53 protein-coding genes (1 of these 53 only partly in view) are annotated in these 56676 nt (G+C 60.4%); 20 read left to right on the top strand and 33 right to left on the bottom strand.

Annotation, left to right across the window (positions count from 1 at the left end; all coding sequences use genetic code 11):
• Positions 1–893, bottom strand: partial view of an alkene reductase gene (locus tag BFP99_RS17465; RefSeq protein ID WP_065947800.1) — the 5' portion only. It extends 208 nt beyond the left edge of the window; 893 of the gene's 1101 nt are visible here — the first part of the coding sequence; the start codon lies at positions 891–893; its stop codon lies beyond the left edge, outside the window.
• A 148-nt stretch (positions 894–1041) separates the two neighbouring features.
• Here BFP99_RS17465 and BFP99_RS17460 point away from each other — a divergent pair, with 148 nt between their 5' ends.
• Positions 1042–1629 (top strand): TetR/AcrR family transcriptional regulator, encoded by a 588-nt coding sequence (locus BFP99_RS17460; protein ID WP_065926140.1) that lies wholly within the window; start codon positions 1042–1044, stop codon positions 1627–1629.
• 149 nt (positions 1630–1778) lie between these two features.
• Here the strand turns inward: BFP99_RS17460 and BFP99_RS17455 are convergent, their stop codons facing one another.
• Complete coding sequence (locus BFP99_RS17455) at positions 1779–2765, bottom strand: acrylyl-CoA reductase (NADPH) (RefSeq protein ID WP_065926088.1); 987 nt, start codon at positions 2763–2765, stop codon at positions 1779–1781.
• A gap of 444 nt (positions 2766–3209) precedes the next feature.
• On the opposite strand from BFP99_RS17455, the gene BFP99_RS17445 reads away from it, so the two are divergent.
• Positions 3210–4217 carry an aldo/keto reductase gene (locus BFP99_RS17445; protein WP_065926090.1) on the top strand — a complete coding sequence of 336 codons (1008 nt, stop codon included), beginning with the start codon at positions 3210–3212 and terminating at the stop codon, positions 4215–4217.
• A 143-nt stretch (positions 4218–4360) separates the two neighbouring features.
• On the opposite strand, the gene BFP99_RS17440 is transcribed toward BFP99_RS17445, so the two are convergent.
• The 12 genes from BFP99_RS17440 to BFP99_RS17385 all read right to left on the bottom strand — a co-directional run bounded on the left by BFP99_RS17440 (position 4361) and on the right by BFP99_RS17385 (position 19445).
• Positions 4361–5116 (bottom strand): ABC transporter ATP-binding protein, encoded by a 756-nt coding sequence (locus BFP99_RS17440; protein ID WP_065926091.1) that lies wholly within the window; start codon positions 5114–5116, stop codon positions 4361–4363.
• Positions 5110–6156 (bottom strand): FecCD family ABC transporter permease, encoded by a 1047-nt coding sequence (locus BFP99_RS17435; protein WP_065926092.1) that lies wholly within the window; start codon positions 6154–6156, stop codon positions 5110–5112. The genes BFP99_RS17440 and BFP99_RS17435 overlap by 7 nt, the downstream gene beginning before the upstream one ends.
• Positions 6153–7307 (bottom strand): ABC transporter substrate-binding protein, encoded by a 1155-nt coding sequence (locus BFP99_RS17430; protein WP_065947798.1) that lies wholly within the window; start codon positions 7305–7307, stop codon positions 6153–6155. Before BFP99_RS17430 ends, BFP99_RS17435 begins: the two co-directional genes overlap by 4 nt.
• Positions 7308–7371: 64 nt before the next feature.
• On the bottom strand, positions 7372–9786 hold the full coding sequence (locus tag BFP99_RS17425) for a TonB-dependent receptor (RefSeq protein WP_065947827.1): 2415 nt from the start codon (positions 9784–9786) through the stop codon (positions 7372–7374).
• A 101-nt stretch (positions 9787–9887) separates the two neighbouring features.
• Positions 9888–10865 carry a FecR domain-containing protein gene (locus tag BFP99_RS17420; protein ID WP_065939571.1) on the bottom strand — a complete coding sequence of 326 codons (978 nt, stop codon included), beginning with the start codon at positions 10863–10865 and terminating at the stop codon, positions 9888–9890.
• Positions 10866–11381, bottom strand: a complete 516-nt coding sequence (locus BFP99_RS17415; protein WP_065926096.1) for a sigma-70 family RNA polymerase sigma factor — start codon at positions 11379–11381, stop codon at positions 10866–10868.
• Positions 11382–11466: 85 nt separating this feature from the next.
• Entirely contained in the window at positions 11467–12651 is a 1185-nt protein-coding gene (locus BFP99_RS17410; RefSeq protein ID WP_065947797.1) for an aminotransferase class V-fold PLP-dependent enzyme, read from the bottom strand.
• Positions 12652–12666: 15 nt separating this feature from the next.
• Positions 12667–13911 carry an MFS transporter gene (locus tag BFP99_RS17405; protein WP_065926098.1) on the bottom strand — a complete coding sequence of 415 codons (1245 nt, stop codon included), beginning with the start codon at positions 13909–13911 and terminating at the stop codon, positions 12667–12669.
• A 16-nt stretch (positions 13912–13927) separates the two neighbouring features.
• Positions 13928–15778, bottom strand: a complete 1851-nt coding sequence (locus BFP99_RS17400) for an IucA/IucC family protein (protein WP_065926099.1) — start codon at positions 15776–15778, stop codon at positions 13928–13930.
• A gap of 37 nt (positions 15779–15815) precedes the next feature.
• A complete protein-coding gene (locus BFP99_RS17395; protein ID WP_065926100.1) occupies positions 15816–16964 on the bottom strand; it encodes an NAD/NADP-dependent octopine/nopaline dehydrogenase family protein in 1149 nt (382 codons plus the stop codon).
• A gap of 28 nt (positions 16965–16992) precedes the next feature.
• The gene (locus tag BFP99_RS17390; protein WP_065939576.1) at positions 16993–18036 is read right to left on the bottom strand and encodes a PLP-dependent cysteine synthase family protein; all 1044 of its coding nucleotides are present in this window, start codon (positions 18034–18036) and stop codon (positions 16993–16995) included.
• Between the two features lie 14 nt (positions 18037–18050).
• Positions 18051–19445, bottom strand: a complete 1395-nt coding sequence (locus BFP99_RS17385) for a Y4yA family PLP-dependent enzyme (RefSeq protein WP_065947796.1) — start codon at positions 19443–19445, stop codon at positions 18051–18053.
• 611 nt (positions 19446–20056) lie between these two features.
• On the opposite strand from BFP99_RS17385, the gene BFP99_RS17380 reads away from it, so the two are divergent.
• The 3 genes from BFP99_RS17380 (at position 20057) to BFP99_RS17370 (ending at position 23673) form a co-directional block, all read left to right on the top strand.
• Positions 20057–20947 carry an HpcH/HpaI aldolase/citrate lyase family protein gene (locus tag BFP99_RS17380; protein WP_065947795.1) on the top strand — a complete coding sequence of 297 codons (891 nt, stop codon included), beginning with the start codon at positions 20057–20059 and terminating at the stop codon, positions 20945–20947.
• Between the two features lie 2 nt (positions 20948–20949).
• Positions 20950–21375 (top strand): ParB N-terminal domain-containing protein, encoded by a 426-nt coding sequence (locus tag BFP99_RS17375; RefSeq protein WP_065926104.1) that lies wholly within the window; start codon positions 20950–20952, stop codon positions 21373–21375.
• 99 nt (positions 21376–21474) lie between these two features.
• A complete protein-coding gene (locus tag BFP99_RS17370; protein WP_065947794.1) occupies positions 21475–23673 on the top strand; it encodes a TonB-dependent receptor in 2199 nt (732 codons plus the stop codon).
• Positions 23674–23838: 165 nt separating this feature from the next.
• On the opposite strand, the gene BFP99_RS17365 is transcribed toward BFP99_RS17370, so the two are convergent.
• Positions 23839–24687 (bottom strand): SDR family oxidoreductase, encoded by an 849-nt coding sequence (locus tag BFP99_RS17365; RefSeq protein WP_065947793.1) that lies wholly within the window; start codon positions 24685–24687, stop codon positions 23839–23841.
• An 88-nt stretch (positions 24688–24775) separates the two neighbouring features.
• Here BFP99_RS17365 and BFP99_RS32230 point away from each other — a divergent pair, with 88 nt between their 5' ends.
• Entirely contained in the window at positions 24776–25186 is a 411-nt protein-coding gene (locus tag BFP99_RS32230; RefSeq protein WP_074845758.1) for a winged helix-turn-helix transcriptional regulator, read from the top strand.
• 63 nt (positions 25187–25249) lie between these two features.
• On the opposite strand, the gene BFP99_RS17355 is transcribed toward BFP99_RS32230, so the two are convergent.
• On the bottom strand, positions 25250–25984 hold the full coding sequence (locus BFP99_RS17355) for an NADPH-dependent F420 reductase (protein WP_065947792.1): 735 nt from the start codon (positions 25982–25984) through the stop codon (positions 25250–25252).
• A 122-nt stretch (positions 25985–26106) separates the two neighbouring features.
• Positions 26107–26865, bottom strand: coding sequence for an SDR family oxidoreductase (locus BFP99_RS17350; protein WP_065947791.1), 759 nt, complete (start codon positions 26863–26865; stop codon positions 26107–26109).
• Between the two features lie 100 nt (positions 26866–26965).
• Here BFP99_RS17350 and BFP99_RS17345 point away from each other — a divergent pair, with 100 nt between their 5' ends.
• Positions 26966–27553, top strand: a complete 588-nt coding sequence (locus tag BFP99_RS17345; RefSeq protein WP_027603413.1) for a TetR/AcrR family transcriptional regulator — start codon at positions 26966–26968, stop codon at positions 27551–27553.
• Positions 27554–27606: 53 nt separating this feature from the next.
• Here the strand turns inward: BFP99_RS17345 and BFP99_RS17340 are convergent, their stop codons facing one another.
• From BFP99_RS17340 to BFP99_RS17330, 3 genes are all read right to left on the bottom strand, one after another.
• Positions 27607–28485 (bottom strand): isocitrate lyase/PEP mutase family protein, encoded by an 879-nt coding sequence (locus tag BFP99_RS17340; protein ID WP_065947790.1) that lies wholly within the window; start codon positions 28483–28485, stop codon positions 27607–27609.
• Between the two features lie 123 nt (positions 28486–28608).
• On the bottom strand, positions 28609–29916 hold the full coding sequence (gene dctA / locus BFP99_RS17335) for a C4-dicarboxylate transporter DctA (RefSeq protein WP_027603415.1): 1308 nt from the start codon (positions 29914–29916) through the stop codon (positions 28609–28611).
• Positions 29917–30018: 102 nt separating this feature from the next.
• Positions 30019–31188 (bottom strand): mandelate racemase/muconate lactonizing enzyme family protein, encoded by a 1170-nt coding sequence (locus BFP99_RS17330; protein WP_065939592.1) that lies wholly within the window; start codon positions 31186–31188, stop codon positions 30019–30021.
• A 100-nt stretch (positions 31189–31288) separates the two neighbouring features.
• Here BFP99_RS17330 and BFP99_RS17325 point away from each other — a divergent pair, with 100 nt between their 5' ends.
• A complete protein-coding gene (locus tag BFP99_RS17325) occupies positions 31289–32182 on the top strand; it encodes a LysR family transcriptional regulator (protein ID WP_065947789.1) in 894 nt (297 codons plus the stop codon).
• A gap of 42 nt (positions 32183–32224) precedes the next feature.
• On the opposite strand, the gene BFP99_RS17320 is transcribed toward BFP99_RS17325, so the two are convergent.
• On the bottom strand, positions 32225–32935 hold the full coding sequence (locus BFP99_RS17320; RefSeq protein ID WP_170252189.1) for a hypothetical protein: 711 nt from the start codon (positions 32933–32935) through the stop codon (positions 32225–32227).
• A gap of 178 nt (positions 32936–33113) precedes the next feature.
• Positions 33114–34292 (bottom strand): aldo/keto reductase, encoded by a 1179-nt coding sequence (locus BFP99_RS17315; protein WP_065926114.1) that lies wholly within the window; start codon positions 34290–34292, stop codon positions 33114–33116.
• Between the two features lie 188 nt (positions 34293–34480).
• Between BFP99_RS17315 and BFP99_RS17310 the strand changes: the two genes are divergently transcribed.
• Positions 34481–35461, top strand: a complete 981-nt coding sequence (locus BFP99_RS17310) for an AraC family transcriptional regulator (protein ID WP_065947788.1) — start codon at positions 34481–34483, stop codon at positions 35459–35461.
• 7 nt (positions 35462–35468) lie between these two features.
• Here BFP99_RS17310 and BFP99_RS17305 read toward each other — a convergent pair whose 3' ends face one another.
• Complete coding sequence (locus BFP99_RS17305) at positions 35469–35978, bottom strand: Lrp/AsnC family transcriptional regulator (protein WP_065926116.1); 510 nt, start codon at positions 35976–35978, stop codon at positions 35469–35471.
• 198 nt (positions 35979–36176) lie between these two features.
• On the opposite strand from BFP99_RS17305, the gene BFP99_RS17300 reads away from it, so the two are divergent.
• From BFP99_RS17300 to BFP99_RS17290, 3 genes are all read left to right on the top strand, one after another.
• On the top strand, positions 36177–37193 hold the full coding sequence (locus BFP99_RS17300; protein ID WP_065926117.1) for a 1-aminocyclopropane-1-carboxylate deaminase: 1017 nt from the start codon (positions 36177–36179) through the stop codon (positions 37191–37193).
• 128 nt (positions 37194–37321) lie between these two features.
• On the top strand, positions 37322–37786 hold the full coding sequence (locus BFP99_RS17295) for a transketolase (RefSeq protein ID WP_065947787.1): 465 nt from the start codon (positions 37322–37324) through the stop codon (positions 37784–37786).
• A 47-nt stretch (positions 37787–37833) separates the two neighbouring features.
• The gene (locus BFP99_RS17290; RefSeq protein ID WP_083221213.1) at positions 37834–38256 is read left to right on the top strand and encodes a hypothetical protein; all 423 of its coding nucleotides are present in this window, start codon (positions 37834–37836) and stop codon (positions 38254–38256) included.
• 34 nt (positions 38257–38290) lie between these two features.
• Here BFP99_RS17290 and BFP99_RS17285 read toward each other — a convergent pair whose 3' ends face one another.
• The 7 genes from BFP99_RS17285 to BFP99_RS17255 form a co-directional block, all read right to left on the bottom strand.
• The gene (locus BFP99_RS17285; protein WP_065947786.1) at positions 38291–39445 is read right to left on the bottom strand and encodes a M20 family metallopeptidase; all 1155 of its coding nucleotides are present in this window, start codon (positions 39443–39445) and stop codon (positions 38291–38293) included.
• Complete coding sequence (locus tag BFP99_RS17280) at positions 39442–40866, bottom strand: M20 family metallopeptidase (RefSeq protein ID WP_065939601.1); 1425 nt, start codon at positions 40864–40866, stop codon at positions 39442–39444. Before BFP99_RS17280 ends, BFP99_RS17285 begins: the two co-directional genes overlap by 4 nt.
• Complete coding sequence (locus BFP99_RS17275) at positions 40863–41852, bottom strand: ABC transporter ATP-binding protein (protein WP_065926122.1); 990 nt, start codon at positions 41850–41852, stop codon at positions 40863–40865. The genes BFP99_RS17280 and BFP99_RS17275 overlap by 4 nt, the downstream gene beginning before the upstream one ends.
• Entirely contained in the window at positions 41849–42859 is a 1011-nt protein-coding gene (locus BFP99_RS17270; RefSeq protein ID WP_065947785.1) for an ABC transporter ATP-binding protein, read from the bottom strand. The genes BFP99_RS17275 and BFP99_RS17270 overlap by 4 nt, the downstream gene beginning before the upstream one ends.
• A gap of 32 nt (positions 42860–42891) precedes the next feature.
• The gene (locus tag BFP99_RS17265) at positions 42892–43794 is read right to left on the bottom strand and encodes an ABC transporter permease (RefSeq protein WP_065947784.1); all 903 of its coding nucleotides are present in this window, start codon (positions 43792–43794) and stop codon (positions 42892–42894) included.
• 9 nt (positions 43795–43803) lie between these two features.
• Positions 43804–44721 carry an ABC transporter permease gene (locus BFP99_RS17260; RefSeq protein ID WP_065926125.1) on the bottom strand — a complete coding sequence of 306 codons (918 nt, stop codon included), beginning with the start codon at positions 44719–44721 and terminating at the stop codon, positions 43804–43806.
• A gap of 81 nt (positions 44722–44802) precedes the next feature.
• A complete protein-coding gene (locus tag BFP99_RS17255) occupies positions 44803–46323 on the bottom strand; it encodes an ABC transporter substrate-binding protein (protein WP_065947783.1) in 1521 nt (506 codons plus the stop codon).
• Between the two features lie 187 nt (positions 46324–46510).
• Between BFP99_RS17255 and BFP99_RS17250 the strand changes: the two genes are divergently transcribed.
• Entirely contained in the window at positions 46511–47428 is a 918-nt protein-coding gene (locus BFP99_RS17250; RefSeq protein WP_065947782.1) for a LysR substrate-binding domain-containing protein, read from the top strand.
• A gap of 10 nt (positions 47429–47438) precedes the next feature.
• Here BFP99_RS17250 and gspJ read toward each other — a convergent pair whose 3' ends face one another.
• Both gspJ and gspH read right to left on the bottom strand, forming a co-directional pair.
• Positions 47439–48044: a type II secretion system minor pseudopilin GspJ gene (gene gspJ / locus BFP99_RS17245; protein ID WP_065926126.1), complete on the bottom strand. Its 606-nt coding sequence runs from the start codon at positions 48042–48044 to the stop codon at positions 47439–47441.
• Positions 48041–48502, bottom strand: coding sequence for a type II secretion system minor pseudopilin GspH (gspH, locus tag BFP99_RS17240; RefSeq protein ID WP_065926127.1), 462 nt, complete (start codon positions 48500–48502; stop codon positions 48041–48043). The genes gspJ and gspH overlap by 4 nt, the downstream gene beginning before the upstream one ends.
• Before the next feature lie 68 nt (positions 48503–48570).
• Between gspH and BFP99_RS17235 the strand changes: the two genes are divergently transcribed.
• Positions 48571–49002, top strand: a complete 432-nt coding sequence (locus BFP99_RS17235) for a type II secretion system protein N (protein WP_065947781.1) — start codon at positions 48571–48573, stop codon at positions 49000–49002.
• 4 nt (positions 49003–49006) lie between these two features.
• On the opposite strand, the gene gspI is transcribed toward BFP99_RS17235, so the two are convergent.
• Positions 49007–49393, bottom strand: coding sequence for a type II secretion system minor pseudopilin GspI (gene gspI / locus BFP99_RS17230; RefSeq protein ID WP_065926129.1), 387 nt, complete (start codon positions 49391–49393; stop codon positions 49007–49009).
• 137 nt (positions 49394–49530) lie between these two features.
• Here gspI and gspG point away from each other — a divergent pair, with 137 nt between their 5' ends.
• The 6 genes from gspG (at position 49531) to gspE (ending at position 56666) form a co-directional block, all read left to right on the top strand.
• A complete protein-coding gene (gene gspG / locus BFP99_RS17225; protein ID WP_065947780.1) occupies positions 49531–49980 on the top strand; it encodes a type II secretion system major pseudopilin GspG in 450 nt (149 codons plus the stop codon).
• Positions 49981–49988: 8 nt separating this feature from the next.
• Positions 49989–50912, top strand: coding sequence for a type II secretion system minor pseudopilin GspK (gene gspK, locus BFP99_RS17220; protein ID WP_065926131.1), 924 nt, complete (start codon positions 49989–49991; stop codon positions 50910–50912).
• Entirely contained in the window at positions 50909–52048 is a 1140-nt protein-coding gene (gene gspL / locus BFP99_RS17215; protein ID WP_065947779.1) for a type II secretion system protein GspL, read from the top strand. Before gspK ends, gspL begins: the two co-directional genes overlap by 4 nt.
• The gene (gspM, locus tag BFP99_RS17210) at positions 52041–52550 is read left to right on the top strand and encodes a type II secretion system protein GspM (protein ID WP_065926133.1); all 510 of its coding nucleotides are present in this window, start codon (positions 52041–52043) and stop codon (positions 52548–52550) included. Before gspL ends, gspM begins: the two co-directional genes overlap by 8 nt.
• Positions 52547–54880 (top strand): type II secretion system secretin GspD, encoded by a 2334-nt coding sequence (gene gspD / locus BFP99_RS17205; RefSeq protein WP_065947778.1) that lies wholly within the window; start codon positions 52547–52549, stop codon positions 54878–54880. Before gspM ends, gspD begins: the two co-directional genes overlap by 4 nt.
• A 367-nt stretch (positions 54881–55247) precedes the next feature.
• Positions 55248–56666 (top strand): type II secretion system ATPase GspE, encoded by a 1419-nt coding sequence (gspE, locus tag BFP99_RS17200; protein WP_065939826.1) that lies wholly within the window; start codon positions 55248–55250, stop codon positions 56664–56666.
• Positions 56667–56676 lie beyond the last annotated feature (10 nt).

Genomic DNA, 56676 nt, shown 5'->3' with positions numbered 1-56676 from the left:
TCGTAGCCATTGTTGGCGATGTAGGTGTTCTGGAAGCGCTGGCGCAACGCGTCGAAATCAAACGGCGCCACGTCGCGTGGCCCACCGGTCGCGCCTTCGACGACGTGCAGGTAAACGATGTCGAGCGCATTGAGTTGGTCGACGATGTAATCGAACTGAGCCTGCGGCTCACTGCTCGACACACCATTGGCGGGCGAGACCGGCGACAGGCGAATGCCCGTGCGGTCCGCGCCAATCTCGGCGACCACTGCAGCGGTCACTTCCAGCAACAGGCGCGCACGATTTTCGATCGAACCGCCGTAGGCATCGGTACGCTGGTTGGCGCCGTCCTTGATGAATTGATCGAGTAAATAGCCGTTTGCACCGTGGAGTTCCACGCCGTCGAAGCCGGCCGCAATGGCGTTTGCTGCCGCTTGGCGGAAATCGTTGACGATGCCTGGCAGTTCGTCGAGTTCGAGTGCGCGTGGCTCGGACACGTCGGCAAAGCCGTTATTGACGAAGGTCTTGGTCTGGGCACGGATGGCCGACGGCGCTACTGGGGCGGCACCGCCCGGTTGCAGGTCCACATGGGAAACCCGGCCAACGTGCCACAGCTGCACAAAAATCTTGCCGCCCTTGGCATGCACCGCTTCGGTAACCCGGCGCCAGCCGTCGATCTGCGCCTGGGTGTAAAGACCGGGTGTGTCTTGGTAACCCTGGGCCTGCGCCGAAATCTGGGTGGCCTCGGTGATCAGCAGTCCGGCCGAAGCGCGCTGGCTGTAGTAAGTGGGGGCGAACTCGCTGGGCACCAGTCCAGTGCCGGCGCGATTGCGCGTCAGGGGCGCGAGCACGATGCGGTTGGCGAGGGTCAGTGAGCCAAGGGTATAGGCAGTAAACAGATTTTGATCGGTCATGTGAGGTGTCTTCTGTGGCTGTGGCGGAAGAGGGATTTGGTTTGCCTTTATGATGGTGATCATAATCAAAGCTGTCAATTATTTTGATTGCAATCAACATCTATGTACTATGGGCGTAGGTTTTTTGTGCAAGTTCGAGGTATCGCAGGTGAAAGTGACCAAAGCGCAGGCGCAGGCAAATCGCGAGCACATCGTCGAGACGGCCTCCGTGTTGTTTCGTGAGCGGGGGTTTGACGGCGTAGGTTTGGTGGATCTCATGGGGGCCGCCGGGTTCACCCACGGAGGTTTCTACAAACATTTCGGCTCAAAGGCCGATCTGATGGCCGAGGCTGCAGCCAGCAGTCTTTCCCGGTCGCTCGCCGGCACCGAGGCGCTTGATATTCAGACGTTCATCGATATCTACGTGTCGAGGGATCACCGTGACCGGCGTGGCGAGGGCTGCACCATGGCGGCCCTGTGTGGAGACGCCGCGCGTCAGTCGGATGAGCTGAAGCGTGCATTCGCCGAAGGCATAGACCGCATGCTGCAAGCGTTGGTGCAAAAGTCTCCGACCGTCGAAGACGCTGCGCCGGGCGAGACGAGAGCGAAGATGATCGACGTACTGGCTCATGCCGTTGGCGCGATGGTGTTGTCGCGAGCGTGTCCGGATGATTCGCCGCTCGCCGATGAAATACTCGAGGTTTGCCACGCCCGGATATCGGCTTCCTTGCCGGTATCGCCAGGCAGCGAGCAATAGTCCGGGAGACCTCAAGCGCGCCTGCCGATGCGCTTCATGGGCGTGCGAGAGAGCAAGCGGTCGATCCTCGGTTGATCATCGATTTTCGCCAGCAGAGGCAGCGCCTCGGACAACAGCGCGTGGTGGCACTGGAAAACCCCGCCGCCCCGTCACGCGTTCACGTCAACAATGGTCCGCCCCTGAATTTTCCCTGCGAGCACGCGGCTGGCGATGTCAGGAACATCGCCGAGGCCAACCACCTTTGAGGTTCGGGCAAGCTTGTCCAGATCCAAGTCACTGGCAAGGCGCGACCAAGCCTGCAGCCGTATCTGCTGAGGCGCATTGACCGAATCAATGCCAGCAAGGGTGATGTTGCGCAGGATGAAGGGGAGCACAGAGGCGGGCAGATCCGCGCCTTGTGCAAGTCCGAAGGCCGCGACCACGCCACGATACCGGGTATGCGCCAGCACGTTAGCCAACGTATGGCTGCCGACCGAGTCAATGGCGCCCGCCCAGCGCTCTTCGGAAATCGGTGCGCCCGGTGCGGACAGGGTGTGGCGGTCGATGATTTCGTTCGCGCCGAGCGCGCGCAGGTAATCGGCTTCTTCAAGCCGCCCGGTCGACGCGATCACGCGATAGCCCAGTTTGGACAGCAGGGCAATCGCCACCGATCCAGAGCCGCCATTGGCGCCGGTCACCAGGATGTCGCCGCGCGCAGGCGTCAGACCGCCATGTTCCAGTGCCAGCACGGACAGCATTGCGGTGTACCCCGCTGTGCCGATGGCCATGGCATCCCGGGCCGAAAACGCTGCGGGAACCTTGACCAGCCAATCACCGCTCACCCGTGCCCTTTGGGCGAAGCCGCCGTGGTGAGTCTGGCTGAGTCCCCAGCCGTTGGCCAGCACACGGTCGCCGGCCACAATGCCGGGATAGGTCGACGACTCTACGACCCCGGCAAAGTCGATCCCCGGAATCAGCGGAAACTTGCGGATGATCGGTGACCGGCCACTGAGCGCCATCGCGTCCTTGTAGTTCACCGTTGAGTATTCGACCGCGACGGTGACGTCGCCCGGCATCAAATCCTCGTCCTCAAAGTCAACCAAGCGGGTTGAAAGGGTGTCACCGGTCTTGCTGGCGAGCAGTGCCTTGAATGTCATCGTCTTCTCCTGGTCAGGTGACCACGTGCGTTGTGCTAAATCAGTTGACCCAGTTGGAAAACCTTGGGTTCGCCTGCGACCCACCTGAGGGTAGTTGAAGGTGACGATGCCCTTGTCCTTGCGCGTCCCAGCGAGGTTTTCCTGGACCATGGCGGCAAACTCGAAGGCCAAGCCCGCCTCGACGAAAGCAGGTGGGCGCGGTCAGATGGGCGCGCAAATTTCCAGCACCCTTGTGAGGCAAGCACCTCAATGATGTCGATCATAATCTTCGTCGTCAAGATCTTTGATTGCGATTGACATCAATGAAGGCTATAGGCTTCACTGCTGGCCTATCTACACAGATCTTGAAGATGAAAGTCACTAAAGCGCAGGGGAACGCTATCGAGGCGGTCATGCGCCCAGTCGATCCCGACAACAGGGCCGATTCAATTGACGGAGCACAGCATGAAGTACACATCATTTGGAAAGACCGGTTTGCAGGTTTCACAGGTGGCGCTCGGCACGGGCAACTTCGGCACAGGCTGGGGTTATGGCGCCGATCCCGACGCCAGCAAAGCTGTGTTCAACGCTTATGCCGAAGCTGGCGGCAACTTCATCGATTCGGCTGACGTCTACCAATTCGGGCAATCCGAAGAACTGCTCGGTACCTTGCTGGAAGGGCGGCGTGAGGATTTTGTGCTCGCCACCAAGTTCAGCAGTGGCGCAGTGCAGAATGCGAACCGACTGGTCACCGGCAACAGCCGTAAGGCCATGGTGGCTTCCGTGGAGGCAAGCCTGAAACGGCTCAAAACCGATCGGATTGATATTTACTGGGCGCATCACCCGGATGGCACCACGCCCCTTGAGGAAATCGTCCGAGGCTTCGAGGACCTGGCGCGTGCCGGCAAGATCCTGTACGCGGGCCTGTCGAACTTCCCCGCCTGGCGCCTCGCCCGTGCGGTCACGTTGGCCGAACTGTCCCATGCCGTTCCGATTGCGGCTGCACAATTCGAACATAGCTTGGTGCATCGCGAGCCCGAGGCCGATTTGTTCAAGGCATCGCATGCGCTCGGTCTCGGCATCGTGACGTGGTCGCCCCTGGGGGGCGGTATGTTGACCGGAAAGTACCGGCAAGGTGAAAAGGGGCGTGCTGAAGGGTTCGCAGGGCGTGTGTTCCAGCCGGAGAACTCGGCACAGCGCACGCAGACGCTGGACGCGGTAGTCGCTATAGCGGGTGAACACGGCGTCAGCCCGGGCCAGGTTGCCATTGCTTGGGCAGGCACGCATGGTGCGGTTCCCATTATCGGCCCGCGCTCACTTGGCCAACTTACCGATAACCTTGGAGCGCTGACACTGCAGCTCTCTGCGGAGCAAATTGGTCGACTTGATAGCGTGAGTGACCTGGCGCCGTCGGCAGTAGCCAGGGTACCTGTTGCTTGGGCTGACGGCGCTCCAGAGCGTGTCGTTGCCTGACCTGTGAAGGTGCAATGCGAACGCGCGGTCAATGAGGGTTAAGCCTGGAGTCACTGCGAGGACGAAACAAGCCAAGCTGACGACGCGGGTTTCGGCTATCGGCATGTTCTCGCATCAATCTATGGCTCGTGCTGGGTACGCGGTCAAGTTATGCCGTCGATCAAAATATGCCGTTGTCCCCGACTGCACTGCTCGATCCGCGCCTCAACCTGGTACACCTCGCGCAGCATGCGTTCGGTGATCACCTCATGACTCGCGCCGCTGCCTTGGGCGGTGCCGTCGGCAATCACCAATACCTGGTCGGCAAAGCGCAACGCCTGGTTCAGGTCATGCAGGGCAATAAACACGATGACCTGCTGTTGGCGGGCCAGTGCGCCCATGAAGTTCAACACTTGCACCTGGCGATGCATGTCGAGGGCGCTGGTGGGTTCGTCCATCAGCAGGACTTCCGGTTCGCGCACCAAGGTCTGGGCGATGGACACCAGTTGCTGCTGGCCGCCGCTGAGTTCGCCGAGGTTGCGAAAGGACAAGTCGCTGATGCCAAGGGCCTCGAGCATTTCGTCCACCAGGTTCAACTCGTCATCGTGGACGGTCCATTGCGGCGACAGTTGCTTGCGGGCCAGGAGTACCGATTCGTAGACCGTCAACCGCGCACTGGCATTTAAGCCCTGGGGCATGTAGCAGATGCCCTGACGGCCCTTTTTCGAGTCCTGCAGGATCACCTGTCCAGGCCCGTCGATCAGCCCGGCCATGCGTTTGAACAAGGTGGACTTGCCCGCCGCATTGGGCCCCACCACCGCGACCACCTGGCCGCCGGTGAACGCGGCGGTGGTAACGCCACGGATGATCGTGCGCTGGCCATAGCGGGCACCCAGGTCTTGCAGCTGAATCTTCACCATGTGTTTTTCTTCCCGCTGAGGATCAGTGATATGAAGAACGGCACGCCGATCAGTGAAGTGACCACCCCGATCGGGAAGATGGCGCCGGGGATCAGGGTTTTGCTCACCACTGAACTGGCGGACAGAATCAGTGCGCCGGTCAGCAGCGAGGCCGGAAGGAAGAAGCGTTGGTCCTCGCCGATCAACATCCGCGCAATATGCGGGCCGACCAGCCCGATAAAGCCGATGGTGCCCACAAAGGCCACGGGGAACGAGGCGAGCAGGCTGACCATGATCAGCGTCTGAAAGCGCAGGCTGCGTACGTTGATCCCGAAGCTGGCGGCCTTGTCGTCCCCCAGTCGCAGTGCGGTCAGGGCCCAGGCGCGCTTGGCAAAGATCGGCAGGGTGATCACGATCACCAGGCAGATCACCCCGAGTTTGGGCCAGGTGGCTTTGGTCAGGCTGCCCATGGTCCAGAACACCACGGCCGCCACGGCTTGCTCGGTGGCGAAAAACTGCACCAGGGCCAATAACGCGTTAAACGTGAAGACCAGGGCAATACCCAATAGCACGATGGTTTCCGCGGTGACCCCGCGACGCATGCTCAGGAAGTGAATCAGCAACGCCGACAGCATGGCCATGATGAACGCGTTGACCGGCACCATGTACTGCGCCGCCAACGGAAACAGCGCCACACCAAACGCCAGCCCCATGGCTGCACCAAAACTGGCGGCGGCGGAAATGCCCAAGGTGAAGGGGCTGGCCAGCGGGTTATTGAGGATGGTCTGCATCTGCGCGCCGGCCAGTGACAACGCCGCACCCACGGCAACGGCCATCAGGGCGATCGGCAGGCGGATGTCCCACATCACCACGCGAACCTGTGCCGGCGCACTGTCCGGCGCAAACAGTGCACCGAGTACTTCATTGAAGCTGTAGCGCGCCGGCCCCAGGGCCAGGTCAAGCAGCACACTGCACAACAGCAGCAAGAGCAGGCCACCGAGGATCAGGCGTTTGCGCAGCACCAGGGCCCGGTAGGTGTCGCGTTGGATCACGGCACTCATGGCTTGAGGCTCACGAAGTAACCCGGCTCATAGGGCACCGGCAGGAATCGCTCGTGCAATTCGCGAAACGAGGCTTCAGGGTCCAGGTCGGCAAACAGTGTCGGATGAAACCACTTGGCCAACTGCTGGATGGCCACGAACTGATAAGGGCTGTTGTAGAACTGGTGCCAGATGGCATGGAACGCCTGGTCATCCTGCGCCTTGATCCCGGCATAGGCCGGGCGTTGGGTATACCAGGCCAGTTTGCGCCGGGCTTGGGCCATGTCGGCACCGGGCCCCACCCCGACCCAGTGGCCACCGGGGGCAAAGGCTTCCCAGTTGGCACTGGTGACCACCACCTGTTCCGGGTTGGCGACGATCACTTGCTCGGGATTCAGCTGGCCAAAGGTGGTGGGAATAACGCCTCTGGCGATGTTATTGCCCCCCGCCATATCGACGAACAGACCGAAGTTTTCATTGCCGAAACTCAGGCAGCAATCGTCGGTGTAGCCACCGATACGCTCGATGAACACGCTGGGGCGCGAAGGGTGTTGCGCGGTGATCACGTCGGTGACGCGGCGGATCTGCTGGTTGCGAAAGTCGATAAACGCTTCGGCACGCGCCTCTTTGCCGAACAACTGGCCGAACAGGCGCATGGTCGGTTCGGTGTTCTGCATCGGGTGGTTGCGAAAGTCGACGTACACCACTGGAATCCCCAGGGCATCGAGCTTTTCGATATAGCGGGCGTCCTCGGTCGCGTGCTGGGCCTCGATATTGAGGATGATCACGTCCGGGCGCTGGGAGATGGCCTGCTCGATATCGAAGGTGCCGTCTTCAAAGCCGCCAAAGGTGGGGATTTTGGCGATGGCGGGAAATTTACGCAGGTAAGCGCCATAGGTGTCCGGGTCGGACTGGATCAGGTCCTTGCGCCAGCCGACGATTCGCTCGATGGGGTTTTGCGTATCCAACGCGGCAACCAGGTACAACTGACGGCCTTCCCCGAGAATCACCCGCCGGACCGGCAGGTGCACCTTGACCTGGCGCCCGAGCAAATCGGTGACGGTGCTGCGTGGTGCCTGCGGCTCGGCGGCCGTCGACGGCAGAGCCCATCCCAACAAACCCGCAAGCAGCAGCCCGGCGAAGGCGTGGCTGCGTCGAACAATGGTAACCATGGTTAAAGCCTTTGCAGTGGTCGGGCCGGGTGGCGGTGCAGCTTGCCGTGCCGGGCCGAAGGTTTCAGAAATCGACCGTGGTCGACAGTAGAAGGGTGCGTGGCGAGCCTTGAGAGAACGCACCATAGGAAGCGACCCCCGACCAATACTCACGGTCGAACACGTTCTGTACCGTGGCGCGAAAGGTCGTCGGCCGCTGGGCGATGCGCGTGCTGTAGCGCACGCCCATGTCGAAGCGGGTCCAGGGGTCCAACTGCTGGGTGTTGGCCTGGTTCACATATTGGCTGCCGGTGTACAACGCCCCGCTGGTTAGCGTCATCCCCTCGACCCAGGGCACGTCCCACTCGGCCCAGAGGTTGGCTTGCACCTTCGGCACCCCCACCGGGGTGTTGCCCCGGTTGGCCGCAACCGCGCTTTTGGTCAGTTGCGCATCCAGCAGCGTCACCCCGCCGAGCAGGCGTGTGCCTTGGCCGGCCTCACCGGATACGTTCAGCTCCAGGCCGCGGTTGCGCTGTTCGCCTTGTACCGCAAAGGTGGTACCTGACAGCTCGCCACTGGGTTTGGTGATCTGGAACAGCGCGAGTGTGGACATGACCGTGCCGTAGTCGAGCTTGACCCCCACCTCATGCTGGCGTGAGACGTAGGGGGCAAAGATCTGGCCCGCGTTCGAGGCCGTGGCGGGGGCGATATCGCCTTTGCTCAAGCCTTCCAGGTAGTTGTAGTAGAACGACACATGCTCCCAGGGCCGGACAACTGCGCCGAACAGCGGCGTGGTCCTGCCGTCGTCGTAAGCCGTGGTCACCGTACCCGCCGCGTCGTAGTTGTTGGAGCGGATGGTCTGTTTGCGCAGGCCGGCCGTCACCTGCAGGCGCTGATCGAGGATCGACAAGGTGTCGGCAACGGCGACGCCGGACAATTCGGTCGCCGAGACTTTCGGCGTGGCAGGCGTAGCAATGTCGGCCTCGGGTCGTGAGACAGGGTGGTAAATGTTCGACAGGATCGGCGGGCCGGAAATAATGCCGCGCGACAACTCATCGCGATAGCGCGTCACTTGCAGCGTGGTGCTGTGGCTGATCGGCCCGGTGTCGAAACGCAGTCGGGCACCGCTGTCGACCGTGTAGCGCCGTACTTTAAATTTGTAATAGCCGGGGATCGACGAGGTGTCGCCGGCGGTGTTGATGATGGTCGGGGTCTGGTCGGAAAGGCGTGCCACGTTCGACTTCCCACCGCCGGCATGGGCAAACAGGGTCAGTGCGTCGCTCACGTCATACTCGCCACCCAGCAATGCCGACTCGTCGCGGGTCTTGGACCAGCCCCACGCCTGGCTGACGTTGGTACGCCCGTTGGCGGCGTGGGGAATCGGCACGCCGGGCGCGATCAGGAAGGGCCGTGACGCCGCGTCGAATTGCTCTTGCTGGTTGATCAGGTCCAGGCTGGTGCGCAGGCGATCGCCCTGGTAATCCAGGGCGATGGCACTGACCCCGACATCCCGCGATTGCTTGTCGATGACAGTGTCACCCTGCTGCACGCGGCCGTTGACGCGCATGCCGAATCGCCGGTCCTCGCCAAACCGCCGACTCAGGTCGATATGGGTGCCCAGTTGTCGGTCCTGGGCATAGGTGGCCGTGACGCGGGTCAGGTCCTCGTCCAGGGCGCGCTTGGGGACCACGTTGATCACGCCACCGACGGCGCTGTTGGGGGACATGCCGTAGAGGAGGGCGCCAGGGCCTTTGACCACTTCGATGCGTTCGGCGTAGTCGGTGAAGACCCGGTAATTGGAGGCCACGCCGTACACACCGTCGAACGCCAGTTCTCCGAGGTTGCCTTCGCCCACCGGAAAGCCGCGGATAAAGAATGAGTCGACGATCCCTCCCGTCTGGCCGGTGGAGCGGACCGAAGAGTCGCGCTCCAGCACGTCGCCCACGGTGGTCGCCTGCTGGTCTTTGATCAATGACGCGGTATAGGTGCTGATGCTGAACGGCGCGTCCATCACATCCGTATTGCCCAGCAGGCCGAGACGCCCGCCCTCGGCCACCTGGCCGCCCGGGTACACCGGCGGCAGGCTATCGGTGTGTTTTTGCGCCGCCTCCACCGTGGTCGCCGACAGCGTCAGCCGGCGCAGTACCAGGGTGTAGCTGCCATCGCTGCGCAACACCATCTCCAGGCCGCTGCCTTCGAGCAAACGCGTGACGGCTTCCTGCGTGGAGTAGGTGCCGTTCAGTTCGGGGCTGATCAGGCCCTCCGTGATCGACGGCTGGAACGACAGAGCAATACCGGCGTCCACGGCAAAGCTTGAGAGCGTCGCGCCGAGCGGGCCGGGGGCAATGTGGTAGGCCTGCACAGCGACTGAGTCCAATTGGGCCGGTGCATCCGCCAACGCCACCGGGCACATGGCTCCGGCCAGCAGCAGGCTGAGCACAACGCCGTGCACCATCGGTTTGAGCGGACGAGCCGGACGCAGGGGCCGTGCTACGAGCATGAAAGGATGACCCATGGACGAGAGGAAAAGGCTGTTCCTGTCTTTGCCAGTCGAGATCGAAAAAAGTATCACCCCGGCCGCCGTTTATTTTTGCGTGAGAGTCAGGCGGGCGACAGGGTGACCCAGTAACCGCGCAAATGACTGTTCGCCAGCACGGGATAAGTGTGCACCAGCATGCTCAAGGTGCGATCGGTATCACTGATCGGAAAGGCCCCGGAAATGCGCAAGTCGGCGATGGCCGGATCACAGCGCAGGAAACCTCGGCGGTAGCGCGTCAGTTCCGCGACGAAATCCGCCAGGCGCATCTTGTCGGCCATCAACATGCCTTGGGTCCATGAACCGATGTAGCGATCGGTCGGCGCCAGGTCACCAAAGGTCTGTGAGGAGAAGTCGGTGCGCTGCCCTGCATTGACGATCAGCGGCGGGGTCTGGCGGTTATCGGCCAATATCACCCGCACCGCGCCGTCGATGACCGCAAGATGGGTGCGGGGGCTGACTTCACGCACGGTAAACCGTGTGCCCAGCGCCTGCATGCTTCCCTGGCGGGTGCTGATCAGGAACGGCCGGGGCAGGGGGGCGGTGTCCACGGCGGTCTGCACCAGGATTTCGCCCTCGCGCAGGTGAATAAGCCGTTGACGGTCGTCGAATACGACGTCGATGGCGGTGGCGGTGTTCAGGGTGATGCGTGAGCCATCGGCCAGGGTCAGTTCGCGGCGTTGGCCAACGTCGGTGCGATAGTCCGCTGACCATTGCTGCGATTGCGCCAGCTTCCAGCTCCCCCAACCCGCGGGCGCCAGCGCCAGCAGGATCGCCAGCTTGCCCAGTGCTGCACGACGTTCAGGGCTGTCTGGCCGGTCCAGCGCCGACATCGCCAGGGCGGGCGGCAGGCCGCCGAACTTGCTCTGCAGCAATTGCGCACGGGACCAGGCGCGATCCCGCTCCGGGCTGCTGACCTTCCAGCGCTCCCATTCGGCGCGCTCGTGCTCGCTCAGTTCGCGTTCGCTCAAGCGCATCAGCCACTCGGCGGCTTCTTCGAGTACCTGCGGGTCCAGCGGCGGCTCCTTGCGCAGACCGAGCATTCACTCCACCAGCATCAGGCACTGTACGAAGGCCTGTTTCATGTAGCGCTTGACGGTGATCAGCGATACACCCAGTTGCTCGGCGATGTCGTCGTACTTGAGGCCGTTGATCTGCGACAGCAGGAAGGCGCGCTTGACCAGGGGCGCCAGGGTATCGAGCATGGCGTCGATTTCGTGCAGGGTTTCCAGCACCATGAAGTGCGCCTCGGGCGACGGCGCTTCGTGGGTGGGCACGTTCGCCAGCGCATCCAGGTAGGCGCGTTCCAGTGCCTTGCGCTGGTACCAGTTGACCAGGATGCCCTTGGCCACGCAGCTCAGGTACGCCCGTGGCTGGTCAATCACCGTGACTTGTGAGGCGAGGATCCGGGTGAAGGTGTCCTGCGCCAGATCCGCCGCATCCATGGCGTTACCCAGTTTTCTCTTCAGCGTGGCATACAGCCAGCCGTGATGCCCGCTGTACAGGGCCTCGATGGCGCGCAGGTGATTGAGATGATTTGCGGAAGAGATTTCGCTCATGGCGGCAGATTTGTTTGTAATTGAGAAGTATTCCCAATGCTAGTTGACAAACCAGCTTGAGCGCAAGCGCCATCGTGTCCCGTGATCAGGCGTGTGACAGGCGTATCAAGGCGTCAATCAGCAAATCGATTTCAGCTTCGGTGTTGTAAGCGTGAACCGATGCACGGCTGACCTCAAGCAAGCCCCGCTGCTGCATGTCGAGCAGGGTCGAGCCTGCTGTCGAAGTGCTCACGTTGATGCGTTTGGGTTGCGCTGCGAGCCACTGCTGCACCTGTGGGGCGCTGTGGTGGCGATGACTGAAGGTGACGATGCCGGACTTTACAGGGCCCAGGTCCTGCGAGGTGATACCCGCCACGTCGGTCAGTCGATGGCGTAAGTAACCCGCCAGGTGCTGGATGCGCTGCCATATCGGTTCGATACCCTGCGCCAACGCATACTCCGCTGCGGCCCCCAGGCCCAGCTTGGCCGCAACATTGCATTCCCAATTTTCAAAACGTCGCGCATCCGCACGAATTTCAAAGCTGTCTGCCGTGAGCAAGGACGCCGCATGCAGGTCCAGAAAAACCGGCTCCAGGCGTTGGCACAGGGATTGTTCTACGTACAGGAACCCCACGCCCCTCGGCCCGCGCAGGTATTTTCGACTGGTGGCGGCGAGCATATGGCAGCCGATCTTTTGCACATCGATCGGCACCTGGCCCACTCCCTGGCAAGCGTCCAGCAGGAACAACACACCCGCCGCCCGGGCGAGGGCACCGATCTGCTCGACGGGTTGCACAGGCCCGCCGTTGGTGGCGATCATCGGCAGCGATACCAGGGCGACGCGCTCGTCTTCAAGCATGGCCGCCAAGGCTGCGAGGCACACCTGGCCGTGTTCATCGTTGGGGATGATCCGGATCTCGATCCCGCGCTGCTGCCTCAATTGCAGGTATGGGATGTAGTTGCCGGCGTATTCGGTCATGGAGGTCAGCACGGCGTCGCCGGGCTTGAGCGCCAGTGAATAGAAGGCCATGTCCCAGGCTCGGGTGGCGTTTTCGACCACTGCGATTTCAGTGGGGTGCGCATTGATCAGGCGCCCGACGGCGGTGTAGACATTGTCCAGTTCAGGCGCGCATCCGGCGGCCGCTTCATACCCGCCGAGGCGGGCTTCCTGTTGCAGGTGCCCGGTCATGACCTGGACCACCGGCTCAGGCATCAGCGCCGCACCGGCATTATTGAAATGGATCAGATGCTCGACACCCGGTGTGTCGGCACGCAGTTGTTCAATGTTCAAACCCTCACTCCTTGTTCAGTCGCTGCCTGCAACGCCATTGGACGGCGCGGACACCGACCAGTACCGCAGCGCGACCATGGGAATCAGCGCCACTGCATAGGCCAGGCACACGAAAAGATAGGTGTATTGCAGGCCGTAGACCTGGCTCAGCAAGCCACCGATGGAGATGCCGGCAATCGAGGCGAACTGCGCAGTGCTTTGGGCAATACCCAGTACGTAGCCTTGTCGCGAGCTGTCGGCGGTTTTCGAGACCAACGCCATCAGCACGGGGGTGGTCGCCCCCAACAGCACCCCCCAAATGAAGTAGGCGACGATAAATACCACGGCGCTGCGCGTTACGCCCGCCACGGCGGTCAGGGCGATGCAGCCCATGACGACATATGTGATGCGTTGCAGGGTTTCTGCCTGGGAACGATGCTCGAAGTAGCGCGACCATGCCGTTGCCGACAGGATGAAGCCCAGCGCCAGCAACCCGTAGCACAAGCCGACGACGGAGTTGTTGACCTCGAACGTCGAGCTCACATACAGCGAGAACGAGGTCTGCGGCAGCATGCGCGCGAGCAGCAGGATGCCCATGACGCACAGCAGCGACAGCAGCGGAGAGCTGCGCCATACGCTGTCGGTGCCTGCGACCGGCGTGCGGGTGGCCACCGTCGGCTTTTTTGGTACGGGAGGCACATCCGGCAAGGTCACGGCGGCGATGACGGTACAGAGTGCACAGAGCACCGAGGCGACGATGTTGATCCAGAAAAACGTCGCGTAATCGAGGATCAGGCCGCCTACGACCGCACCGAGCAGTGAGCCGACATTGGTCGATATCTGCAGGATCGCGAATAACCGCGCCCGCCGCGACGGCGCTTCGATACTGACCCCGTAAGCCTGCGCCGGGGCTATATAGCCGGCAAAGGCGCCCTGCAGAAAACGCAGGACCAGGATGACCCAGATGTCACTGAAAAAGGCCAGCCCGAGCTGGGTCAGGGACAACCCCGCGAGTGCGCGGATCATCATCAGCTTGTGGCCGTAGCGATCGCCGATACGGCCCCAGAATGCACTGGTCAGCATGATGCCCAGCATCGGCCCGACGTACACGGCGATGCTGGCGAAGCTGAATACCGACTCCGAGGACGCCAGCCCGCGCAGGTGCACGGGCCAGAACGGCCCGCTCATTTCCATCGCGCCCATGGAGACCAGCTGGATCGCGAACAGAAGATAAATGAGGATTCTTACACGCGAACCCTGGATGGCACCTGCTTGGGACATGAGACGGCCTCAGTGATTAAACGGCAGCTAGCGGGTTGGTCAGGGTGTGCTGCAAACGATAGTTGGAATACTGCATCAAATGCATGCGCAGTAACGAACGGGTAGGCCATGGATCCTCGACAAAGGCCTGGCGCTCGACCTCCCACACCTGCGGCGAGACCCGCTCGCGCACGGCGGCAAAGGCGTTTTCGGTTTCCTCGCGCAATATTGCCCACAAACGTGTGTTGTCCATGCCGTACTCCTTGGTCAGCCACAGGGCCATTTCATGCAAGTGGGTGAGGAACGCGGCGTCCAGTACAAACATGCGCACCGGCTCGATATCGCCGCTAAATACCGTAGGCAGAATGCCAGGCTGCACATGCGGCTGTAACGTATAACCGCGTTCTTCCAGCAGGGGGGCGTAGGTTCTGCCATCGCCAAAATCGCGGATCAGCAGGCTGCGCGGCACGCCATCGGGTGAGAACAGCACCATGGTGTTCTGCTGGTGCGCTTCGAGCCCGATACCGTACAGCAGATAGATTGCCACCACGGGGTGGGTGACGACCTTGGCATAGTGGCGAAACCACTGTTCTACGCTGGCGGCGTCGGCACGCACCCCGTCGCGTTCGATCAGGTCGGTAAACAGCGGCCGACCGCTGCCCGGTAAACGGGTGAACAACGAAGCCACCGTGATCGGCAGACGCTCATCGCTGCGTTCGAACGCTTGCCGGCTGGCACGAAACACCACGGACAGGTGTTTTCCCGGTACGTCGTCCTGGGTGATTGCGTGGCGGTAGCGCACGCCGATTTCTTCCGGGAAGATTTCCAGTTGCTGGTCGAAACCGTTTTCGGCTTCCAGGATTTGCGTGATCACTGTGCTGATGCGCGGCCCCATATGGATCGACTTGGCTTGCAGGCTGCGCAACTCGCTGGTCATCCACAACGCGATGGGCAATTTGATCAGCGGTGCAGCGTGGTCCAGGACCGGCATCATCGTGCGGTATGACATGGTCGGCAGCGTCTGAATATCCGGCCCCTCAGTGATCAGCAGGCCTTCTTCGATTTCCGCAGCAAACGTCTTGAGCACATAGGCCTGCAAGTGCCAGGCATGAATCGGCAGGGGCAGCCATTGCGTTTCATCCAGGCCTTTGGCGTTGAGCGCCGCTTTCCATTGCTCCCAGTGTGCCGGGAAATTGCTGGCGAACCAGGCGTGGTAGTTGGTCACGTGAGGCATGCTTTCGCTTTTGGCCATGTCGGCACGCAAGGCGGCTATCCGCAGGGGCACCTGGGCGTTGAACTCCGGAGACAGTTGCTCGACCTCAGCGTCATTCAGCCCGGGGCGGGCTTTCCAGGTCGGGTAGTAGGGGTGGCCTTCCAGCGAGCCCCACTGATCCAGCAAGATCGCGGCGTCCTTGGTGCTTGCATGCCGACGCAGGTAATCGGTGAGGCTGCTGAGGCCCTGGCGTTGAGCGGCCTGCGCCAGGCGCGCGTTCCAGTGTTGGCGGAACTGACGTGCGTGGGCGTCGTTCAGCAGGCTGTTTTCCATATCCGACTTGAGACCGGCCACACCTTCGTCGCTGGGCTCGAAGTCGAAACTGTCGCGCAGTACATCCAGCAGGTCCTGATGGCGGGTGATCACCTGGCGCACGCCTTCGGCCGTCAGTAGCACCACGTCGCCGTCATTGACCAGCGTGTCGGCCGGGCCCAGCGCAATCTCGGAGAAAAACAGCTGCGCGCCGTTCTGCTTGAGCGGGTAGGTGGCCTGCTGGCCGTCGTGGGTAAACGCCAGCGCCGAACGATCCAGGATATTTTCCGCAAACAAGCAACGAATCAGCCGGCGCAGGGCGTTCTTGCGGGAGTAGGCGATCAAGGTGTTGAGGTCATCCATATCAGCTCTCTGCTTGTTGAGTCATTCATTAAAAGGGTTATGCCGTGCGAGGCCATTGGCTCGGGAAGTAATCCAGCGCCGAGTCGCGCAGGCCTTGCATGTAGGCAACGCTCCAGTGCAGGACTTCTTCGATATAGGGCACTTTCAGTTCAAAACGCCTGGCCATTTCCACCAGCAGCACCAGGCCATAGGCGACGTCTTCGTTGAACGCACGGCTCTCACGCTCGATCACATACCCGGCGCGGTTATCACCGGCTGGCACCATGGGCGCGAGGATGTCGTTGTAGGCCTGGTTGGTGCGCAGAATGGACAACATGCTGCTCTGGTCGCGAATCTGATCGCCGTACGCCTCGACGATTTCCTGTTTCAAGGATTTGACGGACGACAGGTCGACGCCCATGCGCGCACTGATGACCGCGCACAGTTCCTGGCTTTCCTGATCCATGCGTTCCAGGAAGTAGGCGCCCAGTTCGGGGCACTCCGTCCACCAGCACAGGCGCTGGGGAAAGATCTTGCGGTGCCATTGCCCGTAGGGGCCGATCAACCCGTAGATCACCGAGCTGTGCATGATCGGGTTACCGGGCGTCAGGGTGATCTCCAGGTAGTGATCGAGCAGCGTGACGCAAGGGCCGTAGAGGCGTGTGAGGATGTCGTGCAAGTGCTGGCGCGACACCTGGGATTCGCGGGCATGGGTCGCGACATATAACTGGCTTTTGCCGCCGCCCATTTTTATCGACCTACCGGGGGTGAGGTCGAAGGCGGTATGAGGTACGTCCTTCATGCCCCAGATCACCAGGTTCGGGTGGTTTGCCAGTGTGGCCTCGGCCAGCCAGTCGAACCCGCAGAAGCCCGGAATCGCACCGATGTACACCGGTTTGCTCGTGCTCAAGTGCGGCGCGATGGCCTGCAGGGTTTTGGCACGGGCATGGGCTGGCACCGTGATGATGACGATGTCGGCGTCTTCGACGGCGGGCCTGGCCTCGGCGGTCACCCGATCCAGCCGGGCGTTCAATGTGGAGCCGTCCGGCAGCAGGGCCTGGAGCGGCACCTGCCGCGTGTGGTGGTCGACGACTTCCAGGTTGCTGGTCAGCAGCGAAACCTGGACGTCAGGCAGTTGCTTGAACAGAATGGCGTTGAGATGACCTGTTCGGCCACCGCCGCAAATGGCGACTTTCAGCGGTTTCATTCAGAGGCGCTCCTTGGTCGAAAGAGGGTCATGCGACGCTCAGTTGCAGCGGGGCGGAGCTGGACTCCTGCCAGTGGTTCTTGCCCAGCCAGGCATCCAACTGCGACGCGACGCCGGGGTCGAGCAAGTCGCGTTCCTCCAGCCACTTATCGTCGAAGACCGTGTGCAGGTATTTTTCGCCGCCATCGGCAATCGGCACTACTACATTGCCGCTCAGTACACCTTTGTGAATCAGCTCCAGGGCCTTGAAAATTGCGCCACCGGTCGAGCCGCCTACCAGCAGGGCGAGGTGGCGGGCGATATAGCGCGAGGTCTCGAAGGCTTGTGAGTCGGTGACCTGCACGCCCAGGTCGATGCAGCTGTAATCGAGCACCAGCCCCACTGTGTCCCCGGCAGGCGTGCCGGTACCGGACTGATAGTACGGATAGCCGGGATGCCCGAAAACGATGGAACCTGCGGGCTCCACCGCCACGGTCACAATGTCGGGGTTGTGCTGTTTAAGGCCTCGGGCAATCCCGGTCATCGACCCGCCGGTACCGACGCAACCGACATACGCGCCGATCACACCTTCGGCCTGAACGATGGTTTCCCGCACAAAGTCGCTGTAGCCGCCGGCGTTGGCCGCGTTGTCGGACTGGTTCATGAACACGGCCCCCGGGATCTGCTCGGCGAGTTCGGCCGCCAGGCGCTGGCGCTCTACCACCGCGACTTCATCTTCACGATAAGTTCCCGCGACAAACCGAATATCGGCGCCCAGTGCCTTCATCACCGCGATCTTGTCCTGCGCCGCGTGATGGTCGACCACGGCGATAAATTGCAGGCCGAATTCGACGGCGGCCATGGCCAGGCCGATGCCGGTATTGCCCGACGACGACTCAACCACCACGCCACCTGGTTTCAAGCGTCCGGACTTGAGCGCGGCGAGTACCATGTTGCGCGCCATGCGGTCCTTGATACTGCCGCCGGGATTGTTTTTCTCTATCTTTAATAACAGCCGGGCATCAGTGCCCGGAATATAAATACCCAACATAGGCGTATTGCCGATCAGCTCGGAAACTTTAGTCAGTATCATATGAAGTACTTCCTTTAGTCGTCAGGTGAAAACGCGTAGTTACCGTACGTGCAACAGGTCGCCACCATTCGCCGGGGCAGGGGGTGACGATGGAACTCATTCTCCAGTAAGTCCATTTGATAGCCGGCGGTGTTGGCATAAATTAATAAGTCGCCGGCCTTGGGGGAAGTCGTGAAGTTGATCAGGCGGTGGGTGATGACGTCATCATCCAGGCAACTATGCCCGGCAATATAGGCTTGCATTGGTGTGGCGGATGTTGGCGCTGAGCTGATTAAAATCGGGTCGACCAGATATTCCGACGCGAACCATGTTTCGCAGGCACTGAAGCTGCTGCCTTCGACAAATAACACCGTTTTGTTATTGGCCAGTTTTTTGCTGCGTGTAATGCGAAATACCGAAATTGCCGCTTGGTCCACCAGACTTCGGCCCGGCTCCAATGCCAGGGTTATGCTGTTGGCTTTCAAGTACTGGGCAATGTTTTGTCGCGGCGAGAAGGCACTTTCCAGAAACAACGTTAACCATTGGCTCGCCGTCAAGTTGCTGCCGTAAGGGTAATAAGACTTGGGTACTGACTGGTTGTAATAGTGATTGGGCGTATTGTCGTTTTGTAGAAAGCGCTCGTAGGCGTGTGGCTCGACATAGCGGATGGGCAAACCTCCGCCGATATCGATCATGGTCGGAGCCAACCCCATCGTCCGAGCCACATCGACGAAATCGGTCACTTCACGAAAGGCCTGTGCTCGAGATTCGAACCCATAGCCACCGAGGTGGAAATGGAAACCCTCGAAGTCAAAAAATGCCCTGAGTCCGGTCAGTAAGTGCAAGCACACCAGCAGGTCCGCGGCCCCCATTCCGAAGCGGCTGGTCCCACAGGCTTTAGGCCTGTAACGCAGTAAAACCCTGGCCTTTATGGCCTCGCTGCTGGCTTCGACCAGTGTTTTCAAATGGTCGAACTCTTCCAGCGAATCCACGCAGATCAGTGCACCGGCATGGACCAGCGCCCGATGAAAATCTTCGGTTTTGGCCGGGCCGGTGGCACACAACTGAGCGGCCGGCACACCGGCGCGCAGTGCTGCTTGCATCTCGTAAATGCTGGAAACGTCGACGCCGATACCGGACGCCTTGGCCGCGCCGAGTAAACATTGTGACTTGTTGGCTTTGGCGCCATAGAAGATCGCATGTCGGACTTCATGCTGTTCCAGCACGGATTGCAATGCGCCGGTGTTCAGTGCAAAGGCGTGTGGCCATACAAGATTCAGGGGGGAGCCGTGTTGCGCAACGAGTTCAAGCAGTTTGTCGGGTTGGCTATGTAACAGCTGTGCGATACATGCGTCCAATAATGGATTAAGCATTTTCGAAAGATGAACTTCAGTGCGCGCTTCATTGAGGCGCGTTATTGCAATAGACATAACTATCCCCTGGCGCTTATAGCGTCGTCATTCATATTTAAATCTCTGGAAGAGATCGATGAATGTGGTCTTGTCGTTCGTCGTGTTTTTAACGCTTATGCGTTTGGCGGTGGATGCCACACGAATCCTGCAGGCGAAACTGTGGCTTTGATGGTAATAACCGGTTCATAAAACAATTGCATAAGAACCCCATTCCATAAGGTTTATACGGGTGTAGCTATCGGCCACTAACTGCCGTTTTTCTTGATCTGACTCACCGCTGAGTGATGGTTAAATGATGTCGCGAGGCCATACTTTCGGTGAGCGTTAAGACTTGCCTAGGGTCATGAAAAGTTTCTCTTGGCGGCGTGAACAATATTGCTACCGAGAACGATTATCAAGTAAGGTTTTCAAATATTTCTAATTGATCCCGGCCGAACAGCGTTGCGCGAACGTGTATTTGCACGCTCTTGCGGGCGTTCGTACCAAGTTTGAAAGCGTTGTTAATTCATTGATCAATAAGGGGTTAAACGTTGATCGGCGAGGGCGCTGACAGAGGCGCAATTCAGCCGCCCCGAGGCCCCTGAAAATTTTGCAAAAACCACGACTGATGCACGCCAAGGAGAACTGCTATGAACACTGATCGTCCGATCACGACTGCCCTGCTTCCCATCAGCTACCTGTTCGTTCCGGGGAACCGTCCGGAGCGCTTTGCCAAAGCGGCTGAGGCCGGAGCGGATGCAATCATCCTGGACCTTGAGGATGCGGTTCATCCCGATAGCAAAGCCGCTGCTCGAGCTGCCATCTGGACGTGGCAGGAGAGTGCGCCAAGTGTGGCGTGCCAGCGGTTTATCCGGCTCAACAGCGTCGGCAGCGCGTTGTTCCGCCAGGACCTGACGTGGTTGGGCGACATGCGTTACCCCGAGCGTTGCACCGGGGTATTCCTGCCCAAGGCCGAGGCGCCGCAAGCGTTGGCGCGGGTGGTCGAGCAGTTGCTGGCGTGGCAACCCCAATTGCACGTTGTCGCGATCATCGAGACGGCCAGAGGCTTGCAGCAGGTGGAGGCGATTGCTGCGGTTCCCGGCCTGTCACGCCTGGCCTTTGGCTCGCTGGATTTTTCCCTGGATATCAATTGCGGCCAGGTGCCTGAGGCGTTTGTGTACGCACGCAACCGCATCGTGCTGGCCTCTCGCACTGCAGGTTTGCCGGCGCCGATCGACGGAGTCACACCGGCGATCAACGACCTGGCGGTGGTCGCCCAGGACTCGCTCTACGCTCGCTCCCTCGGGTTCGGGGCCAAGCTGTGCATCCATCCCGCGCAGTTGGCGACGGTGCAGCGCGCATTTCTACCCGATGCGCAGCAATTGGCCTGGGCGGGTCGGGTGATGAGTGCCGTGGCCGGGGGCAGCCATGCGGTGCAAGTTGACGGCGAAATGGTCGACCTGCCGCTGATCGAACAGGCGCAACGCCTGTTGGACATGGCCCGCCGACACGCAGCGGTCGCTAAGACCGGAGCTTGCTGAACATGCTGCCAGGACAGGAAGGGGCCATTGCGCAGACCTATCAGATTGCGCTGCGACCGGTGTGCGAAGTGCTGCAATCGGAACAGGTGGACCCGGCGAATGTGCAGTGGCTATGCGACTCGATTATCCGCGCAGGGCATTGGCTGGAACCGATCATTGTCGAGCGCTCGCAAGGCATCGTGATGGACGGTAACCATCGCCTGAATGCAGCGTTGCAGTTGGGTCTGTGTCGGGTGCCGTGCATCCAGCTCGACTACGCGGACCCACGGGTGTGCGTACGGCACTGGCACACGGGGCACGCGTTCGAGGTCGCGCGGATTTTCAACACCATCGCCCGCGGCGAGATCTTTCCGTACAAGACCACACGGCATGTGTTTGATCCGGCGCTACCGGTCATCGCGATCCCGCTGGATCGCCTGTACGAGTGAGCCGTGCAAAAAAATCAGGTGGGTGGGTGATACTTTTTCGCACGTCGACTGGCATTAGGAGTGATTCCCATTTTCTCTCGTTGAAAGGATCCTCTCGTCATGCCTGTTGCCAGTCGGCCCTGCGGTGAACGCGCGTTAACCCTCGCTATTCGAACCGCCCTGTTGAATTTCGTCATGGTCGCAGCGGGCGCCAATGCCTGGGCTGAGACACCAACGCCTGCCGCCACGGATGACAGCACGCCCAGCCTGACCCTCGACACCACCACGATCGACGGCCGCTACAACGGCCCGACGGCGTTGCCCGAAGTCCTCCCCGGTGGACAGGTGGCGCGCGGCGCGCGGCTGGGCATGATGGGCAACAAAGACGTGATGGACACGCCGTTCAGCGTCACCAGCTACACCGCCAAAACCCTCGCCGACCTGCAAACCGTTACCGTTGCCGATGCCCTGGAACGCGACCCCTCGGTGCGCTCGACCGGCCAGACCGGCGGTATCGTCGATTCGTTTTTCATTCGCGGTTTCGCCATCGGCGAAGGCAACCTGGGTGAGCTGGCCTACGACGGTGTGTATGGCGTAGCCCCCAATTACCGGGTCTTTACCGAGTATGCCGAGCGTGTCGAAGTGCTCAAGGGACCGGGTGCCTTGATGTATGGCATCTCGCCCAACAGTGGCGTGGGTGGGGTCATCAACATCGTTCCCAAACGGCCGCTGGAGGAAGACCTGACCCGGTTCACCGGTAGCTACGCGTCAGATTCCCAGGCGGGCGGGCACCTGGATATCAGTCGGCGTTTTGGTGAGGAAAACCAGTTCGGCGTGCGCTTTAACGGCAGCCTGCAGGGCGGCGACACGGCGGTGAACGACCAGCATCGCGACGTAGGGATCGGTGCGATTGCCCTGGATTATCGTGGCGAGCGGCTGCGCCTGAACCTGGACTACATCAGCCAGAAAGAAAGCTTCGACGGTGCCTCACGCCCGTTCACCATCGCGCCGGGCGTTGACGTGCCATCCGCCCCCAATGGCCGCACCAGTCTGCCGCAAAAGTGGGGTTGGTCGGATACCAAGGAACAGTCCGCATTGCTCGGCGGTGAATATGATCTGAGCGACAACCTCACGGTGTTCGCCCATGCAGGGGGCGGCAAGTCGGATGTGAAACGCATGTCCGACCAAGTGCCGCGCATCCTCAATGACGCGGGTGACACCAGCAACGTCCCGGGCTATTACAAGTTCAACGTCGACCGTTCTACCGCCGATGTGGGGATGCGCGGGCTCTTCGCCACCGGGCCGGTAACCCATACCACCACGCTGATGGCGACCCGTTACCAGGATGAGCTGTCGCGGGGCATCAACAACGGCACCACAATCCTCTCCAATATCTACCACCCGGTGGACACGCCCAAGCAATACATCAACACGCCCAAGGTGCTGCGAATCTCCGAGTCGGAGTTGTCCGGCGTGGCGTTGACCGACACCTTGGGGATGCTGGATGACCGTTTCCAACTGACCCTGGGCGTACGCCGGCAGTTTATCGAGTCGCGTAACTACAATGCCGCCGGCACCGTCAGCTCGCGTTACAGCGCCAACGCCACCACGCCGTTGCTGGGTGTGGTGGTCAAGCCTTGGGAGGACGTCTCCCTCTACTACAACTACGTCGAAGGGCTGAGCAAAGGCGATGCGGCACCGGGCACGGCGAGCAACGCCGGGGAAACCTTTGCGCCGTATGAGTCCAAGCAGCACGAACTGGGGGTGAAGTATGAACACGGCACCTTCATGACCACACTGGCGCTGTTCCAGATCGAAAAACCTGCCGGCGAACTGGGCGCCAATGGCGTGTATTCGGTGCAGGCCGAACAGCGCAACCGTGGCCTGGAACTCAGCGTGTTCGGCGAAGTGGCCACCGGCACCCGTTTGATGGGGGGCGTGACCTTCCTCGATGGCGAGCTGACCCAGTCGGCGACTGCCGCTAACCAGGGCAACAAGCCGGTCGGCGTGCCCGATATCCAGGCCAACCTGTGGGCGGAATACGACACCCCCTGGCTGGAAGGTTTCACCCTCACGGGTGGTGCGATCTACACCGACAGCCAATACGTCAACCAGGCCAACACCCAGGAACTCGACGCCTGGACCCGCATTGACGCCGGTGCGCGTTACGCCACCAAGATAGAAGGGCGGCCGACGACATTCCGCGCCACGGTACAGAACGTGTTCGACCGTGAGTACTGGTCCGGCGTGGCCTCTTATGGTGCGTTTTCCCCGGGGTATCCGCGTACCTTGCAACTATCGGCGACCGTCGATTTTTGACGGGCGCCGGTATGGAGCAATCATGCACCAGCAATAAGCTTAAGCCTTGCTGGCCACCCGATCGTCACTGACCCGAATTCGCCATTGCTCAACGGTGCGCAGGGGTTTACAGCCCTTGCGCTCTTTGTTGGCGTGGCTGCTCGGCGGCGTCACGGTGTCCTGCGATCATTGCCCTTTGAGCGCGATTGCCACTGCTGCTGAAAGTGAAGTCGTGGCCCTGCCGATCAGCGTCGAAAGCTGATGGCTATCATCGAAAAGTGCGCCTTGGGATGCGTTGACATCGTAGCCAGCCAGGGCCTGTGCGAGTGGCTCCGGGAGGCCGAAATTGATTAACGCAGAGGCGTAGTCAGTTTCAGGCAAGTTCTTGTAGGGAATGTTCCTACCCGTTTGCCGAGAAACCTCGGCTGCGAGTTCCGATAACGTCCAGGCGCTGTCACCCGCCAACTCGTAGACCTTCCCCTCTTGATCGTCGCGGGTCAGCACGACGGCAGCGGCCTGGGCAAAATCTTCCCGTGTCGCCGCGGCAATCTTTCCATCACCTGCACTGCCGATAAATTCACCGGCCGATAACGCGCCAGCGATAAAGCCGGTGTAGTTCTCGGTATACCAACCATGACGCAATATCGTGAATGCCAACCCCGACGCTTTGAGCTCGGCTTCCGTTTGCCGATGCTCCTCGGCGAGGCTCAATGAAGAGGTATCCGCGTGCAGTACACTGGTATAAACGACGCGACTCACACCGGCCTGCCTTGCAGCGTTGATGACATTTCGATGCTGTGAGAGTCGCTTACCTATTTCGCTTGAGGAAATGAGTAGAAGCGTGTCGACTCCGCTGAGCGCCGCGACCAGGGTTTGCGGATTGTCATAGTCGGCAACACGTGCCTCCACGCCTAGATCACTCGCCTTGTCAGGGCTGCGCACCAGCGCGACCAGGTTGGACGCGGGTACTTTTTGCTTGAGTTGCTGGACAACGAGGCGGCCAAGTTGGCCGGTGGCTCCGGTGACGGCGATCATGAGGGGTTCCTTTTACAAAAAGTGATAGAACAGGCAGAGTAGGGCCTTAACTAACTTTTCGTAAGTACGTACCTAAAGGTAAGTAAGCATGCCGGATTCCGAGCCCTCTGGAGCAACCCGTCCCGCAACAGTGGCCAACCGACTGCGCAGCGGTGAATTATTCGACCCGGATTGTCCCTCGAGGGTCGTGCTCCAGCACGTCAGCAGCCGCTGGGGAGTATTAGTATTGGTGGCCTTGCTCGCGGGTACGCATCGCTTCAGCGATCTGCGTCGCAAGATTGGAGGCGTCAGCGAAAAGATGCTTGCGCAGACCCTCCAGTTTTTGGAACTCGATGGTTTCGTCCTGCGCAAATCCTATCCGGTCGTGCCGCCTCACGTTGAGTACAGCCTCACCCCTATGGGAACTGAAGTAGCCCGCCATGTCGAAGGCCTGGTTGACTGGATCGAAGGCAATCTGCCAAAGATTCTGGAGGAACAACGCTCTCGCCAGATTTCATAACGGGCTTGCGACCTATTGATCACTCAGGCGGGACCTTAGGCAAGAGTCCCTCCAATCCGATAGTCAGGCGGTCAGTTCCCGATTCATGGCAACAATGTCCTCGTGTGTGAAATGGCCACCGGGCGTCATGAACTTGGCCATCAGGGCATCCCGGTTTTGAGGCGCCCTCAACTTATCTGCCGCGCACAAGGCTGCCTTCAGCGCTGGCAACTTCAGTTCGGTGCAATAGGCAGGTGTACCGGGTTGCTGACGCCACGAGTCTTCAAGGCTACCCGCGGCAAGCGCGGTGAAGCCGGTGTCCTCTACAAGATCTTGCGCGATCGCTTCAGCATTGATGTCACCGCCAGCTACAGGTAAGGCTATGCGTGAGGAAGACCCGACCGGTTGGCCGTGGTCGGCAAGCGTTGCTGCGAGGACGGCATTCCATGCCTTAACCACCGGGCGGCCAATCTGCTCGCTTACCCAAACGCTTTCGGGCTTGCCGTCGTCCACTTCTTTGATCGCTCCGTCTCGTCCTGGATAGTAATTGGAGGTGTCGATGATGACGACCTTCTCGGGAAGATTGCTCAATGTTTGCCGCAGATCCGGGTACTTTGCAAAGGGGATAGAGAGGATTACGGCGTCCACGTCGCACACCGCGTCTTCTTTGGTCACCGCGTGTACACCGATTTTGTTGGCAAGGTTCTCAAGGGTATGAGGGCTCTTTGAATTTGCCAGTTTGACTTCATGGCCGCACGCCGCGAGCTTACGGGCAAGCGTTGCGCCAATGTTGCCTGCGCCGATAATTCCGATTTTCATTTCAATTGGATCCTCACCTACGAACAATAATCAAGCTATCAAGCCGTGCCGATCAATCCTGGGCGCTGCGAGATGCCATCGGGTGACCGCGATGGCAGCAGAGGCTACTCACACGGTTGACATCATTCTGCCGGTGGTTTGTATCCCGCCAGCATTTTCAGCACATCATCATGTGATCCGCTTGCTTCAGCAAACCGTAAGGGCTTGGCGCGTTCGACGACAAGTTCCCGTGGGGTCGGAGAGATTTCGAGCAGTTCGAAGACTTCATCCAAAAACGCCTCCAGGGGCATGGCGTGTTCGTCGTTTTCCTGCCCCAGTAAAGTGGTACGCACCCCCGGCGGCGCAAGCTCTATAACCTCAACCGGCGAGCTCTCCAGCTGCACTCGAAGACTTTGAGTGAACGAGTGAACTGCAGCTTTGGTTGCGCTGTAGGTAGGTGTTGCAGGCAGCGGGACAAATGCCAAGGCCGAACTGACATTCACAATCGTTGCACTGGGCTGCTTGATCAACTGGGGAGTGAACGCGTAAACCATACGAATCGTGCCAAGTAAGTTCGTGGTCACGATATCTTCGGCCGTGCTCAGGCTTTGCGGATCAGTCAGATCCTCCCAGTGCATGATCCCGGCGTTGTTTATAAGGACGTTCAGATTCGGATGGCTGGTCGCAAGCGCTGTGCAGCTGCGCTGGATGGATTGTGGATCGCAGACGTCCAGCACGACGGATTCAATCCCCGGATGCTCCGACACGATCTTGTCGAGCAGAGCCTTGCGACGTCCTGCAATGATGACGGTGTTGCCCGCCTTGTGAAGCCTGAGCGCCAGACCGAGGCCGATGCCAGAGGTGCCGCCAGTAACCAGAATCGTGTTGCCAGTGCTGTTCATAGTAAACTCCAGAAACGACGCTTAAACGGACAAGTGTCCGCTTGATAAAAATTACCGGACAATTGTCCGATTAGCAATGCAATGAAGGAAAACTTTGTCCATGACTGACGAATTGGTGATGCGTTCTGACGCCAAGAAAAACCGCGAACGGATACTGGAAGTCGCTGTGCTCGAGCTGACCAGCGATCCTGCGGTTGCGTTGAGCACGATCGCGAAGAAGGCCGGGGTGGGGCAGGGCACGTTCTATCGTCACTTCGCCACCCGAGAGAAACTGGTATTCGAGGTCTATCAATTCGAGATGCAACAGGTGGCATCGTTGGCGGAACAGCTTCTCGCGACAAAACCGCCCAAGGAGGCCCTGCGGGAATGGATGGACAGCCTCGCTGAATACGCAATGACAAAGGCAGGACTCGCTGCTGCGATTCAACAAGCTGCGTCTGTTTATGAGTTCCCAGGGAAATCGGGATACGCTCCAGTCCAGGCCGCCGCCGAGTTGCTTTTGAGGGCGAATGAAAAGGCCGGAACTATTCGTAGCGGGATTACCAACGACGATTTCTTTCTAGCCATTGCTGGCATATGGCAAATGGATGCCCAGAGTGAATGGCGCTCGCGTCTCGCCAGATTGATGAACCTGGTGATGGATGGTCTGTGCGCTGGCAGCCCCGAGAGCCTGAAGAAAAACGTGTAGCCTTTAGGGCAGCCCTATTGCCAGCAACCTGGTGGTCACTCCGCCCGCCTGTTTCAGGGGCAATTTGAATCGTGCCCTGACTTCAAGTAGGTCTTGGCCCACTCACGATAGTTATCCGAGAGCGTGTATTTTGAAAGCAGCTCAGGAAGGGAAAGCTCGCTTGCGTGTGTGCCGCTTTGTTCGCGCAGCGCCTCGTAGGTCGCTTTGATTGCGGACAAATAAGGGGCATGCCCATTGACCACGACCCGCACATTGGCGGCACTCAGTTTCTCGACATCGCTCAGGGCCGGATTGCCGTAGTTGATCAGCATGATTGGCACGCTGAGGTGTGCCGTGAGTGCTTCCAGGTGCTGGAAATCCTTAACGCCAACCAGGCAAATCGCATCTGCTCCGGCCTTCTGATAGGCCGCAGTGCGAGCGATGGAGTCTTCCAACGTGGTAGCGGCCACATTCGTTCTGGCAATGATGCTGAGCGCATCATCCGAACGGGCAAATCGTGCAGCGTAGATCTTGGCTGCGGCTTCTTGCCTTTCGATAAGCACGTTCGACTGCTCGTCGTACTTGGCCGGTAGGTGGGTGTCTCCCAGCGTCAGGGCGGCAACCCCGGCTTTCTGAAGTTCGGTCACTGTTCGCATGACATTAAGTGCGTTACCGAACCCATGATCAGCGTCGCCGATGATTGGGATTTGACTGGCCCGCCCGACTCTAGAAACCTGTTCGACGTACTCATCAAGCGTGAGCAGTGCAATGTCAGGTGCCCCGAGCACTTGAAGCGAGGCGACGGAACCACCTTGGATGGCAACCTCAAAGCCAAGGTCGGATGCCATGCGAACCGAGATAGGATCGAATACGGACGCGGCAAATTTACAGGCGGTTCCGTGAAGTAAGTCACCAAACGTCTTGCGCAATTCATGATGAGATCGCTCGATCATTTTTTCGGCTCCATCCACTTCATTCGCGGTTTTCGTTGGGATCGTCCCGCGTTGAACGAGACCTGGAAATCACGACCGGTCATGGCCATGGTTGATGCGCAAATGACCGGTAAACTGTGCTGATTACTTTTGCGGCAACAGTGCTTTGCGCACTGCTTTTTGGTGTTTCATTGCAGCAATTTCATGCTCGCAGGCTTCGACGTCAAAGGAGTTGTCCCATTTGGCAATGGCGATGGTGCCGATACCGTTGCCGATCAGGTTGGTCACGGCACGCGCTTCGTTGAGGAAGCGGTCGATGCCCAACAGCAGGACAAGGCCTACCAGCGGAATGGAGTGGATGGTCGTGAGCGTTGCCGCAAGGGTTATGAACCCGGCACCCGCCACGCCAGCGGAGCCTTTTGAGGTCAGCAGGAAGACACCCAGCAGAATCATCTGATCCATAAACGTCAGGGGCGTATTGGTTGCCTGTGCGATAAAAATCGCCGCCATGGTGAGGTAAATGCAGGTGCCATCCGCATTGAAGGCATATCCAGTGGGTAGCACCATGCCCACCACTGACTTCTTGCAGCCCAGCTTTTCAAGTTTCACCATCATTCGCGGAAGCACGGCCTCGGTTGAGCAGGTGCCAAGCGTGATGAGAATTTCATCTTTGAAATAACGCAGAAATTGCATAAGCGGCATGCCTGACCATCTAGCAACCGTCCCTAGTACGACCACGATGAAAATCAAGGTGGTGATGTAGAGCGCGACCAGCAACTGGCCGAGTGACAGCAAGGTACCAATTCCGTACTTGCCTATCGTGAACGCCATCCCGGCGCCGGCGCCAATCGGCGCCAGGCGCATAACCATTGCTACGATCTTGAACAGCCCTTGCAGAAACAAGTCGATGGTATTGATCAGCGGTTTGCTGGTTTCACCCATTTGAACGAGGGCGATGCCCATCAATACCGAAATCAAGATGACCTGAAGCATGACGCCATTCGAGAATGCGCCAATGAAGGTGCTCGGGATGATGTTGAGAAAGAAATCGATAGTCCCGCCCTGCTCACTGGCGGCTTGGCTGTACTTGGCGATAGCGCTGGCATCAAGCGTGGTAGCGTTGATATTCATCCCGGCGCCTGGCTTTACGACATTGACCACAATAAGGCCGATGACCAGCGCAATGGTTGAAAGGATTTCAAAATAGAGCAGCGCCTTCACGCCGATCCGCCCGACCTCCTTGATGCTGCCCATCTTGGCGATACCCACCACGACAGTACCGAAAATAATCGGCGCCAACAGCATTTTGATGAGTTTGATAAAGCCATCCGCAAAAGGTTGAAGCTTGGCTCCGAATTGCGGTTCAAAGTGACCGATTGCAGCGCCGATGACGATACCGATCAGCACCTGCACATACAGCTGGCTGTACCAGCGGGACTTGGACATTTCCACGGAAGCACCTCATTTTATTTTTGTGATGGGCATGTGGTTTGGCGTCAATGGATGACGCCTGAGTCTGCGGCCCCTTTAAAAGAAACCGCAGACCGAGGTTGATCAGCCTTCGCCTAACTCGCGCATGACTGCGTACAAGGCGGACTTGGCTTCGAAACCAACACCTGGAATATCCGGCAGGCCGACATAACTATTTTCCACCTTGATTCCGTCGGCGAAGCCGCCGAAAGGCTGGAACACGTCGGGGTAGGATTCGTTGCCGCCCAGGTGCAGGCCGGCTGCGATGTTCAGGGACATCTGGTGGCCACCATGGGGAACCACGCGGCGGGAAGACCAACCCATGTCTTCCATCACTTTCAGGGTGCGCATGTACTCCACCAGCCCGTAGGACAGGGCGCAGTCGAACTGGAGGAAGTCGCGATCAGGGCGCATTCCACCGTGACGCAGAAGGTTACGGGCATCCTGGTGGGAGAACAGGTTTTCCCCGGTGGCCATGGGCAGCTCATAGTGATTGGCGAGCTCAGCCTGAAGTGCGTAGTCCAGCGGGTCGCCGATCTCCTCGTACCAGAAGAGGTTGTACTGCTTGATGGCTTCCGCGTAAGCAATACCGGTCTGTAGATCGAAACGACCGTTGGCATCGACCGCCAGTCGACGACCGTCACCCACCACTTCAAGCACCGCTTCGATGCGACGAATATCCTCATCCAGCGGTACCGCCCCAATCTTCATTTTGACGACGTCGTAGCCACGATCCAGATAGCTCTGCATTTCTGCTTTGAGCTTGGTCTGGTCTTTACCTGGGTAGTAATACCCACCGGCTGCGTAGACCCAGACCTTGTCATCTGCCACGCCGTTACGGTAGCGGTCAGCCAGCAGGCGATACAGAGGTTTGCCCTCAATCTTGGCGACGGCATCCCATACAGCCATGTCGATGGTGCCAACCGCGACCGAGCGCTCGCCGTGGCCGCCTGGCTTTTCGTTGGTCATCAGGGTTTTCCAGATGGCGAACGGATCCAGGTTGTTGTTTTCATGGTCGACGAGCGTGTCAGGATCAGCTTCCGTGATACGCGCCAGGAAACGATCCCGCATCAGAGCGCCTTGGCCATAGCGGCCATTGGAGTTGAAACCGTAGCCGATGACGGGTTTGCCATCGCGAATCACATCGGTGATGACCGCGACGACCGAGCAGGTCATCTTGGAAAAATCGATATAGGCATTGGCAATTGGGGAGGCAATGGAAACTGTTTTTTCACGGATGTCTACGATACGCATGACGGGCTCCTCTTGTTGTTTGTGGCCCCACGTTATGCTTTGCGATGTCACCCGCCCAATGCTATTAATGCCGGACCCTATGCACAGGAGGCATGGCCCCTTGGAACTCGTTTGGCTTGAAGATCTTTCAGCGCTTGCGGAGTACGGCAGCTTTGTCCGTGCCGCTGAGGCACGCCATGTTACTCAGCCAGCCTTCAGTCGAAGAGTACGCTCACTGGAGAATTGGATGGGCGTCGAGTTGTTTGTGCGCACACCACAAGGCGCAACCCTTACCGAGGCCGGAAGGCAAATTTTGCCCAGTGCTCAGGAAGCGGCCCGACACTTGTACAGGATGCGCAACGAGGCTCAAGAGGTAGCAGGAATCGCCGCCAAGTCGTTGCAATTCGCGGCAACTCATTCGCTGTCGTTTACGTTTTTTCCCAAGTGGCTTCGAAGCTCAGAAAACGGTGCCCCCATTGAGGCAGTGAAACTGCACTCGGACAGCATGGCCGTCTGTGAGCAGATGCTGATACATGGTCAGGTTCAGTTCCTGCTCTGCCACCGCCATCCCGACGTTCCGCCTTTACTGGCGCCTGATCAGTTCACCAGCAAGAAGGTGGGGGAGGACGTCCTCGTTCCGCTTGCGAGTGCTTCCACTCACTTCGGCACCTCGCCCGCGGCATTGCCATACCTCGCATACACCCATGAGTCTGGACTGGGACGTATCGTCGCCCACAGGTTGCGTGGCAAGGAAGATTACCTTCACCTCAAGCCGCTTTTCAGCAGCCACCTTGCAGCGGTACTCATGTCCATGGCCCTGGAAAGCAAAGGTGTGGCGTGGCTGCCCAAGAGCCTTACCGAGCAGGAAGTTCTTGATGGGCGCTTAGTCAGAGCGCTCGACGAAAGCTGGGACATACCTCTGGAAATTCATCTGACCCGCCCGAAAGCAATCCTCAGTCAATCTGCTGAAGAGTTTTGGAGCCGGGCGGGTAGTGACCCCCAAGCTCCCACATGACGAGCGCTCAGTTACGCGCAATGCCCAAGCGGGTCTTTATCTTCATGTCGGATGACTGAGCGACGGAGGTTTTCTGGTTCCCGCGGCAGAGTTTAACCAGAGCAGCATTGCGGCGAGAGAGGCGGCGACTATCAGCGTAAGCCACATGATGACCAGCAGGGTGAAGGTGACACTGTTGTTTAACTCACGAAAAATGCCGAAGGCAAAAGCCGTGTACCAAGACACCCCCGAAACTGCACCGGAGGCGAGAAACAAGGCCGCTCTTTTGCGGGATACGCCAAAGAGCAGGGGGCGACTCAGGTCGCGTAGGGCTTCTGGCAGCACAAGCGCGTGGATGATTATTCCGTTGATGGTCAGGACGATCACCACAATGACTTTCGCCCAGAGTTTGGGGTTTTCAAACTTTTCCGGCGACTCCATCGCGTAAAGGGCAAGGAAACCAAGGCCTGAAAGCCACAGGAGGCAGAGTCCAATAGTGACCGCGTCGCTGATGAAGTGAAAGGTGCGTCCGATTTCAACCGGGAGGCTGCCCCGGCGCATCCAACGCAGGATCCAGAGGTCCAGCATCGTCGCCCCACCGAGACCGAAGCACATGCCGAGCAGGTGTATACCTATAAGGAGTGTCAGCACCTTTAGCTGTGGGAGTGGAGCCGGCAATGTAACGCTCAGCGCGAGTGTGTCGGCGAGTAAGTAGCCACTGCCGGACAGCGCAAGCAGGCCGCCTAAAATCATGAAAGACGTGCGTATCTTCATTTATTACGGCCTTGGACGAGTGTTTTTAGTTGGACGCGTGCGCAGTTTGTTTACTGGAACAGGCGGATCAAGCGGCTGCTATCTGCAGCGTTGCTGCAACCAGGAAGATACGTTTCGGGTTAAATGAGGCCAGCGACGCTAGCGTCACATCAGTAGGTTGCACGGGCGTAGACCCTGCTCAGGAAGGGACCGGTGCTTGGGCATCGATCAGGTTCCGGCTCTTGAGCTCCTCCCAAAAGGCTGCCGGGATACCGACCTTCATCGCCTGCACATTGGAAACGATCTGCCCCGGCGTGCGGGCACCCGGAATGATCGCTGACACTTGCGGATGTGCTGCCGCGAACTGCAGGGCGGCAGTATGAATGTCGATGCCATGTCGTTTGGCAACCGCCATGATTCGCGCGCGCTTTTCCACCGCTCCGGCAGGCAGATCCAAACTGAAGTTGTATCGGCTGCGTCCTCCCAGGAATCCATCGTTCAGTGGTGTTCCAACCACAACGCTGGTGCCCTTCCTGCTCAACGCCGGAAAGGTGTTGCGTAACGCATCGCTGTGCTCAAGGAGCGAATACTGGCAGGCAAGCAACACGATGTCGGGAGTCGGGTCATCACCGGCCATTGCCTGGACCACAGCATTCGGCGTATTGACGCCGAAGCCCCATGCCTTGATGAGCCCCTCATCACGCATCTTTTCAAGCTCAACCATCGCCCCTGTGCGCGCAATGCGATACGCCGCTTCCCAACCGCCTTCCAGTTCGCTGTTATCGGGCGAGATGTCATGGATAAACACGATATCGATACGCGGCAGCCCCAGCCGCTGCAGGCTGTCTTCCACGGAACGCCGTGCGCCTGCCGCGGTGTAGTCATACCGGTAGTTGAAGGGCGCGGGTGACTTCCAGATGGCATGGTCCGCGCGGGGGCCACCCGCGGCAGTCAAAACGCGTCCTACCTTGGTGGAGACCACATAGTCGTTCGGATGTTTGCCGTGCAGAAAGCGACCTACCCGATATTCACTCAAACCAAACCCGTAGAACGGCGACGTGTCGTAAAGCCTTACACCCGCGTCCCAGGCGGCCTGTAGAACCAGGCCCGCCTGCTCGTCGCTGAGCGGCGCAAAGATATTGCCAATCTGTGTCCCGCCCATGCCAAAGCGTTGAGGCGTCATGTATCGCAGGGTAGGCGAGGGTGAATTGAGGGGCAGGCCTGTGCGCACTGGCCGGCCTTCAGTACGCATCACGCTCCCGCGCTCTGTCAGTAAAGAGGGCGCTGGGGCTGCCGAACTGGCGACACTCGAGGCTGGCAGCAAAGCGGCTGCAACAGTACCCACTGCCGAGTAAGTAAGAAAATCTCGTCTGTCCATCCAACGTTCCTTTCGCGACCGAGGTTTCACGGGATCATCGAAGCCGGTATTCGTACTGGAAGTTAGAACAACGAGGGTTGGCCGGGTGACCCTAATACGCCATATTTTTTGCACAATCCTGCCGATGCGCTTGTGTTGGTCACGCACTCTCAGCAGACTCGAACATTCCGTAAACAGGGGCGCATGTAATGACGAGCGGTTCCTTCTCGCAGTTCGGTTCCAGCCATCTGCATTCTCTGGCGTTGCGCGATCCCATACAGCCCAACGAGCGTCTCCAGGCGCTCAGGCGGCTGATCGAAAAAGTCACCCGGCAGATTGGTTTGAACGAGGTCTGCAAAACATCGATTCCAGGTCTGGCCTTTTATCGAATGGCTGACCTGGGTACGCCCACTTACTGCATTTATGAGCCTTGCGTGGCCATCATTCTGCAGGGCGCGAAGGAGATCACGTTCGGTGAGGAGGCCTGTGAGTTCGGGCAGGGGGCGTTCTTCGTCACGTCGGTCGACATCCCCACACTGGCCCGTGTTACCGCTGCCAGCGAGGAAACCCCCTATTTATCCGTCGTGTTGAAGCTCAACCTTTCCATGCTCAACGAGGTGATCCAGACCTTGGAACCGCCTGCGCAGGAAATGGCTACTGAAGCGCGAGGCTTCGTATCCGGTGCGGCGTCGAGTGAGATGCTCGACGCATTCGCTCGACTCGCTACGCTGATCGAACGGCCGCTTGAAGCGGGCTTGATGTCGGATCTGATCAAGCGGGAAATATGCGTTCGGCTATTGCTAAGTAGTGCAGGGCACTGGCTGCGCAGCGTCACCCGCGACGGTTATCGAGACAAGGGCATCGTAAGAGCCATTGAATGGCTGAAACATCACTACGACAAACCGCTGCACGTGGCCGATCTCGCCGAACGATCAGGAATGGCCAGCTCTACGCTGCATCACAGTTTTCGCAAGCTGACAGGCACCAGCCCTGTTCAGTATCAAAAGGCGTTACGGCTGCAAGCCGCACGCAGCCTGATGTTGACCGATCGTGTTGACGTGAACACCGCCGCGTTGCGCGTCGGCTATGAAAGTGTTGCTCAATTCAGCCGTGAATATGCCCGGCGTTTCGGAGCCCCGCCCTCGAGAGACATCAAGCACGTACGGGAGCAGGGCGGACTGCTCGGCTAGCGACGCTTCAAAGAGGAATGTGGGTGGTCGACAAGACCTGACGCAAGCCCATGAACGATCGAATCTGGCGAACCCCAGGCAGGTAAAGCAACTGTTCCGCGTGGAGCCGGTTGAAACTGTTGCTGTCCTTGGTTCGTATCAACATGAAGTAGTCGAATTCCCCCGTCACCACATGGCACTCCATGCAGCCGGACACTTTTTGTGCGGCTGCCTCGAATGCGGCGAAGGATTCCGGTGTGGAGCGGTCCAGCACCACGCCGATCAACACCACCATCCCCGCATCCAGCGCGACATTGTCGAGCAGCGCGACTATGCCTTTGATCAGGCCGACTTGCTTGAGCCGCTCGACGCGCCTGAGGCACGCCGGTGCACTCAATTTCACCTTCTCTGCCAGCGCCACATTGGAGATGGAGGCATCTCGCTGCAGGGCCTTGAGAATGGCGCGGTCGGTTCGATCCAGCGGCTGCGGCACCGGGGCCGATACACTTGGCTTCTTGCGAGTGTTTATTGCGTTCATGACTGTTTATTCGCAATTAAAGTATGTTCGATATTTGTAGCGAGAAATTATAGTTCTTTAAGTGGTAGAAGTTTGCAACACATCTTTTTGGAAATCTTCTTAATATTGAACTCATCGAAGCCCGCCTGAAAGAACCTGGAAGGCAACCTTTGCCTTTCGGTCTGGCGCTTTGATGTCCAGTAATCAAGGAGCAGCGTCATGAACCTGAATCGTTTTAAACGTTATCCGTTGACCTTCGGTCCTTCTCCCATCACGCCCTTGAAGCGCCTCAGTGAACACCTGGGTGGCAAGGTCGAGCTGTATGCCAAACGTGAAGACTGCAACAGTGGCCTGGCCTTCGGCGGGAACAAAACGCGCAAGCTCGAATATTTGATTCCCGAAGCGCTCGAGCAAGGCTGCGATACCTTGGTTTCCATCGGCGGCATCCAGTCGAACCAGACCCGCCAGGTGGCCGCCGTTGCCGCTCACCTGGGTATGAAGTGCGTGCTGGTGCAGGAAAACTGGGTGAACTACTCCGATGCGGTATATGACCGCGTTGGCAATATCGAAATGTCTCGCATCATGGGCGCCGAGGTACGACTGGACGCCGCCGGGTTCGATATCGGCATTCGGCCCAGTTGGGAGAAGGCCATGGACGATGTGGTGGCGCGGGGTGGCAAGCCGTTCCCGATACCGGCGGGTTGTTCCGAACACCCCTACGGCGGCCTTGGGTTCGTCGGCTTTGCCGAGGAAGTGCGAGAGCAGGAAAAACAACTGGGGTTCACGTTCGACTACATCGTGGTCTGCTCTGTGACCGGCAGTACCCAGGCCGGCATGGTCGTCGGTTTCGCCGCGGACGGCCGTTCGAAGAACGTTATCGGCATTGATGCCTCGGCCAAGCCGGAGCAAACCAAGGCGCAGATCCTGCGTATCGCCCGGCACACCGCAGAGTTGGTGGAACTGGGCCGTGAGATCACCGAAGACGACGTGGTGCTCGATACACGTTTTGCCTACCCGGAATACGGTTTGCCCAACGAAGGCACGCTGGAAGCCATTCGTTTGTGCGGGAGCCTGGAAGGTGTGCTGACCGATCCGGTGTACGAAGGCAAATCCATGCACGGGATGATTGAAATGGTCCGCCGTGGTGAGTTTCCCGAAGGCTCCAAAGTGCTGTATGCGCACTTGGGTGGGGCGCCTGCGCTGAATGCCTACAGCTTCCTGTTTCGCAACGGCTGATTAACGCCAAAAAACCAGGGAGCTCACGAAGCGATGGGTGAGTCGGCATCAATATTGAATGTCACGACCCCATCGTCGAATCGCCACCCGGAGCACGTTGCTCCTATCCAACCGCCGGAAGTACCGCCATGCATGCGATAACGCAATCTGCAGTCTGGATCAAGGAGCCTTCGGCGGATGCCGGAGTAGTGATCGTTACCAGCGCCGCGTTGCCCCCGTACATGATCGACAAGCTGCATGTGGCGATAGATGAGTGGGACCAGGTGGCTTATCTAGCCATCAAACAGTCCGAGGCGTTGAGGCTCGACTGGTTGCAGGTCGGGTCCAGCCCGGAGCCGTCCGACGGGGCCTACGCGTGCCATGCCAGCCAACTGTTGCGCGGCGTCTCCCACGGCAGCTTTTTACTGGATGTCGAAACTGGCACGGATTGCGGCATGACGTGGCTGGGGTCCGTCTTTGGTCATCCGCTGCGCGTGGTCGAGCTTGGAGAAGTAGCCTCCTCCACTGCACAGATGGATCAACAGGTGGAGGTTGTGTTAGCGGCGACCCGAAGCCTGGCGAAAAGCGTGTTGCAGGCACGCGGCGTCATTTAACCAAGGACCTGGTCCATTCGACTGTTGGAACAATAAAGGCCTCGCTTATGAGCCGAACTGTCGACTGTCGCACCCACGCAATGAAGTGGATGCGCGAGCCTTCAAGTTGCACGCGTATCGTGGTCATCGTGTGTGGACTTGATAGCGCTCATATTGACTTGATCCATCAGGGGTTCAGCTGTTTTGACAATGTTGCGCTGATCCATGTCGATACGGTGAACACCGTGCCTGGCAAGCGCGTTGATGTGCAAGGGGTCAAGAGTGACTGTTCTTTTGTCGTGCTCGGTGAACTGGATGAGCGTTTATTGCATAGCCTTTCCATGGGTAAGCGATGCCTCTACTCCGTAGCGCCAGACGGGTCGGCCGAATGTTCGGTGATTGCAGCAGTAGAACAGGTCAAAAACTTCGCCCGAGTGAGCCATTCCCGTTACCTTGAAACGATACCCGACAGCGCCGGGAGCTGCCTGTGAACCTGTCGGGGACCACACGCAGAAAACCATGGCCTCAAACGCTGTCGCCGACCGCCAGAATGGTCGCCACCAGGGCCAGGGCGCGAGGCACCAGGGTGTCCAGTTCCAGGTATTCGCGATCAGTGTGAACCTTGCCACCCACCGGGCCGAGCCCGCACAGGGTTGGAACGCCCAGGCTGGCGGTAAAGCCGGAGTCGGCGCAACCGCCGGTGAATTCGCCTTCGACGCTGAAACCCAATGCCAGTGCTTTTTGTTGGTAGAGGTGCAGCAGTCGTTCGCTGTGGCGTGCTTCCATCGGTAGAAAGGTCGTCGCTTCCTTGAGGACGGCGCGGGTGCCGATCAGTTCTTCTTCGGCGACGATGGCCTGGATTGCGCTGAAGATCCGATCCCAGTGCTTGAGTTCGATGAAGCGCACGTCCAGCCGCGCACAGGCGCTGGGCGCGACGGTGTTGCTCGACGTACCACCGGATATCAGCCCAACGTTAGTGGTGATGCCGGCCGGGTAATCGGTCAAGGCATGCAGCTTGACGATCTTGCGTGCCAGGGCCTCGATGGCGCTGGCCCCGTCGGCATGGTTGACCCCGGCATGCGCCGCGCGGCCGCTGACTTCGATGATCAGCGTGGCCCCGCCTTTGCGTGCGCTGACCACGTTGCCGCTGGCCCGGCCGGGTTCGGTATTGAGCACGGCGCGGGCGGCACGGGCGGCGTTTTCGATATGGGGCCTGGCGCTGCCGGAGCCGATTTCTTCGTCGCCGGTGTACAGGACCTGCACCGGATAGGGCAACCGGCCGGCGCGCTTGAGTGCTTTGAGCGCGAAGCAATTGAGCACCAGGCCGCCTTTCATGTCGGCGACGCCGGGGCCATAGGCGAGGTTGGCGTCGCGGCTGTAGCCGCGAGTCGTGGTGGTGCCCTTGGGGAAGACCGTGTCGCGATGGCCCAGCAACAGCACCGGTTTTCCAGAATCGCCTGGCACTTCGGCGAGCAGCACGTCACCAAAACCCTCGACCGGGATGCGCTTGAGCAGGATGCCGTCGGCCTCCAGTTCAGCCGCGAGCAGCGCGCCCACGGCGTCGACACCCGCCTTGTCATAGCTGTTGGAATCGGTGTCGACGATGCGCCGCAGCAGCGCTTCCATGGCTGGGCGCTGGTCGGCTAGCCAGTCCAGGGCCTGTTGTGGCGTGGCGCTCATTGCGCCTGCTCCCGTAACTGATGTTCCCGGGTCAGGCGTGCCGCATCGTTGCCCAGGTCCCAGAACAGCCCGGCCATGATTTGCAGGCTTTCCTTGACCACCGGCGCCAGCAAGTGTTCGTTCGGCGCATGTTGTGAACAGGCCGGGTACGAGTGTGGCACCCACAATGTCGGCAGGCCCAGCACGTCCGCGAACACATCGTTGGGCAGCGAACCACCGAGGTTTGGCAGCAGCGCAGGTTTTTTGCCGGTGGTCTGTGCCAGGGAGCCGAGCGCCCAATCGACCCAAGGGCTCTGCGGGTCCAGCCGAGTGGCATGCATCACATCGATGCGGCTTTGCTTGACCTCGACATTGCTGAAGCCATGCGCATCCAGGTGGGTACGTACCGCCGGGATAAAGGTCGTGTAGTCGCTGTCGACCACGAAGCGGATATGGCAGTGGGCGTTAGCCTTGCCGGGAATCGCATGCACCGGGGCGTCTGGGTTGCCGGTCTTGAAGGCGATGACGTCGAGGGTGTTCCAGCCGAACACCTTTTCGCTCAGCGAAAGCGCCGGGTTACCCCAGTTGGCGTCGATGTCCGGATCGCCCGGTCCGCCACCCACGGCAATATCGGCCAGCGCCTGCCGAACCGGCTCCGGCAGTGTCTCGGGCATCAGGCCCGCCACTTTCACCCGACCGTGTTCATCGACCATGCTCGCGATGGCATTGGCCAGGATGATGCCGGGATTGGCCAGCAACCCGCCCCAGTTGCCGGAGTGGTGGGCGCCTTCACGTAAATTGACCACCAGCTCGAAGTTGAATACCCCGCGCGAGCCGAGAAAAATCGTCGGGCGTGATGCCGCCAGGCGCGGGCCGTCCGAGGCGATGAAAATATCCGCCGCAAGCTCTTTGCTGTGCGCGGCACAGAATGCGTTCAAGCCCGGCGAGCCTTCTTCTTCGCCCATTTCCAGCAGCAGCTTGACGTTGAAACCCAGTTGGCCATCGCGCGCCTTGAGCGTTTGTTCCAGCGCGGTCAGGTTGATCAGGTGCTGGCCTTTGTTATCCGCCGTGCCGCGGCCGTACCAGCGATCGCCTTCGGCAATGACGTGCCACGGCGACAGGCCTTCGCGCCATTGCGCCTCATAGCCGCGCACCACATCACCGTGGCCGTAGCTGAGCACGGTCGGCAGGTCCGGGTGTTCAATGCGCGTGGCGATCATGAAGGGGCCGCGCTCGGCCACCGGGTTGTCATAGATCTTGACGCTGAAACCCATCGCCTCGACATGTGGGGTGATGAACTCATTGAGGTAGCGATACAGCTCGGGCTGGCTGTCCGCTGCCTGGCTTTCGGTGTGCAAGGCGACGCTGCGTTGGAGCAGATTGAAAAACTCGCCATTGTCGAATTGTGCTGTGGTGTTGCTGATAGCCAGTGAACGACTCATGAGTGGACAAGCTCCAGTGTTTGGGCAGAAGTGTCGTGAAGGTGGCAACGCACGTTGCCGCCGATAAGCGGACCATTGGCCGGGTAGGCCGTTTTGCAGGGGGCGAGGCAGCTCGGGCAGCGCGGATGGAAAGCGCAGCCGGACGGCGGTGACATGGGGTTGGGGAAGGTGCCGTGCAGGCCGATCTCGGGAATGCCCAGGCGCGGATCGGGCGTGAGCACCGAATCCAGCAAGGCACGGGTATAAGGGTGACCGGGCTCCGCGAACAACGATTCGCGCGTGCGTTCTTCGACGATGCGCCCCAGGTACATCACGGCGACCCGGTCGGCGAGGTGTTCGATGACCGCCAGGTTATGGCTGATCAGCAGATAGGTCAGGCCGAATTCACGCTTGAGGTCCTGCAGCAGATTGAGAATCTGCGCCTGCACCGACACATCCAGCGCTGAGGTGGGCTCGTCGCAGATCAACACGTCAGGGCGCATGATCAGCGCCCGGGCAATCGCCACCCGCTGGCGTTGCCCGCCGGACAGCTGGCTTGGGTAGCTGTCGATCACCCGTTTGGGCAGGCCGACCACATCAAGCATCGCTTCGGTCTTCCTGCGGCGCTCGGCGGTACTGCCGATGGCATGCACGATCAGCGGCAGGGTAACGATTTCGCGCAGGGTCTTGCGTGGATTCAGCGAGGAATACGGGTCCTGGAAAATCGGCTGGATATGCCGGGACATTGCCTTGCGATCAGTCGCCGCCAGGTGTTTGCCATTGACCAACACGTCGCCGCTGGTGGGCGGCAACAGACCGAGCAGCATCTTGGCCAGGGTACTTTTGCCGCAACCGGACTCGCCCACCAGACCGAGGGTCTCGCCACGCATCAGGCGCAGGGAAACACCATCCACGGCCTTCAGGGTGGCGGCGGGTTTGAAAAAGCCCTGGTTGATCCGAAACTCACGGCGGATGTCACACAGCTCCAAAGCGATATCTTTTTTCATGACCTTGCACGCTCCTGAAGGCGAATCGGTGCCGGGGCGGCGAACAGGCAGCGCGCCATGTGCCCGTCCTGTTCGACTTCGGGGATGTTTTGCGCGCAGGCCGGGATCGCCTGACCGCAACGATTGCGGAACGCACACCCTTGCTGTTCGCCGACCAGGCTCGGCACCAGGCCTGGAATCGAACCCAGCGCCTCACCCGGTTTGGTCCGGCCAGGGATTGGAATACTCGCCAGCAGACCCCGGGTGTACGGATGCTGCGGATTCTCGAACAGTTGCAGGGCAGGGGCGGTTTCGACGATTTCCCCGGCATACATCACGGCGACCCGGTCGGCGATCCGTGCCACCAGCCCAAGGTCGTGGGTGATGAAGATCACCGCCAGGCCGAGTTCTTTCTGAATGTCGCGGATCAAGCGCAGGATCTGCGCTTGAATGGTCACGTCCAGCGCCGTGGTGGGCTCATCAGCGATGATCAGGTCCGGTTCGCACATCAACGCCATGGCGATGATCACCCGCTGGCGCAGCCCGCCGGAAAGTTGATGCGGATACTGGCGCAAGCGCTCGGTGGCATTGCTGATCCCGACCTTCTCCAGCATCTGCGCGGCGCGCGCCAGGGCCTCCTTGCGTGAGACCTTGCGATGCTGGGTCAGTACCTCGCTGAGTTGATCGCCAATGCTGTAGGCCGGGTTCAGCGAGGTCATCGGCTCCTGGAAGATCATCGCCAGGCGGTTGCCGCGCAGGTCGCACATGCGCCGCTCGCTCTGGCCGAGCATGTCGATGCCGTCCAGCGTCAGCCGGGACGCGGTGCGTTTGGCCTTGCGTGGCAACAGGTCCATCAACGCCAGCGAGGTCAGGGATTTGCCGCAGCCGGATTCCCCGACGATGCACAGCATTTCACCGCGCTCGACTTCAAAACTCAGGCCGCGTACGGCATGCAGCATGTCATCCGGCGTCGGGCTGTTGCCCATGGGGATGTCCACGCGCAGGTTTTCTACATGGAGTAGTGCCATGTTCGGTTCCCTCTATCAGTTACGGCGGTCTATCAGTTACGGCCGTCGGGCAGGATCAGATCGCGCAGGCCATCGCCGACGAGGTTGATGCCCAGCACCAGAATCATCAGGGCGACGCCGGGAATGGCGATAACCCACGGGGAAAAGAACATGTAGGGTTTGCCTTCCGCGATCATCAGGCCCCAGGACGGCGTCGGTGGCTGCACGCCAACCCCGAGGAACGAGAGGGCCGACTCCAGCAGGATCGCGTGGGCCATTTCCAGCGTCGCGACGACGATCAGTGCGCCGACCAGATTGGGCAGGATTTCACTCACCAGAATGCGCAGGGGCGAGCAGCCGAGCGCCTGGGCCGACGCCACATATTCAGCATCGCGAATCTGTTGCACCGAGGCCCTGACCACCACCGCGAAGCGATCCCATAACAGGCAGCCGAGCAGCACGATCACCACTTTCAGTGAGCCGCCCATCAACGAGGCCGAGGCCAGCGCGACCATCACCACCGGCATCGCCAGCCGGGTGGTGATCAGGTAGCTGATAAACCCATCGACCTTGCCGCCGTAGTAGCCCGCCAACAGCCCCATGAGCGTGCCGATAAAGCCGGAAATCAGCGCCGCTGCAATGCCGATGAACAGCGAAATACGTGCGCCGTAGAGCAGCCTCGACAGGTAGTCACGGCCCAGCTTGTCGGTGCCGAGCACGTATTCCCAGGTGCCGTTGGCCATCCATACCGGTGGTTTCATGCGCAGCATCACGTCTTGCGCATAAGGGTCGTAAGGTGCCAGCCACGGCGCGAACAGTGCACCTGCGAAGATAATCAGCAACAACACCGCGCCGATGGCGAAACCCCGATGACGCAAGCTCTTGCCAAGCACTCGGCTCAGGCTGCTCGGTGGTGGCAGGTAGTCATTGATCGCGAGGGTAGTGGGGGTGCTCATGTAGGCCTCCTAGCGCACGCGAATACGCGGGTCGAGCAGTGCGTTGAGCACATCGGCCAGCAACGTGAGGATGATGTAGATCACCGCAATCAACAGGACCACGGCCTGTACCACCGGAAAGTCGTCACGGGCGATGGCGTCCCAGGCAAGTTGCCCGATGCCTTGCAGGGAGAACACGGTTTCGATCACCACCGAGCCGCCGAGCATGAAACCGAACTCCACCGCCGCCAGCGCGACGACCGGAATCAGCGCGTTGCGCAGTGCATGCTTGAACAGCACGCGGGTGGGGCGCAGGCCCTTGGCGCGGGCGGTGCGGATGTAATCGGAACTGAGCACATCAAGCATGCCGGCGCGGGTCAGGCGCATGATTGCCGGCGTCGCGTAGTAGCCCAGGGCAATGGCCGGCATGACGAAGTGCAACAGGGTCGCGTTGCCGGACACCGGCAGCCACTTGAGCGTCACCGCGAACACCACGATCAGCATCAGCGCAAACCAGAAACTTGGCATCGCCTGGCCCAGCACCGCGATGCTCAAGGCCAGCCGGTCAACCCAGGTGTCGCGTTTGACTGCGGCCAGCACGCCCAGTGGAATGGCCACCAGCAAGGCGATCCCCAGCGCCATGGCACCCAGCCCCAGGGTAATCGGCAGGCGGCTGGCGACGAGGTTGTAGACCGATTCCTGAAAGAAAAACGAGTTGCCCAGGTCCAGCCGCAGCAAATCGCCCAGCCAGTTGAAGTACTGGGTCGGCAGCGGTTTGTTCAAGCCGTACTGCACGCGAATCTGTTCGATCTGTTCGCTGGTGGCTTCCGGTCCGCCAATGGCAGTGGCGAGGTCGCCGGACAGGTGCAAAAGAGAAAAGCTGATCACCGACACGGTAATGGCAACGCAAATGGCGATGCCCAGGCGGCGCAGAAGGAATCCAAGCATGGCAAGTTTCCTCATATCCAATGGATGACAAGTGTGAGGACGTGTCCGTGGCGCACGAGAGTCCGTGCGCCCGATTACGTATTACTTCCACGTGGACTCGACGAAACGCGGCAGCTCATCCGGGTACGGTGTGAACGCGAGTTCCGAGGTGTAGGCGTAGTTCATCGAGTAGTTGAACAGCGGCGCCCAGTAGGCTTGCTCGCTGATGCGCTGCAAGGCCTTGCGGTAGTTATCCTTGCGCACTTGCGGGTCGAGGGCATTGTCGGCGGTCTGCAACCAGCCCTGGACTTGTGGGTCCTTGATATTGTCGTCCGGATTGCCCTTGAACCAGGTACCGGCCGACGCCGAGGTGTCGAGGATCGAGAACGAGCCCCAGGCCTGAAACGACATGGGCACCTTGCCGCCACGTTGCTGATCGCGCAGGGCGGCGTACTTCAAGTAGCGCAGCTTGGCGTTGATGCCCACTGCGCGCAGGTTGCCGATGATGGCTTCGACGTAATCACGGTCGCGATAAGCGAAGATTTCTGTCTCGAAGCCATTTGGGTAACCGGCTTCGGCGAGCAGCGCCTTGGCCTTGGCGGGGTCATAGTCGTAGACCGTGGCCGCAGTGGTATCGCAACCGAACTGGCCGGGATAACAGGCAACCTGCAAGGGCTTGGCTTCGCCCCCCACCAATTGCGTGGCCAGCGCATTGCGGTTGATCGCATGGTTGATGGCCTGGCGCACCTTGAGGTTCTTCATCGGTGAGTTTTCAGTGGAGGTGCCCCGTGCATCAAGAATCAGGAAACCGATGCGCATGGTTTCGCCACTGGTCACGGTCAGGTTCGGCATACCCTTGAGGTCGACCGCCTGATCCGAGGTCACACGCCAGGTCCAGTCGACACCGTCGGTCATCAACTCGGCCAGACGGGTTTCTGCATCCGGGATCACGCGGAACTTGAGGTGGCTGATATGGGGCTTGCCTTGTGGGCTGTCCGGGAAGTAGTCGTTGTTGATCTCCATGGTCACGGCTTCGCCGGCCACCACCGACACGGCTTTATACGGCCCGGTGCCAATGGGCTTGCGACTGAATTCGGCCAGGCCGACCTTCTCGAAGTACTGCTTGGGAAACATCGGAACGGCGTTGGACAGGTATTCCAGTGCCGGCGGGAAAGGCTTCTTCAAATACAGGCGGACGCTGTAGTCGCCGGTTTTTTCGGCGCCCTTGATCCAGTCTACGTTTTGCACGGTAACGACTTTCGCTTCGGGCGACACCACGTAGTTGAGGGTGAACACCACATCGTCGGCGGTGAAGGCGTCGCCGTTGTGAAATTTGACGCCCTTGCGCAGCTCAAAGTCGAGGGTGGTGTCGTCGACCTGCTTCCAGCTGGTAGCCAGCATGGGTTTGTATTCGCCGCTTTTGGGATCGCGGTAGATCAGGTTGTCCCAGATCAGCCGGCCGAGAATCACGCCTTCGCGTAAATCGTTGTGATAGGGGCTGATGTTTTCAGGCTCGCTGTCGGAAGCGTAAACCAGGGTGTCGTTGGCTTTGCCGGCATGCGCCGGAAAGCTGCTGATAAGGCCCATCAGCGCGATACTGCAGGCGAAACCTTTGATGCCCATGCCGTCGTCTCCGTTGGCGAGAGTGGTTGAATCAAAGGGCAGCGAATCGCAAATGCGTAGAAGGAGGAGGAAAAGGTCGGGCGCTGTTTTTTTTGGTCTGGACACGAATGTAGGGAAGGGCTATCAATGCCGCAAGCACAATATTTCGATACTTCCTTTGCCGAAAAGGCAATCCTTGGGGGCTCCGATGCAGCTGTATGGCGTGCAGTCCACGGCACTGCGCTATTTTCTTGAAGTCGCCCGATGCGGATCGATCAGCGAGGCCTCAATGCGGCTGAATGTGGCGGCATCAGCGGTGAGCCGGCAAATTTCCAAGCTTGAGTTGGCCCTGGATGCCAGCCTGTTTGAGCGTCGCGCCCGCGGCATGGTGCTCAGCGAGGCGGGGGCGCGACTGGCGGCGTATGCGCGCAAGTCGCAGCTTGAGGCCGAGCAGGTGGTGCTGGAAATTACCGAGCTGCACGGCTTGCAACGGGGGCATGTGCATGTTGCCTGTTCGGAAGGATTTGCCCTGGAATACATGCCCAGGAGCATCAGCGGGTTCAGGCGTGAGTATCAGGGCATTCATTTTACGTTGGAGGTCTGTGCGCCCGCTGAAGCGACCGAGAAGGTTCGCTCCGGTGAAGCCGACCTGGCGATGACGTTCAGCCTGACGCCGCAAAAGGAAATCAAGGTCGAACATGTCCTGAGCGGGGCGATTTTTGCCGTGGTCTCCAATGCCCATCCCTTGGCCGGGCGGGAGTCTGTCAACCTCGCCGAGTTGCAACCCTGGCCCATTGCGTTACCCAAGGCCGACACTACGATACGGCAACTCTTCGACATCTGTTGCGGCGTCCAGGGGTTGTTGTTCGACCCGGTATTGACCACCAATTACGTTGCCGCGCTCTACAGTTTCGTCCGTGAAGAGGGAGGCATCAGCCTGGCCAGCGAAATGACCTTGCACCAACAGGTGGCGGACAAACAGTTGCAATGCTTGCCGATCCTTGATGAAGGCATGCAGGCGCGGCGCATCGAACTGCAAAGCATGGCTGGGCGCAATCTACCGGCGGCGGTTTCGGCGTTCAGGGATTTTCTGATCGCTGAGCTGGCGAAGGCGAAGCGGCTTTGAAAAGATGAGGTTATTGCAGCGGCCCCACCACTTGCCGATAGCGTTCTTCCCCCTGCGGCGTCTGGCGGGTCAGGCTGATTTCCAGGCCGATGGGATCGGCTTTACGGTTGCCGGCCAGCTGACGCCAGCCTTGGCCCGGTTCCCAGATGCGCACTTGCAGGTCGCTGACACCGGATAAGACGGCCACTGCTTTTTTGGGCGCAGGCAACGGGTATCGATCACTGGCTGCGGATGTGGCGCGGTACAGCGTGTCACCCTCCAGCCACCAGCGCACCCGTTGCAGACCGTTTTCGGGAAGGGCTGCGTTACGAATCACGTTCAGTTGAAAATCATGCTGGTCGGAGCTGCGAACGCTGATTGCGGCGAGCCCGTCGGGCTGTTCGTCATCGTTCAAGGCTGGCGTTCTCAGTTCAACGCCGGCGCGCAGGGCCAGGTCGCGGTCCAGCTGGTTGAGTGTGCGCAACAACGCTTCGGTTTGCTCGGTGCTGGCCTGCAAATGGCTGTCGGCACGGCTCACGCTGTCGAGGCCGCGCCAGGCAATCAGGCTGACAATGGCCATCAGCATGATCGCCACCATGACTTCAATGAGGGTAAAACCGTGCTGGTCTGTTTTCATGGTTGGTTCGCCACGCGTATTTGTCCTGTCGCCGTGCGGTGAAGGGTGAGGCGGTGCTGGCCATCCGAGAGCTGCAGTTGCAAGGGCGAGGCAAACCATTCGGCATTCAGTACCACCGGTTGCCTGGGGGTTACACGTACGCTCATCGAGGGTGTTTCCCAGGCACGGGGACGCAGTTGCGGGTCGCTCATGAAGTGATCCCAACCCTCGCCGGGCGCGTTGCGACGACTGAAGCGAAACCCTTTATTGTCGGCCCGCCACGTGATGGGGCGGCCGTCGGCCCGGGCTTCGGCCTGGGCGATCTGCAGCATCTGGACCACGCGGTTGGCGTCCTTGCGCAGCAATTGCAACGGGTCGGGTTTGATGCTCAGGCTGATCGCCGCTGAGGCGATGCCGATGATCACCAGGACCACCATCAACTCGATCAGGGTGAAGCCTTGCTGATTGGCCTTGGTCATGACACAACGCTCCTTCGTCGTGGGTCTCTCCTGTAGACTGCCCGGCAGGACAACAAGGAGGTTTTGTCGTGGTCGCTATTTTTCGTTTGACCGCGCCGCAAGTGGTGCAGGCAGTGGCATTGGCCACGGCATTCGCGGGGGGGCTGGTCTGGTCTTCCGTGTTGCTGACATCGGCCGAGTCCCAGGTGCCGCAGGTCGAGCCGCCGGCTTTGGCCGCTCGCCCGGATACCCCGGCGTTGCAGTGGTTTTCCAACCAGCCGGCGACGGTGGACATCAAGGTCTCCGGCCTGATGGCGGGCGCGCGCGGGGCGGTGGCGATCCTGAGCCTGAACGAGGGGCCGCCGCGCAGTTTCCTGGTGGGTGAGTCGTTGGCCCAGGGTGTGCGCCTGGCGGCGATCGAGGGCGATGCGGTGGTGATTGAGCGGGGCACGCAGCACACCCGGATTAAGGTCAGCACGCTGCCGGACTCGGTGGTGCTACCGCGCTTGACCCGACCCTGAACGCTCATTGGGGCGTTGCCTTCGGCGGGTTGAGCAGCGTTTCCACCCGCGCCAACGGTGGCGCCTCGCGCTTGCGCTCCGACACCTGCAGGGTGACGCGCATCAGCCGTCCATCGGCGCTCGGTGCGATGCTCTGCTCGCAACGCAACTGCAAGCGGCCCTGATCACAGTCAAACGCTTTGTGCCCCCTGGGCAGGCGTCCCTCCAGGCGCAGTTCGGCGAGCCTGCCCTGGGCCGACAGCAGCGCCATCGAGCGGTCGCGCAGCAACCCATTGCTCTGGGTCATCAAGCCTGCAACGCGGACCGCCGCCGCCATCGCCACGGCAATGATCGCCAAGGCCACGAGCACCTCGATCAATGTAAAACCTTGCTCCTTGCGCGACAGCTCCATGGGTCACTCTTGGCGTAAAAACACGCCGTAGAGTAGCACTCAGAGCGCCGCGGGCAGCGGCCAATTATTTTTGCTATCCAGATAGTTAGTTTTGTTACACTGCGCGCCGAATTAGGATCAAGCCAAGGATGGTGGATATGGATTTCGCGCGCATCAAATATGGGCATCGCGCCCGCCACGTTCAGCAAGGGTTCACGCTGATCGAGATCATGGTGGTGGTGGTCATCCTCGGCATTCTGGCGGCGATTGTCGTGCCTAAAGTGCTGGACCGCCCGGACCAGGCCAGGGCGATTGCGGCCAAGCAGGACGTTGCCGGCCTGATGCAGGCGCTCAAGCTTTATCGCCTCGACCACGGCACCTATCCCAACATGAACCAGGGCCTCAAGGTATTGGTCGAGCGCCCGGCAGATGCAAAAAATACCAACTGGCGTTCTTATCTGGAGCGCTTGCCCAACGACCCCTGGGGCCGTCCTTACCATTACTTGAATCCCGGCGCGAACGGCGAAGTCGACATCTTCTCCCTCGGTGCCGACGGACAGCCTGATGGCGACGGTGTGAATGCCGATATCGGATCCTGGCAGCTCTAAGCGCGGCCATGAAATCACACTCGCCCACAGGGGCGAAACAGCGCGGCATGGCGATTATCAGCGCGATGCTGATCGCGGCGGTGGTCGCTGTGTTCGCCGCCGGCATGCTCACCCGCCAGAGCGTTTTTACCCGTTCACTTGAGGCCGAGCAGGCGCGAGTGCAGGGCAGTGCATCACTGCTGGGCGGCCTGGAAGTCAGCCGGCGATTGCTTCGGGACGCCCGCGAGCAGGATGTGCTGACGCGGCTTGACCAGCCATGGGCCCGGCCGATCAACACCGCTCAGGACGGCGAATTCGAAGGCCGCCTTGAGGACCTGCAAGGCAAGTTCAACCTGCGCAATTTAATCGCCCAAGAGTCTGTTGATCTCGGGCAGATGCGCAGCTTTGAGCGGTTGTGCGAGATGATCGGTGTCGAGGCCCGCCTGGCGCAGCGCATCAGCCAACGCGTGATTGCGGCCTACCCACATAGGCCGGTTGCCTCAACAGTGGGGCAGCCGCCCCCGCCATTACCCGCCACCCAGCCGATGCTGCGCAGTCTTGATCAATTACGCGGTATCGAAGGCCTCAATGAGCGGGTCTTGGCACGGCTGGAGCACTACGTCAGCATTCTTCCGGTCAACACCTGGGTCAACAGCAATACGGCCAGCGCGGAGGTGCTGGCCGCGGTGGTGCCGGGTTTGTCCTGGGCGCAGGCCAAGGCGTTGGTCGCCGAGCGCGATCGCGGCCAGTGGTTTATCAATCGCGGCGACTTCGTTAACCGTGCGCGATTGCCCAACCTGAACGTGGATGAACTCAATGTCGGGATCACCAGTGAGTGGTTCCTGCTCCAGGGGCAAGCCCGCCGCAATCAGCGCCGTGTGCACCTGGCTGCGCTGCTGCATCGTCCGGAAGACGCAATGCCCAGGGTGATCTGGTCGAGGCTGGGCGTATGACGCGCCTGCGTCTTGCCTTGCCGCCGCTGGAGTCCTTGACGTCGGACACCGAGCTTGAGTTCGCGCAACTGGACCGCAAGGGGCACGTCAGTCATACCGGCATCAGCACCCTTGGCCAGCTGGAACAACAGGTCAAGTCTCAGGCCGTCGAGTGTTTCCTTCACCCCATGGACACGGTACTTACGCGCATTGAACTTCCGCCGCTGTCAGCGTCCCGTATCGATGCGGCCGTTACCTGCGCTGCGCAGGCCTTGATCCTGGGGCCCAGCGAGCAGATGCATGTGGCGCACAGCGCTCGAGATGCCGATGGACAGGTGCACCTGAGCTGGCTGCCCAAGGCTGTACTGGATCGCCTCGGTCAGTTGCTTGGCCTGCACGGATTGAAGCTGGGCGGCCTGTATCCAGCGCCTTACCGCTTAGCCGTGCCAGCGGCCGGGCAGATCAATGGGTGTGTGGTAGAGGGCCAGTTGCTGCTGCGCTTCACCCTCGCCCATGGGGCGGTGGAACCGTTGGTTGAGGACCGTCTGGAAGCGCTCGCCGCCACCGGCGAAAGTGTGCTGTGGCCCGTGGACCATCAGCGCTGGAACGGCGCTGCCCCTGGCTGGGGATTGCACGCCGGGGTCGGTCGGCGCACTGCACAGGCGGCCGGTTGGGGGCGGGCGTTGGGCTGTTGTGCGTTGGCCGTGGGTGTCTGGGTGGCCGGGCTCAACCTTTACGCCGCCCGCGAGGTTGCGCAAGGGCAGCAGCTCAAGCAGCAGATGAGCCAGCGCGTGAAGCACGCATTTCCCGAGCTGCCGGTGATTCTCAACCCTCTGCAACAGGCTCGCCAGCAGTTGGCGATCCGGCAAGGGGGAGGGCCCGCGCAGCTCAATCACGACTTTGCTTACCTGGTGCAGCAAGCCGCCATGGCGCTGCCGTTCATGGCCGGCAGCGTCCAGCGGTTGACCTTCAGCGAGCGCCAGTTGCAGCTGCAGATGACCGCCGAAGCCACTCCCGCTGCCGACGGCGCTGTACAGGCTGCGCTGAGCCAGGCGGGACTTTCCGCCCACCGCAACGAGCGCATCTGGACGCTGAGTGCGATGGCCGAACCCGCGTCGGGAGAGGGTGATTCCAGCGTGGAAAACGACGATGAATAATCCGAGACTGATGGCCTTCAAAGGGCGCTGGAAAGCGTTGGCCCCGCGGGAAAAAACCATGCTCAGCGGTGCGGTGGTGTTTCTCGCCAGCCTGTTGGTCTGGCTGTCGCTGATCCAGCCAGCGCTCAAGAACATTGACTATTGGCAAGCCGAAACCCCGAAGCTGCGCGCCCAGAGCCAGGCACTGGCGCTGTTGCTTCGCGAGGTCACCACGCCTGTCGGGCTGGACCTTGAACACTCATTGCGGCAATCCCTCGACGCCGCCGGACTGGCGGGGCACTACCGGTTACAGGCCCAGGATGCGTCCTGGCAACTGACACTGGACTCGGCCCCCGCCGATGCGGTGCTCGGCTGGTTATTGAGTGACCCAGGGCAATTCTCGCTGGACGTGGTGGAGGCTCGTTTGCAGCGCGCCGGCGAAGCCTCGGTCGACAACACGGCAGGCACTCTCACAGGAACCGTCCGTATGGATCGGATGCACGGCGCTAAGGAAGCATCATGAAGTGGTCAGGTTCCCATTATGTCCGTACGGCTGCGCCGTTTCTGTTGCTCGCACTGAGTGCGTGCAGCGCGCAGCCCACGGCGGATTTACCCCAGGACAGTGAGCTCGGCCTGCCCCTGGCCACCACCCAGCGCAGCGGCGATGCCCTGGTAGACCGGCAGCGTGCGCAAGTGCAAATCGAACGGCAGTCGCGGCCCTTGCACAAGGTTACCAACCCCACACGTGGCAGCGGTGCCGGTCACAGCGGCGTGGCGCCGAGCAAACCCTTGGGCGATCAACCGGTCACGCTGAATTTCGTCGAGGCCGACATTCAAGCCGTGGTGCGGGCGTTGTCCCGTGCGACGGGGCAGCAGTTCCTGGTCGACCCGCGCGTCAAGGGCTCCCTCACGCTGGTTTCCGAAGGGCAGGTGCCGGCGCATCAGGCCTACGACATGCTGCTGGCGGCACTGCGCATGCAGGGCTTCAGCGTGGTGGATGTGGGCGGTATCGCGCACGTGGTGCCCGAGGCCGATGCCAAGCTGCTCGGCGGGCCGATCTACAGTGCCGACAAGCCGGGCGGCAGCGGCATGCTCACGCGCACCTTCCGCCTGCAATACGAAAACGCGGTGAACCTGATCCCGGTACTGCGCCCGATCGTTTCGCCAAACAACCCGATCAACGCCTATCCGGGCAACAACACCATCGTTGTCACCGACTACGCCGAGAACCTGGCGCGGGTGGCGCAGCTTATCGACGGCATCGACACACCGAGCGCCATCGACACCGACGTGGTGCAGGTTCAAAACGGGATCGCCGTGGATATCGCCGAGATGGTCTCGCAACTGCTGGAGCAGCCGGGCAGCGATCCGACGCAGAAAATCACGGTGGTGGGCGACCCGCGCTCCAACGCGATCGTGATTCGTGCCGGCAGCCCGGAGCGAACCGAGTTGGCGCGTAACTTGATCTACAAGCTGGATAACGCCCAAGCCAACCCAAGCAATTTGCACGTGGTGTACCTGCGCAACGCCCAGGCCGCGAAACTGGCGCAGTCGTTACGCGGTTTGCTGACCGGTGAAAGCGACAGCGGTGGCGGTGACAATGCGCGGTCGGCCCTCAGCACAATGGGTGCCAATATCTCCGGCAGCCAGACCGGGCAGGGCAGTGGCCAAGGCAGTACCACCAGCGCCAATGAGTCGGCGCAGACGAACAGCAGCTCGAGCAGCCAGCCCGGCGGGCAAACGAATGAGCAAAACGTCGCCTTCACCGCCGGTGGCGTGACCCTCCAGGCCGACTCGACCACCAACACCTTGCTGATTTCTGCCCCGGAGCCGCTGTACCGCAACCTGCGTGAAGTCATCGACATGCTCGACCAGCGCCGCGCCCAAGTGGTGATTGAAAGCCTTATCGTTGAAGTCGGCGAGGACGATGCCAATGAGTTCGGCGTGCAGTGGCAGAGCGGCGACCTGGCCGGCAAAGGCGTGATTGGCGGGACTAACCTGGGCGGCGCGGGGTTCAACCTGAATGGCAAGACCAGCGTTGACGTGCTGCCCGGCGGGCTCAGCCTCGGCTTTATCAACGGTACCGTGGATGTGCCCGGCATTGGCAAGGTCATGGACCTCAAGGTGTTGGCCCGCGCGCTTAAAAGCAAAGGCGGCAGCAACGTACTGTCGACGCCGAACCTGCTGACCCTGGATAACGAGGCGGCCAGTATTTTTGTTGGCCAGACTATCCCGTTTGTCAGTGGCAGCTACGTGACCGGTGGCGGCGGTACCAGCAATAATCCGTTCCAGACGGTCACCCGTGAAGAGGTCGGCTTGAAGCTGAATGTGCGCCCACAAATCTCCGAGGGTGGCACGGTCAAACTCGATATTTACCAGGAAGTCAGCAGCATCGATGAGCGCGCGTCCAGCAGCGCCGCGTCGGCCGGGATCGTCACCAACAAGCGCGCGATCGACACCAGTATTTTGCTCGACGACGGGCAGATCATGGTCCTCGGCGGCCTGCTCCAGGACGGTTACAGCCAGAGCAATGAAGCCGTGCCGTGGCTGTCGAGCATTCCGGGGCTGGGTGTGCTGTTTCGCAATGAACGCCGGGCGGTCACCAAGACCAACCTGATGGTGTTCCTGCGCCCGTATATCATCCGCGACAGTGGGGCCGGGCGCGCGATCACCCTGAACCGCTATGACTACATGCGCCGTGCCCAGGGCCATTCCCAGCCGGAACACAGCTGGGCGATGCCGGATGTGCAGGCGCCGCAATTGCCGGCGGTGGAGAAGGCTATTCCGGGCGGGCAGCAGCAGGGGCCGAGGGCGGTGATTCGGGCAGTGCCGGTTTCTGGGGGGCGACCGTGAACATTTTGACCGTGTACATATCCATTCCTGCGGTAACGGCCACCTATGGTTCCGCTCTTACAGCGGGTCACTTTTGGAAGGACCGGAAGCCGGCCCAGCCAAAAGTAACCAAAAGGTCCTCGCCCCACCACTCGGCACCTCGCCTAGGCTCGGTGTGCCCGAACGCAGGCTTGAATCCGTGGGCCGCCGTCATGGGCCATCCCTGGCCCAGGACGGCTAACCCGGCGTCCTGCCGGGTTACCCACGGATTCAAGCCTGCGTTCGGCCAGCGTGGTTTTACGGGGCGCCGAAGATCAAGATCAAAAGCGGCTCGCTTCGCATCGCGGGTACGTTGTTTTGTGACCGCGCTCGGTCAGGAAGATGTCTTGTGAGCCTTCTCCCTTATGCCTGGGCCAAGTCCCAACGCATCCTCCTGCGCCCCGGCGACGACGGCATGCTGCTGACCGTCTGCCCCTCCACCCCCGGCTGGTCCATCAGCGAAGTACGGCGCCAGTTCGGCCAGGCCCACCTCGAGCAGGTACGCGACGATGAACTCGACGGCCTCCTCGCCAGTGCTTATGCCGATACGGGAAGCGCCGCCGCCGTGGTGGGCGCGGCGGAAAACGAGGTCGACCTCGACCGCCTGATGCAGGACATGCCCGAAATCACCGACCTGCTCGACACCCAGGACGGCGCGCCGGTGATTCGTATGATCAACGCCTTGCTCACACAGGCAGCGCGGGACGAGGCCAGTGATATTCACATTGAACCGTATGAAACCCACTCCGTGGTGCGTTACCGCGTCGACGGCACCCTGCGGGATGTGGTGTCGCCGCGTAAGGCATTGCATGGCGCACTGGTGTCGCGGATCAAGATCATGGCCCAGCTCGACATCGCCGAAAAACGCCTGCCCCAGGATGGCCGTATCGCCCTGCGCGTGGCCGGGCGGCCGATTGATATTCGTGTGTCGACCGTGCCCACCGGGCATGGCGAGCGCGTGGTGATGCGCTTGCTCGACAAGCAAGCCGGGCGTTTGCAACTGGAGACCCTGGGCATGGAGCCGCAGTTGCTGGCGCGCCTCGACACCTTGATTCGCCAGCCCCATGGCATTGTGCTGGTCACCGGGCCCACGGGCAGCGGCAAGACCACCAGCCTGTACGCCGCCCTGGCACGGCTGGATGCGAGCACCAGCAATATCCTCACCGTGGAAGACCCGGTGGAATACGACCTGCCGGGCATCAGCCAGATCCAGGTCAATGCCAAGATCGACATGACCTTCGGCCTGGCGCTGCGGGCGATCCTGCGTCAGGACCCGGACATCATCATGATCGGTGAAATCCGCGACCTGGAGACCGCGCAAATCGCGGTGCAGGCCTCGCTCACCGGGCACTTGGTGCTGGCGACCCTGCACACCAACGATGCGGTGTCGGCGGTCAACCGCCTGATCGATATGGGCGTCGAGCCGTTCCTGCTGGCCTCGTCACTGCTGGGCGTGCTGGCGCAACGCCTGGTCCGCCGCCTGTGCCCGCATTGCAAACAGGAAGACCCGGCCGCGCCCGGCACCTGGCGCCCGGTGGGCTGCGCGCAGTGCAACCAGATCGGCTACAGCGGGCGGACCGGTATCCATGAATTGTTTTGCGTCGACGACGAGGTGCGCAGCCTGATCCACCAGGGCGCCGGCGAGCAGGATCTGCGCGTGGCGGCGCGGCGTGCGGGGATGTTCAGCATGCGTGAAGACGGCGAGCGCTGGGTGCGCAGCGGCGCCACCGCGCCCGAAGAAATCCTGCGCGTGACACGGGACGCCTGATGAATCGCTA

It is taken from the genome of Pseudomonas sp. 1 R 17 (assembly GCF_900067035.1).
Taxonomy (GTDB): Bacteria; Pseudomonadota; Gammaproteobacteria; order Pseudomonadales; family Pseudomonadaceae; genus Aquipseudomonas; species Aquipseudomonas marginalis.
This window is presented reverse-complemented; position numbering and strand designations above follow the sequence as displayed.

Bases quoted from the DNA above. Each gene is read 5' to 3' on its own strand.
- BFP99_RS17455 (WP_065926088.1), bottom strand. From the start codon at position 2,765: ATGACATTCAAGGCACTGCTCGCCAGCAAGACCGGTGACACCCTTTCA.
- BFP99_RS17445 (WP_065926090.1), top strand. From the start codon at position 3,210: ATGAAGTACACATCATTTGGAAAGACCGGTTTGCAGGTTTCACAGGTG.
- BFP99_RS17440 (WP_065926091.1), bottom strand. From the start codon at position 5,116: ATGGTGAAGATTCAGCTGCAAGACCTGGGTGCCCGCTATGGCCAGCGC.
- BFP99_RS17435 (WP_065926092.1), bottom strand. From the start codon at position 6,156: ATGAGTGCCGTGATCCAACGCGACACCTACCGGGCCCTGGTGCTGCGC.
- BFP99_RS17430 (WP_065947798.1), bottom strand. From the start codon at position 7,307: ATGGTTACCATTGTTCGACGCAGCCACGCCTTCGCCGGGCTGCTGCTT.
- BFP99_RS17425 (WP_065947827.1), bottom strand. From the start codon at position 9,786: ATGCTCGTAGCACGGCCCCTGCGTCCGGCTCGTCCGCTCAAACCGATG.
- BFP99_RS17420 (WP_065939571.1), bottom strand. From the start codon at position 10,865: ATGCTCGGTCTGCGCAAGGAGCCGCCGCTGGACCCGCAGGTACTCGAA.
- BFP99_RS17415 (WP_065926096.1), bottom strand. From the start codon at position 11,381: ATGAGCGAAATCTCTTCCGCAAATCATCTCAATCACCTGCGCGCCATC.
- BFP99_RS17405 (WP_065926098.1), bottom strand. From the start codon at position 13,911: ATGTCCCAAGCAGGTGCCATCCAGGGTTCGCGTGTAAGAATCCTCATT.
- BFP99_RS17400 (WP_065926099.1), bottom strand. From the start codon at position 15,778: ATGGATGACCTCAACACCTTGATCGCCTACTCCCGCAAGAACGCCCTG.
- BFP99_RS17395 (WP_065926100.1), bottom strand. From the start codon at position 16,964: ATGAAACCGCTGAAAGTCGCCATTTGCGGCGGTGGCCGAACAGGTCAT.
- BFP99_RS17390 (WP_065939576.1), bottom strand. From the start codon at position 18,036: ATGATACTGACTAAAGTTTCCGAGCTGATCGGCAATACGCCTATGTTG.
- BFP99_RS17385 (WP_065947796.1), bottom strand. From the start codon at position 19,445: ATGTCTATTGCAATAACGCGCCTCAATGAAGCGCGCACTGAAGTTCAT.
- BFP99_RS17380 (WP_065947795.1), top strand. From the start codon at position 20,057: ATGAACACTGATCGTCCGATCACGACTGCCCTGCTTCCCATCAGCTAC.
- BFP99_RS17375 (WP_065926104.1), top strand. From the start codon at position 20,950: ATGCTGCCAGGACAGGAAGGGGCCATTGCGCAGACCTATCAGATTGCG.
- BFP99_RS17370 (WP_065947794.1), top strand. From the start codon at position 21,475: ATGCCTGTTGCCAGTCGGCCCTGCGGTGAACGCGCGTTAACCCTCGCT.
- BFP99_RS17365 (WP_065947793.1), bottom strand. From the start codon at position 24,687: ATGATCGCCGTCACCGGAGCCACCGGCCAACTTGGCCGCCTCGTTGTC.
- BFP99_RS32230 (WP_074845758.1), top strand. From the start codon at position 24,776: ATGCCGGATTCCGAGCCCTCTGGAGCAACCCGTCCCGCAACAGTGGCC.
- BFP99_RS17355 (WP_065947792.1), bottom strand. From the start codon at position 25,984: ATGAAAATCGGAATTATCGGCGCAGGCAACATTGGCGCAACGCTTGCC.
- BFP99_RS17350 (WP_065947791.1), bottom strand. From the start codon at position 26,865: ATGAACAGCACTGGCAACACGATTCTGGTTACTGGCGGCACCTCTGGC.
- BFP99_RS17345 (WP_027603413.1), top strand. From the start codon at position 26,966: ATGACTGACGAATTGGTGATGCGTTCTGACGCCAAGAAAAACCGCGAA.
- BFP99_RS17340 (WP_065947790.1), bottom strand. From the start codon at position 28,485: ATGATCGAGCGATCTCATCATGAATTGCGCAAGACGTTTGGTGACTTA.
- BFP99_RS17330 (WP_065939592.1), bottom strand. From the start codon at position 31,188: ATGCGTATCGTAGACATCCGTGAAAAAACAGTTTCCATTGCCTCCCCA.
- BFP99_RS17320 (WP_170252189.1), bottom strand. From the start codon at position 32,935: ATGAAGATACGCACGTCTTTCATGATTTTAGGCGGCCTGCTTGCGCTG.
- BFP99_RS17315 (WP_065926114.1), bottom strand. From the start codon at position 34,292: ATGGACAGACGAGATTTTCTTACTTACTCGGCAGTGGGTACTGTTGCA.
- BFP99_RS17310 (WP_065947788.1), top strand. From the start codon at position 34,481: ATGACGAGCGGTTCCTTCTCGCAGTTCGGTTCCAGCCATCTGCATTCT.
- BFP99_RS17305 (WP_065926116.1), bottom strand. From the start codon at position 35,978: ATGAACGCAATAAACACTCGCAAGAAGCCAAGTGTATCGGCCCCGGTG.
- BFP99_RS17300 (WP_065926117.1), top strand. From the start codon at position 36,177: ATGAACCTGAATCGTTTTAAACGTTATCCGTTGACCTTCGGTCCTTCT.
- BFP99_RS17295 (WP_065947787.1), top strand. From the start codon at position 37,322: ATGCATGCGATAACGCAATCTGCAGTCTGGATCAAGGAGCCTTCGGCG.
- BFP99_RS17290 (WP_083221213.1), top strand. From the start codon at position 37,834: ATGAGCCGAACTGTCGACTGTCGCACCCACGCAATGAAGTGGATGCGC.
- BFP99_RS17285 (WP_065947786.1), bottom strand. From the start codon at position 39,445: ATGAGCGCCACGCCACAACAGGCCCTGGACTGGCTAGCCGACCAGCGC.
- BFP99_RS17280 (WP_065939601.1), bottom strand. From the start codon at position 40,866: ATGAGTCGTTCACTGGCTATCAGCAACACCACAGCACAATTCGACAAT.
- BFP99_RS17275 (WP_065926122.1), bottom strand. From the start codon at position 41,852: ATGAAAAAAGATATCGCTTTGGAGCTGTGTGACATCCGCCGTGAGTTT.
- BFP99_RS17270 (WP_065947785.1), bottom strand. From the start codon at position 42,859: ATGGCACTACTCCATGTAGAAAACCTGCGCGTGGACATCCCCATGGGC.
- BFP99_RS17265 (WP_065947784.1), bottom strand. From the start codon at position 43,794: ATGAGCACCCCCACTACCCTCGCGATCAATGACTACCTGCCACCACCG.
- BFP99_RS17260 (WP_065926125.1), bottom strand. From the start codon at position 44,721: ATGCTTGGATTCCTTCTGCGCCGCCTGGGCATCGCCATTTGCGTTGCC.
- BFP99_RS17255 (WP_065947783.1), bottom strand. From the start codon at position 46,323: ATGGGCATCAAAGGTTTCGCCTGCAGTATCGCGCTGATGGGCCTTATC.
- BFP99_RS17250 (WP_065947782.1), top strand. From the start codon at position 46,511: ATGCAGCTGTATGGCGTGCAGTCCACGGCACTGCGCTATTTTCTTGAA.
- gspJ (WP_065926126.1), bottom strand. From the start codon at position 48,044: ATGAAAACAGACCAGCACGGTTTTACCCTCATTGAAGTCATGGTGGCG.
- gspH (WP_065926127.1), bottom strand. From the start codon at position 48,502: ATGACCAAGGCCAATCAGCAAGGCTTCACCCTGATCGAGTTGATGGTG.
- gspI (WP_065926129.1), bottom strand. From the start codon at position 49,393: ATGGAGCTGTCGCGCAAGGAGCAAGGTTTTACATTGATCGAGGTGCTC.
- gspG (WP_065947780.1), top strand. From the start codon at position 49,531: ATGGATTTCGCGCGCATCAAATATGGGCATCGCGCCCGCCACGTTCAG.
- gspK (WP_065926131.1), top strand. From the start codon at position 49,989: ATGAAATCACACTCGCCCACAGGGGCGAAACAGCGCGGCATGGCGATT.
- gspL (WP_065947779.1), top strand. From the start codon at position 50,909: ATGACGCGCCTGCGTCTTGCCTTGCCGCCGCTGGAGTCCTTGACGTCG.
- gspM (WP_065926133.1), top strand. From the start codon at position 52,041: ATGAATAATCCGAGACTGATGGCCTTCAAAGGGCGCTGGAAAGCGTTG.
- gspD (WP_065947778.1), top strand. From the start codon at position 52,547: ATGAAGTGGTCAGGTTCCCATTATGTCCGTACGGCTGCGCCGTTTCTG.